This window comes from Deltaproteobacteria bacterium, from assembly GCA_016875225.1.
In the GTDB taxonomy this organism is placed as follows: domain Bacteria; phylum Myxococcota_A; class UBA9160; order SZUA-336; family SZUA-336; genus VGRW01.
In genome coordinates this window covers 57,672-98,517 of record VGRW01000005.1, presented here as the reverse complement: position 1 = coordinate 98,517, position 40,846 = coordinate 57,672, and the positions used below count along the sequence as shown (strand labels likewise).

The window sequence follows — 40,846 nt, the reverse complement described above, 5'->3', positions numbered from 1 at the left end:
CGCCGCGGTCGAGATCATCGCCGGAATCCGCACGCACGGCATCGATCTGCGCAAGGTTCCGGCCTGCATCTACAGCCAGCCGCAGGTCGCGAGCATCGGACTCTCCGAGGCGGACGCGCGCGCGGCGGGTCACGACGTGAAAGTGGGCAAGGCGCCGTTCGCCGCCTCGGGAAAGGCCGTGGGCATCGGCCACACGGAGGGCTTCGTGAAGCTGGTCTCGGACGCGAAGTACGGCGAGATCCTCGGCTGCCAGATCATCGGGCACGGCGCCACGGAGCTGATCAACGAGGTGGCGCTCGCGATGACGCTCGAATCGACGGTGCGCGAGGTCGGCGAGACCTCCCACGCGCATCCGACGCTCTCGGAGATGTTGATGGAGGCGGCGCTCGCCGCCGAGGATCGCGCGCTCAATTTCTGAGCCGCGATCGGGAGACCCCGCGCGAATGTCCATGACCGTCTCGATGCCGCAGATGGGCGAGAGCGTGGTGGAGGGAACCGTCGAGCGCTGGCTCGTCGCGGAAGGGGAGCGCGTCGCCAAGGACCAGGTGCTCTGCGAGATCACGACCGAGAAGGTCGATGCAGAGGTGGTCGCGCCCGAGTCTGGGGTGGTCGTGAAGCTGCTCGTCCCGCAGGGCACGACCGTCGCGGTCGGGACCGAGCTCGTGGTGCTCGATGCGCAGGGCGCAGCCACGCGAACCGAGGCTCCGCCGGCTGCGGCCGCGCCGAGAGCTGTCGAGACGACGCCGGAGCCGACGCGGGTCTCGCCGGTCGCGAGGCGCATGGCCGAGGAGCGCGGCATCGACGTCGGAAGCATCGCGGGAAGCGGCGTCGCCGGTCGCGTGACGAAGGCCGACGTGGCCGCACACGCTCCCGCCGCGGCAGCGCCCGAAGCGGCCGCGAGATCCGCGGCGGGAACGCTCGGCGATTTCCTCGCGAAGCTGCGCGTCCCCACGCACCGCGTCGCGCCCGAAGACAAGGTGATCCCGTTCACCGCGATACGGCGGCGGATCGCGGAGCACATGGTCGTCTCCAAAGTCGTCTCGCCCCACGTCGGCGCGGTGGCGGAGGTCGATCTCGCCAAGCTCGCGAAGCTCCGCGAGCGGGCCAAGAAGGAGTTCGAGCGCGCGCACGGCTTCGGTCTGACCTATCTACCGTTTGCCGTCGCTGCGACAGTCCGCGCGCTTCGCGACTTCCCGCGCATGAACTCGGCCGTGGTCGGAGACGCGATCGTCGAGCGCGCGGGAATCCACATCGGGATCGCGGTCGAGACCGAGCGCGGCCTGCTCGTGCCCGTGATCAAGGACGCCGATCGGCTCTCGCTGATCGGCCTGGCCGAGGCGATCAACGTCCTGGCGAAGCGCGCCCGCGATCGGGAGATCAGCGCGGACGAGCTCGCGGGCGGCACGTTCACGCTCACCAATCCGGGACGCGAGGGGAACCTGTACGGATTCGCGGTGATCAACCAACCGCAGGTCGGGATCCTTCGCATGGGCGAGGTGAAGAAGCGTGCGATCGTCGTCGAAGCCGGCGGCGAGGACACGATCGCCATACACCCGATGATGTACATGGCTCTCTCGTACGACCACAGAATCATCGACGGCGCGACCGGGAACGGCTTCCTGTTCCGCGTCGGGAAGTACCTGCAGGCCGCCGAGTTCGAGCTCTAGGAGTCGAGCATGACGATCGCCGCCGCCGACCAGATCACGATGTACCGGAACATGGTGCTGATCCGCCGCTTCGAGGAGGGCGTCGCCGAGGCCTACGCCGACGGCTTCATCGGCGGCTTCACGCATCTGTACATCGGCCAGGAGGCGGTCGCGACCGGTGCGATCACCGCGCTGAATCACGACGACTACGCGATCGGCACCTACCGCGTGCACGCGCACGCGCTGGTGCGCGGCTCCACGGCTCGCTCGCTGATGGCCGAGCTCTACGGCCGCGCGACGGGCGTGTGCAAGGGCAAGGGCGGGTCGATGCACTTCTTCGACGCGCAGCACTACTTTCTGGGCGGCTACGGAATCGTCGGCGGGAACCTTCCGATCGGCGTCGGCGTCGCGCTCTCGATGCAGATGCAGAGCCGCGACGCGGTGGTGATGAACTTCTTCGGCGACGGTGCCTCGAACCAGGGCGTCTTCCACGAGGCCTTGAACATGGCGAAGCTCTGGAACCTGCCGGTGATCTTCGTCTGCGAGAACAACTTCTACGGGATCGGCACGGACGTGCGCACGTCGTCGTCCTTCAACGAGATCCACAAGAAGGCGCAGGGCTACGGCATCCCCGGCCACGTCGTGAACGGAATGGACGTGCTCGCGGTGCGGGAGAAGTGCGAGGAGCTGGTGCGCTTCGCGCGCCAGGGCGGAGGCCCGGTCCTGCTCGAAGCGCGCTGCTACCGCTACCAGGGCCACTCCATGACGGACGCGGGCAAGTACCGGAGCGTCGCCGAGGCGGAGCTCTGGAAGAAGCGGGATCCGATTCCGCGGCTGGCGAAGTCGATGCTCGAGGCCGGCATCGTCGATGCCGCTCGGCTCGAGGCCGTCCAGGCCGAGGCGAACGAGGTCGTGACCGACGCGATGCGCTTCGCGGAAGCGAGCCCCTGGCCCGCGCCCGAAGCCCTCTACCAGGATGTGTACGCGGAGGACGCCAGTGCCTGAGATCCGCTACTACGAAGCCGTTTCGCAAGCGCTCGCCGAGGAGATGACGCGCGACCCGCGGGTCTTCGTGCTCGGCGAGGACGTCGGGCTGGTCGGCGGCACGTTCCGAGCCACCGAGGGACTGATGGCGGAGTTCGGCGCGCGACGCGTGCGCGACACGCCGATCGCCGAGGCGGGAATCATCGGAGTCGCGATGGGTGCGGCGATGACCGGCCTGCGTCCGGTCGCCGAGCTGATGACGCTGAACTTCGGGATCGTCGCGATGGACCAGATCATCAACCACGTCTCGAAGGCGCGGTACATGTTCGGCGGGCAGGCGCAGCTGCCGCTGGTGATCCGGGCCGCGGCCGGCGGCGGCACGCAGAAGGGCGCGCAGCACTCGCACTCGATCGAGTCGTGGTTCGTGAACGCGCCCGGCATTCGCGTCGTCATGCCCTCGACGCCGTACGACCTGAAGGGCCTGCTGAAGACCGCCATTCGCAGCGAAGACCCGGTGCTCTTCATCGAGCACGAGATGCTCTACAACTCCAAGGGGGAGGTCCCCGACGGGGAGGTCCTGCTCCCGTTCGGCGTCGCCGACGTGAAGCGCGCCGGTCGCGACGTCACGATCGTCGCCTGGTCCAAGATGGTGCACGAGGCGCTTCGCGCGGCGGAGCTGCTCGCACACGAGGGTATCGAGGCCGAGGTGATCGACCTGCGCACCCTGGACCCGCTCGATCGCGACACGATTCTGCGTTCGGTGCTGCGCACGCGCCGCGCGGTGGTGGCGGAGGAGGGCTGGCGAACCGTCGGCGTCGGCGCCGAGATCGCGTCGCAGATCCACGAGGCGCTCTTCTACGAGCTCGAGGCGCCGGTTCAGCGCGTGGCCGCCGCCGATGTTCCGACGCCGTACGCGGCGAATCTCGAGAAGCTCGCGCTTCCGGACGCGCAGCGAATCGTCGAGGCCGTGCTGAAGATCACGCTCTAGCCGAAAGACCGGGAGAACTCCGATGCCCAAACAGATCCGCATGCCCAAGCTTTCCGACACGATGGAGGAGGGGCGGCTGATCGCCTGGCGCAAGCGGGTCGGCGACTCGGTGAAGCGCGGCGAAGTGATCGCCGAAATCGAGACCGACAAGGCCGACATGGAGTTCGAGGCCTACACCGAGGGCGTGGTGGCGCAGATCGTGGTCGAGGCCGGCGCAACGGTTCCGGTCGGCACGCTGATCGCGGTGCTGCGTCTGCCCGGCGAGAGCGAGGGCGATGTCGCGGCCGCGACGGTGGAACAGCCGCAGGCGGCACCCGCTGCACCGGTGGCGGCGCCCAAGGGAGCTGCGGCGAAGCCCGTGGCTGCGGGCGTGGCCGTCTCCGCGCCGGCCTCCGTTTCGGGAGAGCGATTGCAGCCGACCCTTCTCGCCGACGACGATCGCATCCGCGCCACCCCGAGAGCGCGGCGCATGGCCGAGGAGAAGTCGATCGACCTCTCGGAGCTCGAAGGAACGGGACCGGGCGGCGCGATCCTCGTCGCGGACTTGGAGGCGTATCTCGCCGAGCTCGTCGCGCAGGAGCCCGAAGCCGACGGCACGCGCGCCACTCCGCTGGCGCTGCGCATGGCGAGCGACGTCGGGACGGATCTCGAAGCGGTGAAGGGAAGCGGGCCCGGGGGACGGATCACGAAATCCGATCTGCTCGCGCACTGGGAGCGGGAGAAGTCACTCGGCAAGGCGCGTGAGTCGGAGCTGTTCCGCGGCGCGCTGCAGCTCTCGCAGAAGCGCAAGGCGCTGATCCGGAACATGGTGCGAAGCAAGGCCGAAGCTCCGCATTTCTACGTCGAGGTCGACGTCTCGACCGATGCGCTGCGCGAGGTCCGCGACCAGGCGAACCGCGAGGCGGGCGACAAGCGGGCGCGGCTCACCTACACGCACCTGATGATCAAGGCCTGCGCGCTCGCGCTGGAGCGCTTCCCGATGGTGAACGCGACGTTCCGCGCCGAGGAGAACGACATCGCGCTCTACGAGGCGATCAACATCGGCCTGGCCGTCGACGTCCAGGACGAGCTGGTCGCGCCGACGGTCAAGGACTGCCAGGGCAAGTCGGTCTGGCAGCTCGCCGAGGAGGCGAACTCGCTGATCCAGCGCGCGCGAATGCGCAAGCTGCAGCCCGCGGATTACGCGGACGGAACCTTCACGATCTCGAACCTCGGCATGTTCGGCGTCGACCGCTTCTACGCGATCATCACCCCGCCACAGAGCTCGATCCTCGCCGTGTCCGCGATTGCCGAGCGGCCGATCGTCCGCGACGGGAGGATCGAGATCGGATCCCTCACGACTCTCGGCCTGTCCGTCGACCACCGCGTCCTCGACGGCGTGCGCGCGGCGCAGTTCCTGGCCGAGATCAAGCGATTGCTCGAGACGCCGCGCGAGCTGGTTCAGGATGGACACGGTTTCGGCAGCTGACGCGCTCGCCGTCCGGCACCTGGGGCGCGTGCCGTACGCGGACGCGCTGGCGCTGCAGGAGGATCTGCGCGCGCGGCTCGCGCTCGGCGAGGCTGCGGAGACGATCCTGCTGCTCGAGCACCCGGACGTGATCACCTACGGCCGCGGCGCGAAGGACGGAAACACGCGCGCGAGCGACGCGGATCTGCGACGGCTCGGCTACGAAGTCTTCCGGGTCAATCGCGGCGGCGACGTGACCTGGCACGGCCCCGGGCAGCTGGTCGGCTATCCTCTTCTCGATCTCGCGCGCCACGGCTCCGACGTGCACGCGTACCTGCGCGCTTTGGAGGGCGCGTTGATCGAGGTGCTCGCGGACTTCGGAATCGACGCGTGCCGCCGCGAGGGCTACGCCGGCGTCTGGCTGGATCCGCGCCGCAAGATCGCGTCGATCGGCGTGGGCTTGCGGCGCTGGCTCACGCTGCACGGCTTCGCACTGAACGTGAACTGCGATCTGGCCCGGTTCGACGTGATCGTGCCGTGCGGGCTTGGCGACGTGCGGATGGTGAGCATGGCGAGCGTGCTCGGGCACGAGGTCGACTTCGCGGCCGTGGCTTCCCGTGTCGAGGTCGCCCTGCGCAAGGTGTTCCATTGAGCCAGCCGGAGCCGCGCGCCGATCGGCCCGCCTGGCTGCGCGCGCGCTACCGCCAGACGCCCGAGCTCGACGGGCTGCTCGCGCTGGTGCGCGACGAGCGGCTGAACACCGTCTGCCGTTCCGCCGCCTGCCCGAACATCGGGGAGTGCTGGTCCCGGGGAACCGCCACGTTCATGATCGGCGGCAACCGCTGCACGCGGGCGTGTGGGTTCTGCGACGTCGCGACCGGTCGCCCGGACGCGCTCGATGCGGACGAGCCGGATCGGGTCGCGAAGGCCGTCGCCCGGCTCGGACTGCGCTTTGCCGTGGTGACCTCGGTCGCGCGCGACGATCTCGACGATGGCGGCGCCAGCCACTTCGCGCGCACGATCGAGGCGATCCGCGCGCGGGCGCCGAGCTGCCGGATCGAGGTCCTGATTCCCGACCTGAAGGGGTCGATCGAAGCACTGGGCGTGGTGCTCGCCGCCTCGCCCGACGTGCTGAACCACAACCTCGAGACGGTCGAACGCCTGCAGCATTCGGTCCGGAAGGCCGGGCGCTACGACCGGTCGCTCGCGCTGCTCGCGAACGCCGCTCGTCTGCGCACCGACATCCCGACCAAGACCGGGCTGATGCTCGGGCTCGGCGAGCGCGAGGCCGAGATCCGCCAGGCGCTCGTCGACATCCGCGCGCAGGGCTGCCGGCTGCTCACGATCGGCCAGTACCTGGCGCCGAGCGCGGAGCACCTGCCGGTCGCGCGCTGGGTCACGCCCGACGAGTTCGACGCCTGGGCGCGCGAGGCGCGCGGGCTCGGCTTCGCCGAAGTCTTCTCGGGGCCGCTGGTCCGCAGCTCCTATCGGGCCGAGCAGCTCGCCGCCGCGGCGCTCGGTTGAATCCGAGACTCCCTATTCTATAATCGCGCCGCGCTTGGGGATTTCGGGCGCGGGGGTCGAAGTGCCGGGACGGGTGGTGAAGGTGCGGCGCAATGAGCGCCTGGGCTGGGCGGAGCGCCTCTACCTGCCCACGATCTTCGTCGGGCTCGGCATCACGGCTCGCGTATTCTTCCGCAGCCTGTGGGGCTACCTCAGCGGCAAGCCCACGACGTTCGTGGTGCAGTACCCGGAGGAGCGGCTCGACTACGCCGACGCCTTCCGCGGGCACCCGGTGCTCGTCCAGCTCGAGAGCGGGAAACCGAAATGTGTCGCGTGCGGGCTGTGCGAGTTCGCCTGCCCGACGGACTGCATCACGATCCTGCCCAGCGAGACGGCGGAACGCATCGAGCGCATTCCCGGCGTCTTCGACATCGACATGTCGCGCTGCATGTTCTGCGGGCTCTGCGAGGAGGCCTGCCCCGAGGAGGCGATCGTGATGAGTCGCGACGTGGAGCTCGCCGCCACCGAGCGCGGGCCGCTTCTGTTCCATCTGAAGGACCTGTTGCGGACGGAGGAGCAGGTTCAGCGCCGGCTCGACCTGATCCGCCGCGACTACGCACGGCCGTCATGAGCTCGGCGGACGATCTGCTCGAGCACGTGAAGCGGCTGCTCGGGAGCGACGTGCTGGATTCCCACTCGCAATGTGGCGACGCCACGGTGATCGTGCCGTTGGGGGCTGCGCGCGAGTGTTTGCGGCGGCTGAAGCTCGATGCCGAGCTGGCGTTCAACGTGCTGATCGATCTGACGGCGGTCGATCATCTCGGTCGAGAGCCGCGCTTCGATCTCGTCTACCACCTGGCCTCGATCGACGCGGTGCCGCGCGAGGATCGAACCGCGGCCGTCCACCGTCGGCTGCGGGTCAAGACGGCCGTGCCGGAGTCGCCCTGCGCGGCAGACTCGGTCTGCGAGGTCTGGTCGGCGGCGAACTGGTTCGAGCGCGAGGTCTTCGACCTGTACGGCATCGAGTTTCGCGGCCATCCCGATCTGCGTCGGATCCTGCTCTACGACGAGTTCAAGGGCCATCCGCTGCGCAAGGACTACCCGAAGGAGCGGCGCCAGCCGCTGCTCGGACCCCGGAACTAGGAGACCGAGTTGGCCGCGCCCGCCGCAATCCCGTCCCGACGCCAGAAAGGCGATCTGCACACCGAGACGCAGCTGATCTCGATGGGGCCGTCGCACCCGGCGACCCACGGAACGGTGAAGATCATGCTCGAGATCGACGGCGAGCAGATCGTCGAGATGGACGTGCAGATCGGCTATCTGCACCGCGGATTCGAGAAGGAGTGCGAGAGCGGAACCTGGTACCAGGCGATTCCCTACACCGATCGGTTGAACTACAACTCCGCGATTCTCGCGAATCTGGCGTTCTGCATGTCGGTCGAGAAGCTGCTCGGCTGCGAGATCCCGCGCCGCGGGCAGTGGGTACGCACGCTCGCGAGTGAGCTCTCGCGTATGGGCGATCACCTGACCAGGCTCGGAGCCGCATGTCTGGAGCTCGGCGCGATGACTCCGTTCCTGTACGGAATCGAAGCGCGCGAGCTGGTCTGGGATCTGCAGGAGATGCTCTGCGGAGCGCGAGTCACCTCGAACTACGTGCGCATCGGCGGTGTGCAGCGAGAGATCACCCCGGGGTTCCTGGAGCGCCTGTCGAGCTCGTTCGTCCGCATCGAAGAGCTGCTCCGCGATTTCGACCGGGTCGTGACCTCCAATCGCATCTTCGTCGACCGCTTCCGCGACACCGGCATGCTCCCGCTTGCGAAGCTGATCGACTACGGAGTCACCGGGCCGCTGCTGCGCGCGGCGGGCGTTCCGCTGGATCTGCGCAAGGCCGAGCCGTATCTGGTCTACGAGGAGATCGACTTCGACGTCCCGGTCGGCTCGACCGGCGACAACTACGACCGCTTCCTCGTCTGCCAGGAGGAGCTGGTCCAGAGCATGCGCATCGTCCGCCAATGCGTGCCGGTGATCGAGAAGACCGCCGGCGAGCCGCTGAACGTGGCCGACCCGCGCATCCGCTGGCCGGCGAAGGAGCGTGTCTTCGGCCGCATGGAGGAGCTGATTCAGCAATTCAAAGGCGTGACCGAGGGCATCCGCGTTCCCGCGGGCGAGGCCTATGCGGCCATCGAGTCACCCAACGGAGAGCTGGGCTTCTACATCGTCTCCGACGGCACGGGAAAGCCATACAAGGTGCGATGCCGGCCGCCGAGCTTCGCGAACGTCGCGCCGATGCGGCACATGCTCGTCGGCGGAATGCTCGCGGACATCGTCCCGACCTTCGACATGATCAACATGATCGGGGGGGAGTGTGACCGCTAGCGAGCTCACTCATTCGAACGCGCGCGATCGCTTCGGCCTGCCGGACGAGGTCGTCGGCAGCGTGAACGAGCCTCGCACGTTCGAGGAGAACGGGGTGCGCTGGAACGAGAAGTGGGTCTATCTGCTCGAGCACGGCGCGAGCCGCCTCGTGTACTGGCACCGCTACGACTGCCGGGGCGTCTTCGCGGCGGCCGCGGACGGGAGCGTGGAACGGGAGTCGCTCTGAGCGGACGGCCGGAGCTAGTGCCCTTCGGGCTGGAGCTGCGCCGCGACGGGAGCTTCTGGCACGAGGGGGTGCGCGTGACCCACCCGCGGCTCCGCGAGGCGTTCCGCGCGGGCGTGCGCTGGGCGGACGCAGAGCGCGTCTTCGTCGTCCAGCTCGGCCGCTTCCGCGGCTGGCTCGACGTCGAGGACACCGCCTTCTTCGTGGACGCCTACGACGAGCCGACCGGCGAGGTTGCGATCTCGAATCGATCCCGCGAGCCGCTGGCGGCAGAATCGCTCCGCGTCGACCCCGACGGCGTGCTGCGATGCAGGCTCGCAACAGGCTTCGCCGCCCGCTTCACTCGCGCCGCCCAGGCGGAGCTTCTGGCCGCCGTCGAGATGGCCGCGGACGGAGTTCTGGTCCGAGCCGGACAGCGGCATGCGCGCGCTCCCGGCCTCGACTCGTCGTCTTGAAGGCGTCCGGTCGAACCCTTATAAGCTAGGCTGCTCGTCCGATGGCGCCGTGGCCAAGTGGTAAGGCAGAGGCCTGCAAAGCCTTCATCCCCGGTTCGAATCCGGGCGGCGCCTTCTCTCGCACCGACGGGCCGGCCGCGTCTCGCGCGGCAGTCCAGCCCGCGCCCTCGTGAGCCCCGGTTCGCGCTACGCTGTCGCTGCCCGGATGGTGGAACAGGTAGACACGAGGGACTCGAGGATGGGTCTCCCGCGCGGCAACGCGCGGGTAAGAAACTGGGTGAACTCAGGGAAACCTACACGCGCGACTGCGCGCGCACGGCAATCCTGAGCCAAGCCGCGGAGGGCAGAGGTTTCGCGGAAGGTGCAGCCCCTAGCGGGGTGAGCCCCAACGATAATCCCCGCCGAAGAGCGCCCAGCACCCGTTCTGGCGACGAACGTCGCCCGATCCAACGGGTGAAGAGATAGTCCGCCCCGGAGGGAAACCTCCGGACACGCGTAAAATCCTTTGAGGCGTGAGCCTCGTGCGGGTTCGAGCCCCGCTCCGGGCATCCAATGCGGATCGCGATCGAACGGACCGCTATCGGAAGCGCATCGAGCTGCGGACGGTCTCGACCGGAGTGGCTTCGAGCAGCGAGCGCAGCGTGTCCCGATCCAGGATCGTCGTGCGCTGATAGCGCCAATCGGGTCGTTCGAGCTCGAGGCGGAACAGCTCGGGGCCGTTCATGATCTGCCTCACGCTCGCGCGCCCGCCCTCGTCGAGGTCGCGCTGGATCGACCGGATGATCGCGCTGACCCGCTTCGCGCGCAGTCGTTCAGGGTCGACCTCGAAGGTCCGCATCCCGCGGATCCAACGAAACACTCCTGCTGGCTTGGAGCTGCGCATCTGCATTCATGCTATCGGTGGCCCCCGACGGAGGCAACCGGAGAGTTCGGGTCTTCCTCGAGCGCGAGCATCTGCCCGAGCGCGCGGTCGTAGCGGGCGAGCGATCGAGGCGCACCGCCGAGAATCTCGATGCCGACGAGCGCAAAGGCGCGAGAGCCGTACTCGCCGGGCTCGAACTCGACGCGCGTCCAGCGGGTCCGTCCGATCACGTCTACCGACGATTCTCCCGGCAGGCGAAGTTGCAGAAGCACGCGCGTGCCGATCGCGGGAGGTCGTTCGCAGCGCACGCACATTCCCCGGCGCGACAGATTCCGCGTTCTCTCGTCGGCGCTCGTCGCGAAGAAGACCTGGCCGGTGGCTCCGTCTCGCGACGCGTCGATCGGGGTGAGCTCGAGCCTGAGGTCGGCATGGATGCGAGTGTCGGTTCGACGCTGCGGCTCGTTCGCGCGGGCGGCGCCGACACGAGCGCCCGCGAGGGGAATCCTGCGCCAGCCGGGCGCCGAAGCGGGAGACTCCGGCGCGAGCGGGGTGCCCCCGATCTCGTCTCGAAGCGGCTTCGGCTCTTTCATGGCTCCCTCCGCGTCCTCGTCTGGCTCTTCGGAGCGCGTTCTCGCGCGCTTTAGGCGCGACGCGCTGGCGGAGCGGCGTTCGCCGGCGGTCATGAGCTACGCGGAAGAGTGTCGCTTCTCGGGGCTCGCGCGTTCCTCGAATCCCCAGCTGCGCGCGAACGCTCGTCCCTTGTCGCGGGTCTCGCGCAGCTCCTGCTCGACGTCGGAGTCCGCGACGATTCCGCCGCCGAGGTGCAGGTGAAGCTCGCCGCCGCTGGCTACTGCCGTGCGGATCGCGATCGAAAGGTCCACGTCGCCGACGGAGTCGAAGACGCCGAGCGCGCCCGTGTAGACGCCGCGCGGGACCGGCTCGAGCTCGGCGATGATCTGCATCGCGCGAAGCTTCGGCGCACCGGTGATCGACCCCCCGGGGAAGGTCGCTTCGAGCAGGGCGGGCCAGTCGGCGGGATCGCGCAGCCGTCCCTCGACGCGCGAAACCAGGTGGTGTACGTCGCTGTACGAGCGCGGCTCGCAGAGCCGGGTGACACGGACGCTGCCGGTCTTGCAGACCCGTCCGAGATCGTTTCGCTCGAGGTCGACGATCATCACGTGCTCCGCGCGATCCTTCGCCGAGCGCTCGAGCTCCGCGAGCAGGGCGGAGTCCGCGGCAGGCGTTTCTCCGCGGGGCCGCGTGCCCTTGATCGGGCAGGTCTCCACCCGCTCGCCCGACACCCGCAGGAAGCGCTCGGGTGACGCCGAGATCAGCGTCTGCTCGGGCGTCTCCAGATAGGCGCTGAACGGGGCGCCGGCTCGCTCCGCGAGTCGGCCGAAGAGCCGGCGGGCTTCGCTCTGTTCCGGCGCCGAGGTCTCGAGCCTCCGCGACAGATTGACCTGGTAGACGTCGCCCGCGCGGATGTAGTCCTTCACGCGCTCGATCGAGCGCCCGAACTCGAGGTCACTGCTGCGCGAGACGGGCGAGGGGAGCGCTGCACAGGCAGCTCGCGGGCCCGGTGCGGCCGCGGCGATCCGGTCGGCGAGCCGATCGACGGCTCGGCGCGAGCTGCCGACGATCTCGGCCGCGCCGCTGCGCCAGTCGTACCGGTAGACCGCGAGGAAGCCAGCGAGTTGGACCGGCGCACGCGGCGGTTCGCAGCTCGGGGTCACGCGGCCGCCGCTGAGCTCGAGGCCGAGCTCGTACCCGAGGCTTCCGATCAGGATCGCTCCGAGCGAGGTCACGCAGCGCGCGTCCGCGAGCCACCGTCTGGCCTCCTGAAGCGCCGCAAGGCCGCCGGCGAAGACGGCTTCCGGATCGAGCGCGAGCAGTCCGACTCCGGGACCGTCGCTCCCAGGGTCCGAGCCCCAACCAGACGGGCCGAGCGCGTCCAGCAGATGGGGAGCTCCGCCTCGGGGCAGCCACTCGAGCAGCTGCGACGGCGGCCGGCCGCCGGGAACCTCGAATCTGAAGACGGGCGCCGCCACGGCCGGACCTCGATTACGCGCTCTCGCTGCGGCGCGGAGTACAGTCTGCGCCATGCGGGAATCAGGATCGAAGCTAGCCGTGATCGAGGGCGCGCGGCCAGTGATCGAGGCGCTTCGCGCGCGTCGGCGACGGATCCACGAGGTCAGCCTCCCCGAAGGGGACGGCAGCCCCGCACGACGGGAGCTCGAGGCGCTACTCGCAGGCGCGGGAATCCGGGTCCGCGCGTCGGGGCCGAGCCAGGGTGTTCGCGCGCTCGCCGACCCCTATCCGGAAGAGGACTTCGAGGTGCTGCTCGCGACCGGTTCGCCTCGCCTGCTCGTTGCGCTCGACCGCGTGACCGATGTCGGCAATCTCGGGAGCATCGCGCGGACCGCAGAGGCGGCGGGTGCGAGCGGGCTGATCCTGGAACATCGCCATGCCCCGCCGATCGCCGCCGGCGCGCTGCGCGCGAGCGCGGGCGCACTGGAGCACCTGCGGGTCGGCCGCACCCCGAATCTGGCTCGTGCGCTTCGGCTTGCCGCCGCCGAGGGGGTCGCGGTGCTGGTCGCCGAGGCCGGCGGGCCTCCGATCGAGCGCCTCGCGGCGGAGGTGCTGCTCGGGGATCTGATCTGGGTGTTCGGCAGCGAGGACCGGGGTGTCCGGCCCGGGGTTCGGCACCAGGCGCATGCATCGGTCGGGATCCCCCTGTCAGGTGAGACCGCCTCTCTGGGTGTCGCGGCGGCGGCGGCCTACCTGCTGCTTCGCACGGCAGAGATCCGACGGGACGGCGAAACCGAGGCGAAGCTCGGGTCCGGCTTTCGGGCGCACGATGCCTCGCAGATGCCCGGTGGCACGAACGAAATCTCGTGATACAGTCGCGGCTTGCGCTGGCGTAGCTCAATTGGTAGAGCAGCTGACTTGTAATCAGCAGGTTGGAGGTTCGAGTCCCCTCGCCAGCTCCGAGCGCCTAGCGCCGGAGTTTCTGGGGATGCGAGCCGAGCCGACGAGCCCTTCAGTCGAGAACACGAGTAACACGAGATAGAGACGGCTTCCCGGCAACGCGAGTGAACAGGAGTGCTCGGGGGGGCGGGGTTCGTTTTGCGCGCGATCGCGCTGAATCGAACGGCCCGGATTCACTGGGAGAGGTACCAAAGCGGTCAAATGGGACGGGCTGTAAACCCGTTGGCATTAGCCTTCGGAGGTTCGAATCCTCCCCTCTCCACCATGCAGAACGGTTCGACGGCTTCGCGCGGAGGCGTACACACAAAGGTTTCAGGCGGGAATAGCTCAGTTGGCTAGAGCACAAGCCTTCCAAGCTTGGGGTCGCGGGTTCGAGTCCCGTTTCCCGCTCCAGGCTCACGAAGGGCGGGGACTTTCGAGTGCCCATGTAGCTCAGATGGTTAGAGCGCGTCCTTGGTAAGGACGAGGTAGGCGGTTCGACTCCGCCCATGGGCTCCACGACGAACGGCACGAACGGCAAGACTCACAACGCGCTGACAGAGGAAAGACGAGCAAGACATGTCCAAGGAGAAGTTCGAGCGAACCAAGCCTCACGTGAACGTGGGGACGATCGGTCACGTGGATCACGGGAAGACGACGTTGACGGCGGCGATCACGGCGCGTCAGGCGACGAAGGGGATGGCTCAGAAGCTGGCGTTCGACCAGATCGACAAGGCGCCGGAGGAGCGGGAGCGCGGGATCACGATCGCGACGGCTCACGTGGAGTACGAGTCGAAGGCGCGTCACTACGCGCACGTGGACTGTCCGGGGCATGCGGACTACGTGAAGAACATGATCACGGGCGCGGCGCAGATGGACGGGGCGATTCTGGTGGTGTCGGCGGCGGACGGTCCGATGCCGCAGACGCGCGAGCACGTGCTCCTGGCCAAGCAGGTGAACGTGCCGCACATGGTGGTGTTCCTGAACAAGGTGGACATGGTGGACGACCCGGAGCTTCTGGAGCTGGTGGAGCTCGAGGTTCGGGAGCTGTTGTCGAAGAACGATTTCCGTGGGGACGACGTTCCGATCGTGCGTGGGAGCGCGTTGAAGGCGGGTCAGAGCTCGTCGGACGACGCGGCGAACCAGTGCATCGACGAGTTGATGGAGGCGTTGGACACGTGGATTCCGGAGCCGAAGCGGGCGTTGGACAAGCCGTTCCTGATGCCGATCGAGGACGTGTTTTCGATTTCGGGTCGCGGGACGGTGGTGACGGGTCGCGTGGAGCAGGGGAAGGTCCACACGGGTGACGAGGTCGAGATCGTGGGTGTGAAGCCGACGACGAAGACGGTGGTCACGGGCGTGGAGATGTTCCGGAAGCTGTTGGACGAGGGTCAGGCGGGGGACAACATCGGTTGTCTCTTGCGGGGAACGAAGAAGGAGGAGGTGGAGCGGGGTCAGGTGCTGGCGAAGCCCGGCTCGATCACGCCTCACACGAAGTTCAAGGCGGAGGTGTACGTGCTGACGAAGGAGGAGGGTGGTCGACACACTCCGTTCTTCAAGGGGTACCGGCCGCAGTTCTATTTTCGGACGACGGACGTGACGGGGATCGTGGAGTTGCCGGAGGGCACGGAGATGGTGATGCCCGGAGACAACATCGCGATCAAGGTGGATCTGATCACCCCGATCGCGATGGTTCAGGGTCTTCGCTTCGCGATTCGCGAGGGCGGCCGCACGGTCGGCGCCGGCGTCGTCGCCGAAGTGATCGAGTAACTGGCCATGGCAGAGCTCGCCACCCCGAAGATCCGCATCCGCATGAAGGCGTTCGATCACAAGCTGCTCGACATGAGCGCCTCCGAGATTCTCGATACCTGCGTTCGCACCGGATCGCGAACCGCGGGGCCGATTCCTCTGCCGACCTCGATCGTCAAGTTCACGGTCCTGCGCGGTCCGCACGTGGACAAGAAGTCGCGGGAGCAGTTCGAGATCCGGACGCATCGACGACTGATCGACATCCTCGACCCGACGCCCCAGACGGTGGACGCGCTCATGAAGCTCGAGCTCTCCGCCGGTGTGGACGTGGAGATCAAGCTCTAGGACGATGGCCATGGAACTCGACCCGAAGATCTTCGAAGCGCCGATCCGAGGCGACCTGTTGCACACCGTGTCGGTGGCGCAGCTGGCCGCTCGACGCAGTGGAACCGCAGCGGTCAAGAGCCGCGCGCAAGTATCCGGCGGCGGCATCAAGCCCTGGAAGCAGAAGGGCACCGGTCGCGCCCGCCAGGGAACGATCCGCGCACCGCAGTGGGCGGGAGGCGGAGTCGTGCACGGACCGCGTCCGCGCGACTACGAGGTTTCCGTGCCCAAGAAGGTGCGCAAGGCGGCGCTCCGCTCCGCCCTCTCGCTGCGCAAGAGCGAGGGTCGCGTCCTCGTCGTCGACGACATCGTGCTCGGCGAGCCGAAGACGCGGCTCCTCGTCGGGAAGCTCCGCGAGCTCGGCGCCGAGGATGCGCTGATCGTCACGCGGGAGCGCGACCGCAACCTCGAGCTCGCCGGTCGCAACCTGCCCTTCGTGCGGGTGCTCGCGGTGATGGGTTTGAACGTGCGCGACGTGCTGCTGCGCAAGCACCTCGTGATACTGCGGTCCGCGCTGCCGGCCGTCGTGGAGAGGCTGTCATGAAGGATCTTCGACAGGTGATCCAGCGCCCCGTCGTCACGGAGAAGAGCACGATCGAGCGCGAGCGGGAGAACATCGTCACGTTCGCAGTCCACCCGGAGGCGAACAAGCACGAGATCCGCCGCGCGGTCGAAGAGCTCTTCAACGTGAAGGTGCTCGAGGTCCGGACGAATCGTGTGCGCGGGAAGTCCCGGCGCGTGGGCAGGTTCACAGGCGATCGCCCGTCGTGGAAGAAGGCGCGCGTGCGCCTGCGCTCCGGCGACTCGATCGAGTTCTTCGAGGGGGTCTGAGTCGTGGCCACGCGAAACTACAAGCCCACATCACCAGGCCGGCGCGGCATGTCCGTCGCCGACTTCTCCGAGCTCAGCAAGAAGAAGCCGGAGCGCGCCCTCACCAAGGGGAAGACGAGCAGCGGCGGCCGCAACGCGCGCGGCAAGATCACCAGCTACCACCGCGGCGGCGGTCACAAGCGACTCTACCGCGAGATCGACTTCAAGCGCGACAAGTGGGACATCCCGGCAAAGGTCGCCGCGATCGAGTACGACCCGAACCGAAGCGCGCGAATCGCGCTGCTCCACTACGCGGACGGCGAGAAGCGCTACATCGTGTCGCCGCAGGGCATGAGAGTCGGCGATCGGGTCATGACCGGCGAGCGCGCGGAGATCAAGCCCGGCAACACCCTGCCGCTGCGGCTGATCCCGACCGGATCGCTGATCCACAACATCGAGCTCAAGCCGGGAAGGGGTGGTCAGCTGGCGCGCTCGGCGGGAATGGGTGCGCAGCTGATGGCGTGCGATGCGAAGTATGCGCAGCTGAAGCTTCCGTCGGGCGAGACGCGAATGGTGCTCGCGGGCTGCCTCGCGACGATCGGACAGGTCGGAAACGCCGAACACGAGAACGTGTCGGTCGGCAAAGCGGGGCGCTCGCGCTGGCTCGGCATCCGGCCGAACGTTCGCGGCGTGGCGATGAACCCGGTCGATCATCCGCACGGCGGAGGCGAGGGGCGCACGTCGGGCGGCCGGCACCCGGTGAGCCCCTGGGGCATGCCGACCAAGGGTTACAAGACACGCAACAACCGCCGGACGGATCGCTTCATCATCCGCGGCCGAGGACAGAAGTAATGGCACGCTCCGTAAAGAAGGGACCGTACATACAGGCCAGCCTTCAGCGGAAGGTCGAGTCGATGGTGAGCTCGGGGTCGCGTCAGATCATTCGCACCTGGTCGCGGCGCTCGATGATCACTCCGGAGATGATCTTCCTGACGCTGCACGTCCACAACGGCCGCCTGTTCATGCCGGTGTTCATCACCGAGAACATGGTCGGACACCGCCTCGGCGAGTTCGCGCCCACACGCAAGCCGGTCGTCCACTCGGGCGATCGCAAGGTGAAGAGCGCGGCGCCGCCGGCTCCGGCGAAGAAGTGAGGCGAGGGAAATGGAAGTTCGAGCGAGAGCCAAAGGGGTGCGATTCCGGCCGCGGAAGGGGCGTCTGGTGGCGGACTTGATCCGCTCCAAGTCGGCGAGCCGGGCTCTCGAGATCCTGCGCGGCTGCGAGAAATCTGCGGCGGTGCCGTTCGAGAAGCTGCTGCGCTCCGCGCTCGCGAATGCCGTCGAGCACAACTCGCGGCACCAGGCGGGCATCGACCTGGACAATCTCTACGTGAAGCGGGTGACGGTCGACGAAGGACCGCGCTCGTGGCGGATTCGACCTCGGGCGCAGGGGCGCGCGACCTGGATCAACAAGGGCGTGAGTCATGTGACTCTCGTGCTGGACGAGCGGTAGGAGAGGACTTTGGGACAGAAAGTACATCCATACGGCTTCCGGCTCGGCGTCATCAACGGCTGGCAGTCGAACTGGTATGCCGAGCGCGGCTACGTGGGCGCGTTGCACGAGGACCTGCGCATCCGGGACTTCATCAAGAAGCGCGCATTCCATGCCGGCATCAGCAAGATCGTGATCGAGCGGCGCGCGGAGAAGATGTCGGTCAACATCCACACCGCCCGCCCGGGGATCCTGATCGGGAAGCGCGGCGCCGACGTCGACGCGCTCCGACACGAGATCGCGGAGATGACCAAGAACGAGGTCTTCATCAACATCCGCGAGGTCCGCAAGGCCGAGGTCGACGCCCAGCTGATCGCCGAGAACATCGCGCTGCAGCTCGAGCGCCGCGTGGCATTCCGGCGCGCGATGAAGAAGGCGATGCAGGCCGCGCTGAAGTTCGGCGCCCAGGGCATCAAGTTGAAGGTCTCGGGTCGGCTCGGCGGCGCGGAGATGTCGCGGGTGGTGCAGTACATGGAAGGACGCGTTCCGCTGCACACCCTGCGCGCACAGGTCGAGTTCGGATTCTGGGAGGCGCACTGCACCTACGGCTTGATCGGCGTGAAGTGCTGGGTATTCCAGGGCCTGGTGCCAGACGCGAAACTCGACGACCACCGACTCGGTCGGCTCGAAGAGGCGCAGGCGCGCTGAGCTGATACGGAGTTCCAATGCTGCAACCCAAGAGAACCAAGTTCCGCAAGGTCCAGAAGGGCCGACTGCGCGGCAAAGCGTATCGCGGCGGTGAGCTCGCCTTCGGCGACTTCGGCTTGCAGACGCTCGATCACGGACTGATCACGGCGCGCCAGATCGAGGCCGCACGCATCGCGATGACCCGCCATGCGAAGCGCGGCGGCAAGATCTGGATCCGCATCTTTCCGGACAAGCCCATGACCAAGCGTCCGCCCGAGACCCGCATGGGAAAGGGAAAGGGCAGTCCCGAGTTCTGGGCCTGTCCAGTGAAGCCGGGGCGCGTGCTCTACGAGATGGAAGGCGTCGACCGAACCACGGCGCGCGAAGCGCTGCGACTCGCGAGTCACAAGCTCGGCGTGCGCACGCGCATCCTGGAGAGGAGCGAGGCATGAAGGCCGCCGACATTCGCAAGCTGAGCGACACGGAGCTGTCGGATCGCGTCGCCGAGGCGCGCGACCAGCTCTTCAGGCTTCGCATCAAGCATGCGACCCAGCAGCTCGAGAAAACGGCCGATCTGCGCCGCGCCAGGCGCGACCTGGCCCGCGCGCTCACGCTCGAAGCGGAGCGGAAGGAAAAGGGGAAGGCATGAGCGCTCGTGGCCTTCGGAAGATCCGAGAGGGCGTCGTGGTCTCCGACAAGATGGACAAGTCCGTCATCGTCGAGGTGAGCCGCACGGTCCTCCATCCTCTGTATCAGAAGTACGTGCGCAAGCGGACTCGCTTCATGGCGCACGACGAGACGAACGCGTGCAAGGTCGGTGACCGGGTGCGGATCATCGAGTCGCGCCCGCTCTCGCGCCGCAAGCGCTGGCGCATTCAGGAGAAGCTGGCGTGATCCAGATGCAGTCCGTCCTCGAAGTCGCAGACAACTCGGGCGCGCGCCGGGTCTTCTGCGTGAAGGTGCTCGGTGGCTCGCAGCGCCGCTACGCCTCGATCGGCGACATCATCGTGGTGTCGGTGAAAGAGGCCCTGCCCGGCGCCCGCGTGAAGAAGAAGCAGCTGCACAAGGCGGTCATCGTCCGGACCCGGAAGGAGATCGGGCGCTCCGACGGCTCGTACATCCGCTTCGACGACAACTCCGTGGTCCTGGTGGACAACAACCGCGAGCCGATCGGTACGCGCATCTTCGGGCCTGTCGCCCGCGAGCTCCGCGCCAGGCGTTTCATGAAAATCATCTCGCTCGCACCCGAGGTGCTCTGATGTCGGCCAGGATCCGCAAAGGCGATACGGTCGAGGTCACGACCGGCCGGGACCGCGGCAAGCGTGGTCGGGTGCTGCGCGTCCATCCCGATCGCGATCGCGTGACGATCGAGCGCGTGAACGTGGTCAAGAAGCACCAGAAGCCGAACGCGGCGACGCGACAGGGCGGGATCATCGAGAAGGAAGCACCGATTCACGTCTCGAACGTGGCGTTGGTCCACAAGGGCGAGAAGACCCGCGTGGCCTTCCGTGTGGTCGATGGACGCAAGCTCCGCTGGAGCAAGAAGCACGACGAGGCGATCGATGGCTAGGGCGAAGAAGAAGACGGCCGAGACCGAAGGTCCGGTCGAACCGACGATCGAGGGCTACGTGCCGCGTCTGCAGGAGATCTACAAGTCCGCAGTCGCGCCCGAGCTGCAGAAGCGCTTCCAGTACAAGAGCGCCATGCAGGTGCCGCGGCTGGTGAAAGTGACGCTGAACGTCGGGCTCGGCGAAGCGACGCAGAATCCCAAGCTGCTCGATGCGGCGGCGGAGGAGATCGCGCGGATGACCGGCCAGAAGCCGATCATCCAGAAGGCCAAGAAGGCGATCGCGAACTTCCGGCTGCGCGAGAACCAGCGCATCGGCGTGACCGTGACGCTGCGCCGGGCGCGAATGTGGGAGTTCCTGGATCGGCTCGTGAATGTCGCTCTGCCCCGCGTTCGCGACTTCCGGGGCATCTCGCCGCGCGCCTTCGACGGGCGCGGCAACTACACGCTGGGCCTGCGCGAGCAGATCATCTTTCCGGAAGTGGACTACGACAAGGTCGAGAAGATCAGGGGATTGAACGTGACGATCGTGACGACGGCGGAGACCGACGAGGAGGGCCTGGCCCTGCTCACCGGGCTCGGCATGCCGTTCCGGACGTGAGGGGTCATGGCGAAGACATCCAAGCTGCAGCAACAGCAGAGGCTCCGGACGGCGCGGGTCGGCGGCAAGCTCGAGTTCCGAACCCGCTACTACAACCGCTGCGGGCGCTGCGGCCGCGCACGCGGCTACTACCGCAAGTTCGACCTGTGCCGGATCTGCCTGCGCAAGCTGGCGCTCGAGGGGAAGATCCCGGGCATCACGAAGTCGAGCTGGTGAGGGAATCGACGTGATCCACGATCCGATCGCAGACATGCTCACGCGGATTCGAAACGGCGGACGTGCGCGGCTGCTGCGCGTGAAGATGCCGAAGTCCAAGCTCAAGGTGGAAGTCGCGCGCGCGCTCCGCCAACGAGGCTACATCGCCGGCTACTCGGACGATCCCGAAGCAGCGAAGCCGACCCTGTGCGTCGAGATCCGCTATGGGGACGACGATCGCCCGGTGATCGAGGGCATCCAGCGCATCTCGAGCCCCGGACGGCGCGTCTACGTGCGGGCCAACCGGATCCCGCAGATTCGAAGCGGCCTGGGCATGGCGATCCTGTCGACGCCGCGGGGAATCATGACCGACACCGAAGCGCGTGACGCCGGCGTCGGCGGCGAGCTTCTCGCCAAGGTCTGGTGAGCGATGTCCAGGATCGGAAAACTGCCCGTCAAGCTGGCTCAGAACGTCGAGATCAAGGTCGCCGACGGGAACGTCGCCGTGAAGGGCCCCAAGGGCACGCTCGTGGAGGCGCTCGCGCCTCACTGCCGGATCGAGGTCGAGGGCGGCGAGCTGCGCGTGCTCCGCGATGCCGACACCAAGCGCGCGAAGGCGATGCACGGACTGATGCGCGCACTGCTCGCGAACATGGTCACGGGCGTGACCTCCGGCTTCTCTCGGGCGCTCGAGATCAACGGAATCGGCTATCGCGCGGAGGTCGCCGGAAAGAAGCTGACGCTCACGATCGGCTACTCGCATCCGGTCGCCATGGCGATCCCGGCCGACCTCGAGGTCGTCGCCGAGAGTCAGACACGCCTGGTCGTTCGCGGATCGAACAAGCAGAAGGTCGGCCAGTTCGCGGCCGAGATCCGCAAGGTTCGCGAGCCCGAGCCGTACAAGGGCAAGGGCATTCGCTACGCCGGCGAGGTCGTGCGCCGGAAGGTCGGCAAGACCGGAACTTCGGGAGGCTAACGGGTCATGAAGGTTTCTCGCCGGAAGGCTCTCCTCGAGCGGCGCAAGCTTCGCGTTCGCAAGCAGCTGCGGACGAGCGAGCGGCCGCAGCTCACGGTCTATCGCAGCTCGAAGCACATCTACGCGCAGATCACGGATCCGATCACGGGAAAGACGCTCACGGGCGTCTCGACGCGTTCGCCCGGCGTGCGCGAGGGCCTGGAGTCGACGAAGGACGTCGATGCGGCCAAGAAGGTCGGTACGGCGATCGCGAAGCTCGCGCAGGAGCGCGAGATCCGCGAAGTGAGCTTCAACCGAAACGGGTTCGTCTACACCGGACGAGTGAAGGCACTCGCAGACGCCGCGCGCGAAGCCGGGCTGTCTTTCTAGCAGGAGCGAGGATCGAATGGCGCGACAGAGTCTGCGACGCGAACGGTTGAATCCGAACGATTACGAACTCGAGGAGCGGGTGGTCGACATCAACCGCGTCGCGAAGGTCGTGAAGGGCGGGCGCCGCTTCGGCTTCACCGCGCTCGTGGTGCTCGGCAACGGGCAGGGCGTGGTCGGGTCGGGGCTCGGCAAGGCCAACGAGGTTCCGGAGGCGATTCGCAAGGGCATCGAGCAGGCGCGCAAGAACCTGATCAGTGTTCCGCTTCTCGAGGGGACGATTCCTCACGAGGTGAAGGGCGAGTTCGGCGCGGGCATGGTGGTGCTGCGGCCCGCGCGGCGCGGCACCGGCGTGATCGCGGGCGGCGCGGTCCGCGCGCTCTGCGAGGCCGCGGGCGTGCAGAACGTGCTCACCAAGAGCCTGGGGACGAACCGACACCACAACGTCATTCGGGCGACGCTCGACGCCTTCCGCCAGCTGCGCGTACGCGAGGAACGCATCGCCGAGCTCGCCGGCGCGGCGTCGAGCTAGGGGGCCGCACGATGGGCACGAAGAAGGCGAAGTCGACGGCGCGGATCCGCGTGCACCAGGTGCGCAGCGCGATAGGCTACGCGCCCGATCAGCATCAGACGCTGCGGGGGCTCGGGCTCGGCAAGCCGAACGCCGTCCGCGAGCTCGAAGACACGCCGGCGATCCGCGGGATGATCAAGAAGGTGCGCCACATCGTTCGCGTGGAGGGGGAGTGATGCTCGATCGGCTCAAGCCCAACCGTGGATCCCGCCGCCCGCGCAAGCGCGTCGGACGCGGCGTCGGAAGTGGCAGCGCGAAGACCTCGGGCCGCGGCACGAAGGGCGCGGGCTCGCGCGCGGGCCGGAAGCACAAGCCGCACCGTGAAGGCGGTCAGATTCCGCTGGTGATGCGCATGCCCAAGCGAGGCTTCACGAACATCTTCGAGCGCCAGCTTCAGGTCGTGAACGTGAAGGCGCTCGGACGCTTTGCATCCGGAGCGGACGTCGATGTCGCGGCGCTCGCGGAAGCCGGGCTCGTGCGCAGCGCCACCGAGCCAGTCAAGGTCCTCGGCAGCGGAGATCTCGGCGTCGCGCTCAATCTGCGAGTCGCGGCGGTCTCCGATTCGGCGCGCAAGAAGATCGAGGCGGCGGGCGGCAGCGTGGAGATCCTCGCGTCGTGACGACGAGCGCCGTCGGAAACATCGCGCGAATTCCCGAGCTGAACCGGCGCATCCTGTTCACGTTCGGGATGCTGGCGGTCTACCGCATCGGCTGCGCGGTCCCGACTCCGGGAATCGACCCGGTCGAGATTCGCAGGTACTTCGAGCAGTCCTCGGACGGAGGGATGTTCGGCCTGCTGAACCTGTTCACTGGCGGAGCTTTCGAGCAGCTCTCGATCTTCTCGCTCGGCATCATGCCCTACGTCTCGGCCTCGATCATTCTGCAGCTGCTCACCGTCGTGATCCCGAAGCTCGAGGAGCTGAAGAAGGAAGGGGAGGAGGGCCGGCGGGTGATCACCCGCTGGACGCGCTACGGCACGGTCATCCTGGCCGTCGTCCAGGGCATGCTGATGGCGACCGCGCTCGAGGGCGGAGCGCTGGGCGCGAACACCGTTCTCGAGCCGGGCTGGGCCTTCCGCTTCAGCACGATCCTGACCCTCACCGCCGGCACCTCGTTCATCATGTGGCTGGGCGAGCAGATCAACGAACGCGGGATCGGAAACGGAATCTCGCTGGTGATCTTCGCCGGCATCGTCACGAGCATCCCGTCCGCGCTCGCGCGGGTCTGGGACATGGTTCGCACCGATCAGCTGGCGCCGATCTCGGTGATCCTGCTCTTCGCGTTCATGGTGGCCGTGGTCGGCGTGATCGTCTACTTCGAACGCGCGCAGCGGCGCATTCCGATCCAATACGCGCGTCGAGTCGTCGGTCGGCGCCAGCTCGCCGGCGGCATGACCTACTTCCCGCTGCGCCTCAACACATCCGGCGTGATCCCGCCGATCTTCGCGTCCTCGCTGCTCGTGCTGCCGATCCAGATCGCGCAGTGGACAGGGATGGAAGCGATCGGCGACTTCGTGAACGACTACTTCGGCTGGAGCACCTGGGGACACAACCTCACCTACGTCGCGCTGATCATCTTCTTCGCCTACTTCTACACCGGGGTGATGTTGAACCCCGACGACGTGGCCGAGAACGTCAAGAAGAATGGCGGCTACATTCCGGGCATCCGCCCCGGCAAGCGAACCGCCGAGTACATCCAAAGGGTGATGAACCGGGTCACGGCGGTCGGCGCGCTCTACCTGGCCGCGATTTGCGTGCTTCCCAACCTGCTGCAGTCCCAGTTCGCGGTGCCGTTCATCTTCGGCGGCACGGCGCTCCTGATCGTGGTCGGCGTGGCGATGGACACCGTCGGACAGGTCGAGGCGCACCTCGTCGCGCACAACTACGACTCCTTCGTCCAGGGCGCGCGCTTGCGCGGGCGGGGCGGACGATGAGCCGGGAGCGGAATCTGATCCTGACCGGCCCACCCGGCTCCGGGAAGGGCACTCAGGCCAAGCGCCTGGTCGAGAAGTTCGGGATCCCGCAGATCTCGACCGGCGACATCCTGCGCGAAGCGGTGGCGAGCGGCTCGGCGATCGGCCAGCGCGCCAAGGCGATCATGGCCAGCGGCGAGCTGGTCCCCGACGAGGTGGTGATCGAGATCGTGCGGGACCGGCTCGATCGCGCCGACTGCAAGACGGGATTCGTGCTCGATGGCTTCCCGCGCACGCGGCCGCAGGCCGTGGCACTGGACCGGATCCTGCGCGAGCGCGGCCGCGAGCCGGTTCGCGTGCTCGCGCTCCGCGTCGCGGAAGACGAGCTGCGCAGCCGCCTGCTCGGGCGCGGCGAGGGTCGCGCGGACGACACCGAAGAGGCGGTGAAGAAGCGCCTCGAGGTGTACCGGCGCGACACCGAGGCGGTGCTCGACCACTACGCGGACGCGGTCCACCTGATCGACGGAGTCGGCGCGCTCGATGCCGTCACGGCGCGGCTTCTCGCCGCGCTCGGAGCGCGGCCGTGATCCAGCTGAAATCCAAACGCGAGCTCGAGAAGATGCGCGAGGCAGGTCGGCACGTCGGCGAGATCCTGCAACGGCTCGGCGAGATCGCGAAGCCCGGCGTGACGACGGCCGAGCTCGATCGCGCGGCGCACGCGGAGATCAGGGCGCGCAAGCTCGAGTCGTCGTTCTTGGGCTACGCGCCCGGCGACAACCCCCCGTTTCCCGCGGTGATCTGTGCCTCGGTGAACGAGGAGATCGTGCACGGGATTCCCGGCGGACGACGGCTCGTCGAGGGAGACCTGCTCAAGATCGACTTCGGCGCCGTCTGCGAGGGCTTCCACGCCGATGCGGCGATCACCGTTCCGATCGGCGAGGTCGACCTCGAGTCCCGCCGGCTGGTCTCGACCACGCTCTCGAGCCTGTACGCGGGCGTCGAGCAGATGGAGCCCGGAAAGCGCCTGGGCGACGTCGGCGCGGCCGTTCAGGAGACCGTCGAGCGCGAGGGTTTCTCGGTGGTGCGGGACTTCGTCGGTCACGGCATCGGCCGGGCCATGCACGAGCCGCCGCAATTGCCGAACTTCGGGCGCCCCGGTCGAGGACAGCGGCTCCGCGAGGGGATGGTGCTCGCGATCGAGCCGATGGTGAATGCAGGTTCGTACGAGGTCTGTCTGCGCGACGACGGCTGGACGGCCGCCACGGCCGACGGCAGGCGCTCGTGCCATTTCGAGCACACGGTGGCGATCACCGAGCACGGACCGGAAATTCTCACCCGTGTACCGGGCAGCCACCAGGGAGGCAGGCCGTGAAGGTCCGCGCGAGCGTCAAGAAGATGTGTGTCAAGTGCAAGCTCATCCGCCGCAAAGGCGTGCTGCGGGTGATCTGCGAGAACCCCAAACACAAGCAGAGGCAGGGCTAGAGCATGGCTAGAATCGCCGGAGTCGATCTGCCGCGGGAGAAGGCGGTCCGGGTCGCTCTGACCTACATCTACGGGATCGGGAACACCTCGGCCCTGCGGATCTGCGACGAGGCGGGGGTTTCCCCGACCACGAAGACCTTCGATCTCGACGAGAGCGAGGTCGTCCGACTTCGCGACGTGATCCAGGGTCAGTACAAGGTCGAGGGTGATCTGCGCCGCGAGGTGCAGCAGAACATCAAGATGCTGATGGACATCGGCTGCTATCGCGGCCTTCGCCATCGCAAGGGGCTTCCGGTGCGCGGTCAGCGCACCCACACCAACGCGCGTACCCGGAAGGGTCCGCGCAAGACCGTCGCTGGCAAGAAGCAGGCGACGAAGAAGTGAGCGCTCGATGGGCGTAGCCAAGGCAAAGAAGGTCAAGAAGAAGGTCCGGAAGAACATCCAGACCGGCGTCGCGCACATCCTGTCGACGTTCAACAACACCGTCATCACGATCACCGACGTGGCCGGCAACACGATCGCGGCCTCGTCGGCGGGGCAGGTCGGCTTCAAGGGCTCGCGCAAGTCGACGCCCTACGCCGCGCAGATCTGCGCGGAGGACGTGGCGAAGAAGGCGATGGAGCACGGCGTGCGCCAGATCGGCGTGGTCGTGAAGGGCCCGGGTGCGGGTCGCGAGCCGGCCGCGCGCGGGCTCCAGGCCGCCGGCTTCAAGGTCACCTACATCCGCGACGTCACGCCCATCCCCCACAACGGCTGCCGCCCGCCGAAGCGGCGCCGCGCCTAAGGAGTCCTCTTGGCTCGCTACAACGATTCGGTCTGCAGACTCTGTCGCCGGGAGGGCATGAAGCTCTTCTTGAAGGGCGACCGCTGCTTCACGGACAAGTGCTCGATCGAGCGGCGCAACTATCCGCCCGGCCAGCACGGCCAGGGGCGGCCGAAGTTCTCGGACTACGGGCTGCAGCTGCGCGAGAAGCAGAAGGTGCGCAGGATCTACGGCCTGCTCGAGCGGCAGTTCCGCAAGACCGTCGCCGAGGCGTCGCGAATGAAGGGCGTCAAAGGCGAGAACCTGATGGCGCTCCTGGAACGGCGGCTCGACAACGTGATCTTCCGGCTCGGCTTCGTGACTGCGCGGACCGAGGCACGGCAGCTGGTCCGGCACGGTCACTTCGCCGTCAACGGCAAGCGCGTCGACATACCGTCGTACCGCGTGCGCAAGGGCGACAAGGTCGAGCTCACCGAGCGCGGCCAGAAGGCCGCCCGGATCGAGGGCGCGCTCGCCGCGCTGGAGAGTCGGAGCGTGCCGAGCTGGCTCTCGGTCGACAAGGCCCAGAAGCAGGGTACGATCCTCGGCGATCCGGTCCGCGACGAGATCACGCTTCCGATCCAGGAGCAGCTCATCATCGAGCTCTACTCCCGCTAGTCGACGCGGGCGCGATCGGACGCGCCCGCACCTGCATTCCCACCCATCTCGGAACATCACCGGAGGAGACGCATGAACGTCGAACTCATGGTCAGAAACTGGCAGACGCTGATTCGACCGCGGCGAATCGACGTCGAGGACAATCTCTCGTCGACCTACGGAAGGTTCGAGTGCGCTCCACTCGAGCGTGGCTTCGGCCTGACGCTGGGTAACTCGCTGCGCCGTGTGCTCCTGTCGTCGCTGCAGGGCGCGGCGATCACCTCGATCCGGATCGAGGGAGTGCAGCACGAGTTCAGCACGATTCCGGGCGTCCTCGAGGACGTGACCGACGTGATCCTGAATCTGAAGGAGGTTCGGCTGCGCGCGAACGCGCTCGGACCGAAGCAGATCCAGATCAAGAAGTCGGGCGCGGGACCGGTGACGGCGGGCGACTTCACGTCGCCGGACCAGACGGTCGAGATCCTCGAGCCCGGCCACCACGTCGCGACCCTCTCCCAGGACGCGGAGTTCTCCCTCACCGCGACCGTCGAGGTCGGCAAGGGCTTCGTGCTCGCGGAGAAGAACGCCAAGGAGGAGCAGCCGATCGGGACCATTCCGATCGACTCGATCTTCTCGCCGGTGCGCAAGGTGAACTACACCGTCACCAACGCGCGAATCGGACGCGAGACCGACTACGACCGGCTGGTGCTCGAGATCTGGACCGACGGCTCGGTGAGCCCGGGCGATGCGCTCGCGTTCTCGGCCAAGATCCTCAAGGACCAGCTCTCGATCTTCATCAACTTCGAGGAGCAGGCCGAGTACCCTGTGCCCGGCCCCGCGCCGATCCTGGCGCCCAACGAGATCCTCTATCGTCCGGTGGACGAGCTAGAGCTCTCGGTGCGCTCCGCGAACTGCCTGCAGAACGCCAACATCAAGTACATCGGCGAGCTGGTCCAGCGCAGCGAGTCGGAGATGCTGAAGACCAAGAACTTCGGCCGCAAGTCGTTGAACGAGATCAAGGAGGTCCTCGCCGGGCTCGGACTCGAGTTCGGAATGAGGCTCGACAGCTTCCCCGCGCGCAAGGAGCTCGACCGGATGCGCGAGGATGCCCACGCCTGAGAGGACGCCATGCGTCATAGCAATGCCAACCGAAAACTGTCCCGCAGCCCTTCGCACCGCCGTGCGATGCTGCGCAACCTCGTCACGTCGCTGCTCGAGCACGAAGAGGTGCGCACGACCACGGCCAAGGCGAAGGAGGTGCGCCGGCTGGCCGAGCGGATGATCACGCTCGGCAAGCGGGGAACGCTCGCCTCGCGCCGCAGGGCGCTCGAGACGATCCGCAGCAAGGCCGTCGCGAAGAAGCTCTTCGATCAGCTGGCTCCGCGCTACGGCGCTCGGCCGGGCGGCTACACGCGGATCTTCAAGCTGGGTACACGCCACGGTGACAACGCCGAGATGTCGCTGATCCAGCTCGTGGACATGCAGAAGTCGGCCGGATCGGGAGCCGACGCGGGCCATTGAGTCCGAATCGCAGCCGCGTCGGCGTCCTGCTCGCGGCCGTGGCGGTGTTCGCGGCGGGCATCGCCGTCCTCGCCTGGCTCAGGGAGCCGTCCCGCCCCTCGCTGCGACCCGGCTCGGCCGCGCCGCCCTTCTCGCTGCCCTTCGCGGACGGCGGGAGCACGAGCCTCGAGGCGTTTCGCGGTCGGGTCGTGTTCGTGAACTTCTGGGCGACTTGGTGCGCGCCGTGTCGGGAAGAGGCCCCCTCGCTGGAACGGCTGTACCGGGCCGCGCGCGCGGAGGGCTTCGAGGTGCTCGGCATCTCGGTGGACTCCGAGCAGGACGAGGCCGCGGTCGAACGATTCGTCCGCGAGCTCGGCCTCACGTTCCCGATCCCGCGCGACCCCCACAAACGTGTGTACTCCGCGTACCAGGTCTCGGGCGTACCCGAGACGTTCCTGGTGGACCGCCAGGGGCGAGTGCTCGAACGCTTCGTGGGCCCTCAGAATTGGGACGACCCGCGCTATCTTCGCGCGATCCGGCATGCGCTCGCGTCGGGCGAGCGTCCGAGCTCGGAAGGGGGGTAGCGGTGGCCGACGAGCCGCAGGGAGTCGAACAGCGCACGTCGCTGCGGGCGCTCTTCTGGATCGGACCTCTGGCCGCGCTTCTCGGCGCCGCGGGCGCGCTCTTCCACGACGCGAACAGCGGCCTCCGCGCCGTCATGCAGCTGCAGACGGAGCTCGACGAGGCGGATCTGCGACTGGACCGGCTGCACGAGGAGCGCGCCGACCTGCAGCTCCGCGCCGAGCGGCTGCGCTCCGATCCGGTCGAGATCGAGACCGTTGCGCGCGAGTCGCTGGGCATGGTCCGCCCGGGCGAGATCGTGGTCCGATTGCCGCGCCCCCCCGCTCCGGCGGAGCGAACGCGAGATTGACCGCCGCCGGGCTACGAGCTACCCGAACCAGCCATGCGTGACGAGGTCCAGAAGCTCCTCGAGGCGGCGGCGGAGCGCGTCCTGCGCGAGCATGCGCCCGACGCGCTGGCGCTCGTCGAGACGCTGTCGGTCGTGCCCGGCAAGACGATCGAGCACGGGGACTTCGCGTCGAACGCTGCGCTCGCCCTGGCCAAGCCGATGCGTCGCCCGCCGCGCGCGGTGGCGGAGCTGCTGCAGGCCGCGCTTCTCGACGAGAGCGGCGTGCTCGAGCGCACCGAGATCGCGGGGCCGGGCTTCCTGAACTTCTTCCTCGCGCGCAACCGCTGGCACGCGGTCGTCTCGCGAATCCTGCGCGAGGGGGATTGCTTCGGGCGCAGCGACGCGGGGCAGGGCAAGGCGGTGATGGTCGAGTTCGTCTCGGCCAATCCGACCGGGCCGCTCACGATCGGACACGGCCGCAACGCGGTGCTTGGTGACTGCATCGCGCGCCTGCTCGAAGCGACCGGTCACAAGGTCACGCGCGAGTACTATTTCAACGATGCGGGCCGCCAGATGCGCGTGCTCGCGCAGTCGCTTCGCGCGCGTTACCTGCAGCTTCTCGGCGACGCCGCGGAGCTGCCGGAGGAGGGCTATCAGGGCGAGTACCTGGTCGAGATCGCGCGCGCCCTGGTCGACGAGGTCGGCGAGGGATTCCGCGCGGCCGACGAAGGCCGCTTCCGGGAGCGCGCGGTCGGGGCGATCTTCGCCGAGATCGAGCGGACGCTCGCGAGCCTGGGGGTCCGCTTCGACTCCTACTTCAACGAGCACACGCTCTTCGAGCGCGGCCTGGTGGAGACGACGATCGCGGACCTGCGCGCGCGCGGTCTGGTCTTCGAGCAGGAGGGCGCGGTCTGGCTGCGCTCGACGGGCTTCGGGCTCGAGCGCGATCGCGTGCTCGTGAAGTCCACCGGCGAAGCGACGTATCTGCTCCCCGACGTCGCCTATCACCGCGAGACGCTGCAGCGCGGCTTCGAGACCGTGATCGACGTTCTCGGCCCGGATCACATCGCGCAGTTCCCGTACGTGAAGTCCGCGCTCGAGGCGCTCGGCTGTGACGCCGGCCGGGTCGAGCTCGTCATGTACCAGTGGGTGAACCTGCGCCAGGCCGGCGAGCTCGTGAAGATGTCCACGCGGGCGGCCAGGTTCGTCAGCGTCGACGAGGTGCTGGCGAAGGTCGGCCGCGACGTGTTCCGCTATTTCATGGTCGAGCGCCGTGCGGACACGCACCTGGACTTCGACCTGGATCTCGCCGCGGAGCGATCCGACCGCAATCCCGTCTACAAGGTCCAGTACGCGCACGCGCGCCTGTCGAGCATCCTGCGCAAGGCGGCCGACGAAGGGCTCGTGCTCGCGGCCGATCCCGGCGGCCTTCCGCTTCACCTCTTGGTGTCGCCCGAGGAGATCGAGCTCGCCAAGCTGCTCGGCCGCTGGCCCGACACGGTCCGGCACGCCGCGGACGAGCGCGAGCCCCAGGAGATCGCGCGCTACCTGCTCGAGCTCGCGAACGGCTTCAACACCTACGTCTCGGACGGGAAGCGGCACCGGGTGGTGTCACAGGACCGCGAGCTGTCGAGCGCTCGGCTCGCCCTGGTTTCGGCGGTGCGAATTGCGCTCGCCAGCGGCCTCGGGCTGCTCGGCATCGAGGCGCCGGAGAGGATGTAGCGGATGCCCAGACACGACGACGAGGAGCGCGGGACTCGCGGCCGGCCGACCGGCGCTCTGCTGCTGCGCTTCGCCTACGGTGCCGGGCTGATCGCATTGGGCGCCTGCCTCGGAATCGTGATCGGCTCGCTCACCGAGACGCCGCGACTTCTGCTCGAGCGGCTGCGCGGGCCGGTCGAGACGGTCGAGCTCGGCACGCCCGCCCCCGCGAAGGCGGCGGGATCCGCGGCGAGCGCTCCGCTGGAGCGCTTCGGAGAGCTGCAAGAGGGCAAACGGCCGAAGCCCTCGGGCGAGCCTGCCGAAGCGAAGCCGGAGCCAGAGCTCGAGCCGCCGCCCGAGCGGGTTCCCCCCGCCGAGCTCGAGCCTGCGCCGCCAGTCGCCGCAGCTCCTGTCGCCGAGCCGCCACCCGTGCCTGCCGGCGATCCTGCCGAGCCACCGGCTGCTCCGCGGCCGCAGAGCGCCGTCGTGCAGGTCGCCTCGTTCGTCGAGCGCAAGCCGGCCGAGGAGCTGGTCGCAAAGCTCGGGGGCAGCGGCTTCGACGCGTACGTGAGCCAGCCTGCGGCCCAGAACGGCCGCTTCCGCGTGCGCGTCCGGCCCGGCACGGGAGAGAGCTCGGAGGATCTCGCCAAGCGTTTGCGTGGCGTCGGCTTCGATACCTGGGCGACATCGGAGTGAGTCGGATGGCCGAGAGCTCGCCAGCCGACGCGACGCCGGCTTCGCGTTGGCTCGTGACGGGGGCGGGCGGCCAGCTGGGCCGCGCAGTCCTGGCGCTCGCGGGCGCGAACCGGATCTGCGCGCTGGGCGCACGCCACGACGAGCTCGACATCGCGGATGCTGCGTCGGTGAAGGCTGCGCTAGTGCGGCTTCGTCCCGACGTGGTCCTGAACTGCGCTGCGTTCACCGCCGTCGATCGCTGCGAGAGCGAGCCGGAGACCGCGCGGCGGGCCAACGCCGTCGGGCCCGAGGTGCTCGCTGCCGCCTGCGCGGGCGGGCCGCTGCTCGTGCACGTCTCGACGGACTACGTGTTCGGCGGCCGCGCACACAAGCCGATTCCCGAGAACGCCCGGACCGCACCTGCCGGCGTGTACGGGCGCAGCAAGCTCGAGGGCGAACGAGCGGTCGCCCGCGCCGGCGGCGAGTTTCTGGTCGTCCGTACCCAGTGGGTCTTCGGGCCGGGGCCGAACTTCGTTCGGACGATCCTGCGCGCCGCGGCGCAGGGCGGACCGCTTCGCGTGGTCGAGGATCAGCTCGGCCGGCCGACGTGGACGACGGCGCTGGCACGCGCGATCTTCCGAGCGGTCGAGGTCGGCGCCCGCGGGCGACTCCATCTCGCCTGCGAGGGAGTGGCATCGTGGTTCGATTTCGCGCGCGCGGTCGTCGACGAGGGTGCTCGACGCGGATTGAATCCGCGCGTCGAGGTGCTCGCGATCCCGAGCCGCGAGATGCCGCGGCCGGCCGCGCGGCCGGCGTACGGCGTGCTCGGGCTCGAGCGGGCGCGGGGGCTGGGTCTTTCGCTGCCACACTGGCGCGAGGCGCTCGGGGGATACCTCGACGCGGAACGGGAGGGACGGGATGCGTAGGGCGCTGATCCTGGGAGGCTCCGGCTTCATCGGCTCGCACCTGTGCCGGCGTTTCCTCGCCGACGGCTGGGAAGTCGTGTGCATGGACAATCTGCTCACCGGCCGGCTCCGGAACATCGAGGACCTGTTCGGCCAGGATCGCTTCCGCTTCGTGAAGCACGACGTGACGAACTTCATCCACGTTCCCGGGCCGCTCGACGCGGTGCTGCACTTCGCATCGCCCGCGAGCCCGATCGACTTCGAGCGACTTCCGATCCAGATCCTGAAGGTCGGCGCGCTCGGCACGCACAACGCGCTCGGCGTCGCCAAGGAGAAGGGCGCGCGCTTCCTGCTGGCCTCGACCTCGGAGTGCTACGGCGATCCGGAGGTGAACCCGCAGCCGGAAACGTACTGGGGAAACGTGAACCCGGTCGGCATCCGCGGCGTCTACGACGAGGCCAAGCGCTTCGCCGAGGCGATGACGATGGCCTACCACCGCTATCACGGCGTCGACGTCCGCATCGTGCGCATCTTCAACACCTACGGACCCGGAATGCGGCCCGACGACGGCCGCATGATTCCCGCGTTCTTCAGCCAGGCGCTGCGCGGCGAGGATCTCACGGTCTTCGGCGACGGCCAGCAGACGCGAAGCATCAACTACGTCTCGGACCTGGTCGAGGGCATCGTGCGCCTGCTCGCCTGCGACTACGTCGGTCCGGTCAACATCGGAAATCCCCAGGAGATGACCGTGCTCGAGGTCGCGGAGCGGATCGCCAAGATCGCGGGCGTGAGCGCGAGCGTGGTGCACCGCGACCTGCCGCCCGACGATCCGAAGGTGCGCCGGCCCGACATCAGCCTGGCGCGGCGCGTGCTCGGCTGGGAGCCCGCGGTCACGCCCGACGAGGGCCTGCGCCGGACGCTGCCCTATTTCGAGGCCGAGCTCGGACGTTCCAAAGCGTGAGCATCGCCGCCGCCAGGATCCGCAACTTCGCGATCATCGCGCACATCGACCACGGCAAGTCGACGCTCGCGGATCGCCTGCTCGAGCTGACCGAGACGGTCGCCTTGCGCGACCGCACCGATCAGATGACGGACAGCATGGATCTGGAGCGCGAGCGCGGGATCACGATCAAGGCGCAGACCGTGCGCATGAGCTACCGGGCGGCCGACGGCCAGGACTACGTGCTGAACCTGATCGACACCCCCGGCCACGTCGACTTCCACTACGAGGTCTCCCGGTCGCTGGCGGCGTGCGAGGGGGCGCTTCTGGTCGTCGACGCCGCGCAGGGCGTCGAGGCGCAGACGGTGGCGAATGCCGAGCTCGCGATCGCCGCCGGAATCGAGCTGATTCCGGTGATCAACAAGATCGACCTGCCCAACGCCGACCTCGAGCGCGCCGTCCGCGAGATCGAGGACATCGTCGGGATTCCGGCGGACGAGGCGCTCGCGGTGTCGGCGAAGACCGGGCAGGGCGTGCCCGCGATCCTCGAGGCGATCGTCGCGAAGATCCCGCCGCCGAAGGGCGATCCCGATGCGCCGCTCCGCGGCTTGATCTTCGACAGCTGGTACGACCCGTTCCTGGGCGCGACGATGCTGGTGCGCATCGTCGACGGCGAGCTCGCGAAGCGCTCGCGGGTGCGGCTGCTCTCGTCCGGACGCGATCACGACGTGACGCTTCTCGGTGTTCCACAGCTCCGCGTGAAGCCGATCGAGTCGGTCGGCGTGGGCGAGGTCGGGGTGGTCGCGGCGAGCATTCGCGACCCGAAAGCGGTGCGGATCGGCGACACGCTCACCGACGCCGCGCGGCCCGCGACCGTTCCGCTCGAGGGTTTCAAGCCGATGCAGCCGATGGTCTGGAGCGGCCTGTATCCGGCGGACACGGGCAGCTACGAGGCGCTGCGTGCGGCGCTCGAGAAGCTGCAGCTGAACGACTCGTCGATGAGCGCCGAGCCCGAGACCAGCGGCGCGCTCGGCTTCGGCTTCCGCTGCGGCTACCTGGGCCTGCTGCACATGGAGATCGCGCAGGAGCGCCTGGAGCGCGAGTTCGGGCTCGACCTGATCATCACCGCCCCGACCGTGGTGTACCGCGTGAAGCGGACGGACGGTAGCGAGTTCGAGCTGCACCGACCGAGCGATCTGCCGGATCCCAACGAGATCGAGGAGATCCTCGAGCCGCGCATCCTGGCGCAGATCCACATGCCGACGCCGTACCTCGGTGCGGTGCTCCAGCTCTGCGAGGAGCGGCGCGGGATCCAGCGAGATCTGATCGTGCACAGCGACCGGCGCGCGGTGCTTCGCTACGACCTGCCGCTGGCCGAGGTCGCGGTCGACTTCTACGACCGGCTCAAATCCGTGAGCCGCGGCTACGCGTCGATGAACTACGACCTGATCGGCTTCGCGCCCGAGGACCTGGTCAAGGTGGACGTGCTGGTGAACTCCGAGGCGGTCGATGCGCTCTCGATCATCGTCCACCGGGACTCGGCCTACCGGCGCGGTCTCGCGCTGATCGCGCGCATGAAAGAGCACATCCCGCGCCAGATGTACGAGGTCGCGCTGCAGGCCGCGATTGGCACGAAGGTGGTGGCGCGCGTGAACGTGAAGGCGCTGCGCAAGAACGTCACCGCGAAGTGTTACGGCGGAGACATCACGCGCAAGAAGAAGCTGCTCGAGAAGCAGAAGGAAGGCAAGAAGCGCATGAAGCAGATCGGACGCGTGGAAATCCCCCAGGCGGCGTTCCTCGCCGTGCTCTCGAGCGACGAGTAGGCGGGGCAGCGTGGCGAAATCCGAATCGACCGAAGCCGGCGCGCCCGCGAAGCCGCGCTTCGAGACGCTGCGCGCGATTCTCTGGGCTGCGCTGATCGCGCTGGCGATTCGCTCCTTCGTGGTCGAGCCGTTCAAGATCCCGTCCGGATCGATGATCCCCACGCTTCTGGTCGGCGATTACGTGCTGGTGAACAAGTTCTCCTACGGCGTGCGCCTGCCGATCACCGGCACGCTGCTCTTCGGCGAGCGTCCGCCCTCGCGCGGGGACGTGGTCGTGTTCCGCTGGCCCGACGATCCGAGCCAGGACTACATCAAGCGCGTGATCGGATTGCCCGGCGACCGGATCCAGATCATCGACCGCAGGCTCTGGCTGAACGGCCAGCTCGTCGATCGCATCGACGAGGGCGCGTACGCGATGCCGTCGGACGGATCTTCGAGTCCGGGCTCGGCCGCACGCTACCGGGAGCGGAATCCCGAGGGCCTGGAGTACACGGTCCTGCAGGCCCCGGGGCAGATCGCCGGACCCGCCGACCGGCGCGGGCCATGGCTCGTCCCGGAAGGCCACTACTTCATGATGGGCGACAACCGCGACAACTCCCGCGACAGCCGGCTCTGGGATCACCCGTTCGTCTCGCCGGAGCAGATCAAGGGCCGCGCGTTTCTGATCCATTGGTCCTGGGTCGTCGCCTCGGCGGAGCAGGCGCCGCGCAGCTTCATCGGCGATCTGTTCTTCACGCTCTGGCGAGTGGTGACGTTCCAAGTCGAGGAGATCCGCTGGGGCCGCATCGGGAGCAAGGTCGGCGGCCCGGCAGATTGACGCTCCGGAGCGCGTCGGATAGGCTTCGCGCCGACTCCTTTTAAACCCATCCCGAGAGGTGGGCAAAGGCGGAAATGAGCAACCCGGAGACTCCGGCAGGATCCCAGACCGCGGCCGAGCGCGGACCCGAGCGAGAGCTCGCCAAGGGCCGTGTCGTCCTCGACGCCGCGGGAATCCAGCGCGCCACGACCCGGATCGCGCACGAGATCCTCGAGAGCCAGCCGGACGTCTCGGAGCTCGTCGTCGTCGCGATCGTTAGAGGCGGCGAGCCGGTCGCCAAGCTCGTGACCGCGCGCCTCGAGCAGCTCTCGACGCGGACGATTCCGCTCGGCGCGCTCGACATCACGCTCTACCGCGACGACGTCGTCGCGCGCGGAGTGCGCCCCATGCCCCGGCCGACGCGAATGCCGTTCTCCGTCGACGGGAAGCGCGTCGTGCTGGTCGACGACGTGATGTTCACCGGCCGCACCATCCGCGCGGCCATGGACGCGGTGCTCGACTTCGGACGGCCGGCCTCGATCCAAGTGGCGACGCTGGTCGATCGCGGCCACCGCGAGCTGCCGATCAAGGTCGACTTCGTGGGCAAGAACATCCCGACCGCGCGCGCGGAGCAGGTCGTGCTGCGCAAGCGGGCGGACGGCGAGCTCGAGGTCGTGGTCGTATGAGGCACTTGCTCGGCATCGAGGAGATGAGCCGCGACGAGATCGAGCGCGTGCTCGAGACGTCGGAGGCGATGCTCGAGATCTCGCAGCGCGAGATCAAGCGGGTTCCGACGCTGCGCGGACGGACCGTGATCAACGTCTTCCTCGAGTCGTCGACGCGCACGCGCGTGAGCTTCGAGATCGCGGCCAAGCGGCTCTCGGCCGACGCGATCAACGTGACCCGCTCCGGGTCGAGTCTCTCGAAGGCGGAGACCCTCGCGGACATGGCGAGGAATCTCGCCGCGATGAGCGCCGACGTGCTCGTCGTGCGCGACTCGGTGGCGGGCGTGCCGCACATGCTGGCCGAGCGCGTTCGGGTGCCGGTCGTGAATGCGGGCGACGGCTGCCACGAGCATCCGACCCAGGCGCTGCTCGACGCCTTCACGCTGCGCCAGTCGCTCGGCTCGCTCGAAGGACGGGTCGTGGCGATCGTGGGGGACATCTCGCACAGCCGCGTGGCGCGCTCCGACATCCACTGCTTCACCAAGCTGGGCGCCGAGGTTCGCGTCGCCGCGCCGCCGACGATGATGCCCGCGGGAATCGAGGGGATGGGCGTGAAGCCCTGCTACTCGATGGCCGAAGCGCTGCCCGGAGCCGACGTGATCGTGATGCTGCGGATCCAGCAGGAGCGCCTGGCCGGCGCGCTGTTCCCCTCGGTTCGCGAGTACGCGGGCACCTTCGGGCTGAATGCGCGCACGCTCGCGCTCGCCAAGCCCGAGGCGATCGTGCTGCATCCCGGCCCGATCAACCGCGGCGTCGAGATCGCGAGCGACATCGCCGACGCAGAGCCGTCGCGGATCCTCGACCAGGTGACCAACGGAGTGGCGGTGCGCATGGCGGTGCTCTACCTGCTGACCGGAGGCGGACGATGAGCAGATTGCGCATCACGGGCGCGCGCCTGCTCGACCCGGCGAGCGGACGGGACGAGCTCGGCTCGCTCGATGTCGAGGACGGTCGGATCGTGGCTCTGGGCCGCGAGCCGGCGGGCGTGCCCGACGAGGTGTTCGAGGCCAACGGGCTCTGGCTCGCGCCCGGCTTCGTCGATCTGCACACGCACCTGCGCGAGCCGGGACAGGAGTACAAGGAGGACATCGAGACCGGAACCAGGTCCGCGGCCGCCGGTGGCTACACCCTGGTGTGTTGCATGGCGAACACCGATCCGGTGAACGACAGCCCCGCCGTGACCGAGTACATCCAGCGCCGCGCGCGCGAATCCGGAAACGTGCGCGTGCGCGTGATCGCGGCCGCGACGCAGGGACTTCGCGGCGAGATCATGTCGGAGATGGCGGGGCTCGCGGCCGCGGGCGCCGTGGCGTTTTCGGACGACGGCTCGGTGATCATGGACGCCGCCGTGATGCGCCGCGTGCTCGAGTACGCGCGCGGCATCGGTCGGCCGGTGATCGCGCACTGCGAAGATCTGAACCTGCGCGGCGCGGGCGTCGTCCACGAGGGCTCGCACGCGACCTGCTGCGGGCTTCCCGGCTCGCCCGGCGAGGCCGAGACGGTGATGGTCGCACGCGATCTCGAGCTGGCCCGGCTCACCGGCGCCCACCTGCACGTCGCGCACGTCTCGGCCGCGCGCTCGGTCGAGCTGATCCGCGAGGCGAAGACCGCCGGCGTGCGCGTGACGGCCGAGGTCACGCCCCACCACCTGTTCCTCACCGACGAGGAGATCCGGGGCTACGACACCAACAAGAAGATGGCGCCACCGCTGCGCACCGCGCGCGATCGGGAGGCGCTGCGGCAGGGGCTCGCCGACGGGACGCTCGACTGCATCGCCACCGACCACGCGCCGCACGCGCACTACGAGAAGGACGTCGAGTTCGTCGCGGCACCGTTCGGTGTCGTCGGGCTCGAGACGTCGCTGTCGATCGGGCTCGAGCTGGTTCGCGAGGACGTTCTGTCGCCACTGGCGCTGATCGATCGCATGTCCACGCGACCCGCGCGCGTCTTCGGGGTCGGCGGCGGCACGCTCGAGCCCGGGGCCCCGGCAGATCTGGTGCTGGTCGACCCCGAGCGCAGCTACAAGGTCGAGGTCTCGGGGCTGGAATCGCGCTCGAAGAACTCCGCGTTCCTGGGACGGGAGCTCAGCGGCCGGGCCCTGCGCACCTGGGTCGGGGGAAGGATCGCGTTCGCGCTGGATGAAGAGGGCAGTCGATGAGCGAGGGGAAATCCGAGGCGGTGCTCGTGCTCTCGGACGGGACCGTGTACCGCGGCACCGGATTCGGCGCGCGGATGGAAGGCGCGGGCGAGGTGGTCTTCCACACCGGAATGAGCGGATACCAGGAGATCCTCACCGATCCGTCCTACGCCGGGCAGATCGTCGCCATGACCTATCCCGAGATCGGCAACACCGGCTGCAACCCGCTGGACGACGAATCGAGCGGCGTGTTCCTGCGCGGCTTCGTGGTGCGCGATCACGTGGACTTCCCGTCGAACTGGCGCAGCCGCGAATCGCTCCAGGAGTTCCTGGTCCGGCATCGCGTCCCGGGCATCTCGGGCATCGACACGCGCGCGCTGGTGCGCCGGCTGCGCACGGCCGGCGCGATGAACGGCATCGTCGCGCATGCGCCGTTCGACCTGGAAGCGCTGCGCTCCCGCGCGGGAGCCCTTCCATCGATGGCGGGGCTGAATCTCGTCGACGGGGTCACCTGCAAGAAGCCGTACGAGTGGCGCGAAGGCACCGAGTGGACGCTGCACGCGGCCGCGACCGGCCCGCGCCGCCGCGTCGTCGCGTACGACTACGGGATCAAGCGGAACATCCTGCGCGAGCTGGTGAACGCGGGCTTCGACGTGACCGTCGTGCCGGCCGATACGCCCGCCCGCGAAGCGCTCGCGCTAGCGCCGGACGGCGTCTTCCTCTCCAACGGCCCGGGCGATCCGGCCGCGGTGAGCTACGCGATTCCGATCGTGCGCGAGCTGATCGCCGCGCGAGTCCCGATCTTCGGGATCTGCCTCGGCCACCAGATCCTCGGCCTGGCGCTGGGCGGCACGACGCGCAAGCTCCGCTTCGGCCACCACGGCGCCAACCAGCCCGCGCGCGACGAGCAGAGCCGGCGCGTGATGATCGCCTCGGAGAACCACGGCTTCGCGGTCGATGCCGCGGCGCTCGCGAAGGCGCAAGACGTCGAAGTCACGCACGTGAACCTGAACGACGACACGATCGAGGGGCTGCGGCATCGCCGCTTGCCGCTCTTCTCCGTGCAGTACCACCCCGAGGCCTCGCCGGGTCCA

General features: G+C 68.3%; 58 protein-coding genes and 5 tRNA genes (1 of these 63 running past the window's edge). 60 read left to right on the top strand and 3 right to left on the bottom strand.

Annotation, left to right across the window (positions count from 1 at the left end):
• The 13 genes from FJ108_02870 to FJ108_02810 all read left to right on the top strand — a co-directional run.
• Positions 1–418 (top strand): dihydrolipoyl dehydrogenase (locus FJ108_02870; GenBank protein MBM4334840.1); only part of this gene is annotated, 418 nt, incomplete at its 5' end.
• 31 nt (positions 419–449) lie between these two features.
• Entirely contained in the window at positions 450–1,667 is a 1,218-nt protein-coding gene (locus FJ108_02865; protein ID MBM4334839.1) for a 2-oxo acid dehydrogenase subunit E2, read from the top strand.
• 9 nt (positions 1,668–1,676) lie between these two features.
• Entirely contained in the window at positions 1,677–2,651 is a 975-nt protein-coding gene (pdhA, locus tag FJ108_02860; protein ID MBM4334838.1) for a pyruvate dehydrogenase (acetyl-transferring) E1 component subunit alpha, read from the top strand.
• Positions 2,644–3,618: an alpha-ketoacid dehydrogenase subunit beta gene (locus FJ108_02855; GenBank protein ID MBM4334837.1), complete on the top strand. Its 975-nt coding sequence runs from the start codon at positions 2,644–2,646 to the stop codon at positions 3,616–3,618. Before pdhA ends, FJ108_02855 begins: the two co-directional genes overlap by 8 nt.
• Positions 3,619–3,640: 22 nt before the next feature.
• Positions 3,641–5,086, top strand: a complete 1,446-nt coding sequence (locus FJ108_02850; protein MBM4334836.1) for a 2-oxo acid dehydrogenase subunit E2 — start codon at positions 3,641–3,643, stop codon at positions 5,084–5,086.
• On the top strand, positions 5,064–5,717 hold the full coding sequence (lipB, locus tag FJ108_02845) for a lipoyl(octanoyl) transferase LipB (GenBank protein MBM4334835.1): 654 nt from the start codon (positions 5,064–5,066) through the stop codon (positions 5,715–5,717). Before FJ108_02850 ends, lipB begins: the two co-directional genes overlap by 23 nt.
• Positions 5,603–6,589 (top strand): lipoyl synthase, encoded by a 987-nt coding sequence (lipA, locus tag FJ108_02840; protein ID MBM4334834.1) that lies wholly within the window; start codon positions 5,603–5,605, stop codon positions 6,587–6,589. Before lipB ends, lipA begins: the two co-directional genes overlap by 115 nt.
• Complete coding sequence (locus tag FJ108_02835) at positions 6,552–7,199, top strand: NADH-quinone oxidoreductase subunit I (protein MBM4334833.1); 648 nt, start codon at positions 6,552–6,554, stop codon at positions 7,197–7,199. The genes lipA and FJ108_02835 overlap by 38 nt, the downstream gene beginning before the upstream one ends.
• Entirely contained in the window at positions 7,196–7,711 is a 516-nt protein-coding gene (locus FJ108_02830) for an NADH-quinone oxidoreductase subunit C (GenBank protein ID MBM4334832.1), read from the top strand. The genes FJ108_02835 and FJ108_02830 overlap by 4 nt, the downstream gene beginning before the upstream one ends.
• A gap of 81 nt (positions 7,712–7,792) precedes the next feature.
• The gene (locus FJ108_02825; GenBank protein ID MBM4334831.1) at positions 7,793–8,944 is read left to right on the top strand and encodes an NADH-quinone oxidoreductase subunit D; all 1,152 of its coding nucleotides are present in this window, start codon (positions 7,793–7,795) and stop codon (positions 8,942–8,944) included.
• Positions 8,934–9,170, top strand: a complete 237-nt coding sequence (locus tag FJ108_02820) for a hypothetical protein (GenBank protein ID MBM4334830.1) — start codon at positions 8,934–8,936, stop codon at positions 9,168–9,170. The genes FJ108_02825 and FJ108_02820 overlap by 11 nt, the downstream gene beginning before the upstream one ends.
• A 17-nt stretch (positions 9,171–9,187) precedes the next feature.
• A complete protein-coding gene (locus FJ108_02815; GenBank protein ID MBM4334829.1) occupies positions 9,188–9,622 on the top strand; it encodes a hypothetical protein in 435 nt (144 codons plus the stop codon).
• Between the two features lie 43 nt (positions 9,623–9,665).
• Positions 9,666–9,736, top strand: a tRNA-Cys gene (locus tag FJ108_02810).
• 463 nt (positions 9,737–10,199) lie between these two features.
• Here FJ108_02810 and FJ108_02805 read toward each other — a convergent pair.
• Genes FJ108_02805 through pabB form a run of 3 tightly spaced genes read right to left on the bottom strand, consistent with a single transcriptional unit; the run spans position 10,200 to position 12,586 of the window.
• A complete protein-coding gene (locus FJ108_02805) occupies positions 10,200–10,460 on the bottom strand; it encodes a hypothetical protein (protein MBM4334828.1) in 261 nt (86 codons plus the stop codon).
• 56 nt (positions 10,461–10,516) lie between these two features.
• On the bottom strand, positions 10,517–11,167 hold the full coding sequence (locus tag FJ108_02800; GenBank protein MBM4334827.1) for a hypothetical protein: 651 nt from the start codon (positions 11,165–11,167) through the stop codon (positions 10,517–10,519).
• Between the two features lie 3 nt (positions 11,168–11,170).
• Entirely contained in the window at positions 11,171–12,586 is a 1,416-nt protein-coding gene (pabB, locus tag FJ108_02795) for an aminodeoxychorismate synthase component I (GenBank protein ID MBM4334826.1), read from the bottom strand.
• On the opposite strand from pabB, the gene FJ108_02790 reads away from it, so the two are divergent.
• The 47 genes from FJ108_02790 to carA all read left to right on the top strand — a co-directional run.
• Positions 12,585–13,382, top strand: a complete 798-nt coding sequence (locus FJ108_02790) for an RNA methyltransferase (protein ID MBM4334825.1) — start codon at positions 12,585–12,587, stop codon at positions 13,380–13,382. The genes pabB and FJ108_02790 overlap by 2 nt on opposite strands.
• Positions 13,383–13,398: 16 nt before the next feature.
• Positions 13,399–13,474, top strand: a tRNA-Thr gene (locus FJ108_02785).
• 177 nt (positions 13,475–13,651) lie between these two features.
• Positions 13,652–13,737, top strand: a tRNA-Tyr gene (locus tag FJ108_02780).
• A 51-nt stretch (positions 13,738–13,788) separates the two neighbouring features.
• Positions 13,789–13,865, top strand: a tRNA-Gly gene (locus FJ108_02775).
• 28 nt (positions 13,866–13,893) lie between these two features.
• Positions 13,894–13,970, top strand: a tRNA-Thr gene (locus FJ108_02770).
• Positions 13,971–14,030: 60 nt separating this feature from the next.
• Entirely contained in the window at positions 14,031–15,221 is a 1,191-nt protein-coding gene (tuf, locus tag FJ108_02765) for an elongation factor Tu (GenBank protein MBM4334824.1), read from the top strand.
• Positions 15,222–15,227: 6 nt separating this feature from the next.
• A complete protein-coding gene (gene rpsJ / locus FJ108_02760; protein MBM4334823.1) occupies positions 15,228–15,545 on the top strand; it encodes a 30S ribosomal protein S10 in 318 nt (105 codons plus the stop codon).
• 4 nt (positions 15,546–15,549) lie between these two features.
• The gene (gene rplD, locus FJ108_02755) at positions 15,550–16,128 is read left to right on the top strand and encodes a 50S ribosomal protein L4 (GenBank protein ID MBM4334822.1); all 579 of its coding nucleotides are present in this window, start codon (positions 15,550–15,552) and stop codon (positions 16,126–16,128) included.
• Positions 16,125–16,415: a 50S ribosomal protein L23 gene (locus FJ108_02750; protein ID MBM4334821.1), complete on the top strand. Its 291-nt coding sequence runs from the start codon at positions 16,125–16,127 to the stop codon at positions 16,413–16,415. The genes rplD and FJ108_02750 overlap by 4 nt, the downstream gene beginning before the upstream one ends.
• A gap of 3 nt (positions 16,416–16,418) precedes the next feature.
• Positions 16,419–17,246 (top strand): 50S ribosomal protein L2, encoded by an 828-nt coding sequence (gene rplB, locus FJ108_02745; protein MBM4334820.1) that lies wholly within the window; start codon positions 16,419–16,421, stop codon positions 17,244–17,246.
• Positions 17,246–17,548: a 30S ribosomal protein S19 gene (rpsS, locus tag FJ108_02740; protein ID MBM4334819.1), complete on the top strand. Its 303-nt coding sequence runs from the start codon at positions 17,246–17,248 to the stop codon at positions 17,546–17,548. Before rplB ends, rpsS begins: the two co-directional genes overlap by 1 nt.
• A gap of 10 nt (positions 17,549–17,558) precedes the next feature.
• Positions 17,559–17,906 carry a 50S ribosomal protein L22 gene (locus FJ108_02735; GenBank protein ID MBM4334818.1) on the top strand — a complete coding sequence of 116 codons (348 nt, stop codon included), beginning with the start codon at positions 17,559–17,561 and terminating at the stop codon, positions 17,904–17,906.
• A gap of 9 nt (positions 17,907–17,915) precedes the next feature.
• A complete protein-coding gene (gene rpsC / locus FJ108_02730; GenBank protein MBM4334817.1) occupies positions 17,916–18,593 on the top strand; it encodes a 30S ribosomal protein S3 in 678 nt (225 codons plus the stop codon).
• Between the two features lie 17 nt (positions 18,594–18,610).
• On the top strand, positions 18,611–19,024 hold the full coding sequence (gene rplP / locus FJ108_02725) for a 50S ribosomal protein L16 (GenBank protein MBM4334816.1): 414 nt from the start codon (positions 18,611–18,613) through the stop codon (positions 19,022–19,024).
• A complete protein-coding gene (locus FJ108_02720) occupies positions 19,021–19,221 on the top strand; it encodes a 50S ribosomal protein L29 (protein MBM4334815.1) in 201 nt (66 codons plus the stop codon). The genes rplP and FJ108_02720 overlap by 4 nt, the downstream gene beginning before the upstream one ends.
• Complete coding sequence (gene rpsQ, locus FJ108_02715; GenBank protein MBM4334814.1) at positions 19,218–19,466, top strand: 30S ribosomal protein S17; 249 nt, start codon at positions 19,218–19,220, stop codon at positions 19,464–19,466. Before FJ108_02720 ends, rpsQ begins: the two co-directional genes overlap by 4 nt.
• On the top strand, positions 19,463–19,831 hold the full coding sequence (gene rplN / locus FJ108_02710; GenBank protein ID MBM4334813.1) for a 50S ribosomal protein L14: 369 nt from the start codon (positions 19,463–19,465) through the stop codon (positions 19,829–19,831). Before rpsQ ends, rplN begins: the two co-directional genes overlap by 4 nt.
• Positions 19,831–20,142 (top strand): 50S ribosomal protein L24, encoded by a 312-nt coding sequence (locus FJ108_02705; protein MBM4334812.1) that lies wholly within the window; start codon positions 19,831–19,833, stop codon positions 20,140–20,142. Before rplN ends, FJ108_02705 begins: the two co-directional genes overlap by 1 nt.
• Positions 20,143–20,200: 58 nt before the next feature.
• Positions 20,201–20,740 carry a 50S ribosomal protein L5 gene (rplE, locus tag FJ108_02700; protein MBM4334811.1) on the top strand — a complete coding sequence of 180 codons (540 nt, stop codon included), beginning with the start codon at positions 20,201–20,203 and terminating at the stop codon, positions 20,738–20,740.
• 6 nt (positions 20,741–20,746) lie between these two features.
• Positions 20,747–20,956, top strand: coding sequence for a type Z 30S ribosomal protein S14 (locus tag FJ108_02695; GenBank protein ID MBM4334810.1), 210 nt, complete (start codon positions 20,747–20,749; stop codon positions 20,954–20,956).
• 34 nt (positions 20,957–20,990) lie between these two features.
• Entirely contained in the window at positions 20,991–21,362 is a 372-nt protein-coding gene (gene rpsH, locus FJ108_02690) for a 30S ribosomal protein S8 (protein ID MBM4334809.1), read from the top strand.
• A gap of 3 nt (positions 21,363–21,365) precedes the next feature.
• Positions 21,366–21,911 carry a 50S ribosomal protein L6 gene (locus FJ108_02685; protein MBM4334808.1) on the top strand — a complete coding sequence of 182 codons (546 nt, stop codon included), beginning with the start codon at positions 21,366–21,368 and terminating at the stop codon, positions 21,909–21,911.
• A 6-nt stretch (positions 21,912–21,917) separates the two neighbouring features.
• Complete coding sequence (locus FJ108_02680; GenBank protein MBM4334807.1) at positions 21,918–22,280, top strand: 50S ribosomal protein L18; 363 nt, start codon at positions 21,918–21,920, stop codon at positions 22,278–22,280.
• Between the two features lie 16 nt (positions 22,281–22,296).
• Positions 22,297–22,809 carry a 30S ribosomal protein S5 gene (locus FJ108_02675; protein ID MBM4334806.1) on the top strand — a complete coding sequence of 171 codons (513 nt, stop codon included), beginning with the start codon at positions 22,297–22,299 and terminating at the stop codon, positions 22,807–22,809.
• Positions 22,810–22,820: 11 nt separating this feature from the next.
• Positions 22,821–23,024 (top strand): 50S ribosomal protein L30, encoded by a 204-nt coding sequence (rpmD, locus tag FJ108_02670; GenBank protein MBM4334805.1) that lies wholly within the window; start codon positions 22,821–22,823, stop codon positions 23,022–23,024.
• Positions 23,021–23,467: a 50S ribosomal protein L15 gene (locus FJ108_02665; GenBank protein ID MBM4334804.1), complete on the top strand. Its 447-nt coding sequence runs from the start codon at positions 23,021–23,023 to the stop codon at positions 23,465–23,467. Before rpmD ends, FJ108_02665 begins: the two co-directional genes overlap by 4 nt.
• On the top strand, positions 23,464–24,780 hold the full coding sequence (gene secY / locus FJ108_02660) for a preprotein translocase subunit SecY (protein ID MBM4334803.1): 1,317 nt from the start codon (positions 23,464–23,466) through the stop codon (positions 24,778–24,780). Before FJ108_02665 ends, secY begins: the two co-directional genes overlap by 4 nt.
• The gene (locus tag FJ108_02655; protein ID MBM4334802.1) at positions 24,777–25,346 is read left to right on the top strand and encodes an adenylate kinase; all 570 of its coding nucleotides are present in this window, start codon (positions 24,777–24,779) and stop codon (positions 25,344–25,346) included. Before secY ends, FJ108_02655 begins: the two co-directional genes overlap by 4 nt.
• Entirely contained in the window at positions 25,343–26,131 is a 789-nt protein-coding gene (map, locus tag FJ108_02650; protein MBM4334801.1) for a type I methionyl aminopeptidase, read from the top strand. Before FJ108_02655 ends, map begins: the two co-directional genes overlap by 4 nt.
• Positions 26,128–26,241: a 50S ribosomal protein L36 gene (gene rpmJ, locus FJ108_02645; GenBank protein MBM4334800.1), complete on the top strand. Its 114-nt coding sequence runs from the start codon at positions 26,128–26,130 to the stop codon at positions 26,239–26,241. The genes map and rpmJ overlap by 4 nt, the downstream gene beginning before the upstream one ends.
• 3 nt (positions 26,242–26,244) lie before the next feature.
• Positions 26,245–26,625: a 30S ribosomal protein S13 gene (rpsM, locus tag FJ108_02640; protein MBM4334799.1), complete on the top strand. Its 381-nt coding sequence runs from the start codon at positions 26,245–26,247 to the stop codon at positions 26,623–26,625.
• A 7-nt stretch (positions 26,626–26,632) separates the two neighbouring features.
• Positions 26,633–27,025 carry a 30S ribosomal protein S11 gene (gene rpsK, locus FJ108_02635; GenBank protein MBM4334798.1) on the top strand — a complete coding sequence of 131 codons (393 nt, stop codon included), beginning with the start codon at positions 26,633–26,635 and terminating at the stop codon, positions 27,023–27,025.
• Between the two features lie 9 nt (positions 27,026–27,034).
• Positions 27,035–27,661: a 30S ribosomal protein S4 gene (gene rpsD, locus FJ108_02630; GenBank protein ID MBM4334797.1), complete on the top strand. Its 627-nt coding sequence runs from the start codon at positions 27,035–27,037 to the stop codon at positions 27,659–27,661.
• 87 nt (positions 27,662–27,748) lie between these two features.
• Positions 27,749–28,759: a DNA-directed RNA polymerase subunit alpha gene (locus FJ108_02625; GenBank protein ID MBM4334796.1), complete on the top strand. Its 1,011-nt coding sequence runs from the start codon at positions 27,749–27,751 to the stop codon at positions 28,757–28,759.
• 9 nt (positions 28,760–28,768) lie between these two features.
• The gene (locus tag FJ108_02620; protein ID MBM4334795.1) at positions 28,769–29,161 is read left to right on the top strand and encodes a 50S ribosomal protein L17; all 393 of its coding nucleotides are present in this window, start codon (positions 28,769–28,771) and stop codon (positions 29,159–29,161) included.
• Positions 29,137–29,724, top strand: coding sequence for a TlpA family protein disulfide reductase (locus tag FJ108_02615; protein ID MBM4334794.1), 588 nt, complete (start codon positions 29,137–29,139; stop codon positions 29,722–29,724). The genes FJ108_02620 and FJ108_02615 overlap by 25 nt, the downstream gene beginning before the upstream one ends.
• Before the next feature lie 2 nt (positions 29,725–29,726).
• Positions 29,727–30,071 (top strand): septum formation initiator family protein, encoded by a 345-nt coding sequence (locus tag FJ108_02610; protein MBM4334793.1) that lies wholly within the window; start codon positions 29,727–29,729, stop codon positions 30,069–30,071.
• A 33-nt stretch (positions 30,072–30,104) separates the two neighbouring features.
• The gene (locus FJ108_02605) at positions 30,105–31,772 is read left to right on the top strand and encodes an arginine--tRNA ligase (protein ID MBM4334792.1); all 1,668 of its coding nucleotides are present in this window, start codon (positions 30,105–30,107) and stop codon (positions 31,770–31,772) included.
• 3 nt (positions 31,773–31,775) lie between these two features.
• A complete protein-coding gene (locus tag FJ108_02600) occupies positions 31,776–32,447 on the top strand; it encodes an SPOR domain-containing protein (GenBank protein MBM4334791.1) in 672 nt (223 codons plus the stop codon).
• Positions 32,448–32,452: 5 nt separating this feature from the next.
• The gene (gene rfbD / locus FJ108_02595; protein ID MBM4334790.1) at positions 32,453–33,352 is read left to right on the top strand and encodes a dTDP-4-dehydrorhamnose reductase; all 900 of its coding nucleotides are present in this window, start codon (positions 32,453–32,455) and stop codon (positions 33,350–33,352) included.
• A complete protein-coding gene (locus FJ108_02590; GenBank protein MBM4334789.1) occupies positions 33,345–34,292 on the top strand; it encodes an SDR family oxidoreductase in 948 nt (315 codons plus the stop codon). The genes rfbD and FJ108_02590 overlap by 8 nt, the downstream gene beginning before the upstream one ends.
• 2 nt (positions 34,293–34,294) lie before the next feature.
• Positions 34,295–36,094 (top strand): elongation factor 4, encoded by a 1,800-nt coding sequence (gene lepA / locus FJ108_02585; GenBank protein MBM4334788.1) that lies wholly within the window; start codon positions 34,295–34,297, stop codon positions 36,092–36,094.
• A 10-nt stretch (positions 36,095–36,104) separates the two neighbouring features.
• The gene (lepB, locus tag FJ108_02580; protein MBM4334787.1) at positions 36,105–36,911 is read left to right on the top strand and encodes a signal peptidase I; all 807 of its coding nucleotides are present in this window, start codon (positions 36,105–36,107) and stop codon (positions 36,909–36,911) included.
• 74 nt (positions 36,912–36,985) lie between these two features.
• Positions 36,986–37,576: a bifunctional pyr operon transcriptional regulator/uracil phosphoribosyltransferase PyrR gene (gene pyrR / locus FJ108_02575; protein ID MBM4334786.1), complete on the top strand. Its 591-nt coding sequence runs from the start codon at positions 36,986–36,988 to the stop codon at positions 37,574–37,576.
• On the top strand, positions 37,573–38,484 hold the full coding sequence (locus FJ108_02570; protein ID MBM4334785.1) for an aspartate carbamoyltransferase catalytic subunit: 912 nt from the start codon (positions 37,573–37,575) through the stop codon (positions 38,482–38,484). The genes pyrR and FJ108_02570 overlap by 4 nt, the downstream gene beginning before the upstream one ends.
• Positions 38,481–39,773, top strand: coding sequence for a dihydroorotase (locus tag FJ108_02565; GenBank protein ID MBM4334784.1), 1,293 nt, complete (start codon positions 38,481–38,483; stop codon positions 39,771–39,773). Before FJ108_02570 ends, FJ108_02565 begins: the two co-directional genes overlap by 4 nt.
• Positions 39,770–40,846: the 5' portion of a glutamine-hydrolyzing carbamoyl-phosphate synthase small subunit gene (carA, locus tag FJ108_02560; GenBank protein MBM4334783.1), read on the top strand. 60 nt of this gene lie beyond the right edge of the window; 1,077 of the gene's 1,137 nt are visible here — the first part of the coding sequence; its start codon is at positions 39,770–39,772; the stop codon falls past the right edge of the window. Before FJ108_02565 ends, carA begins: the two co-directional genes overlap by 4 nt.

What these genes read in the sequence shown, in the direction of transcription:
- FJ108_02865 (MBM4334839.1), top strand. Translation starts at nt 450, where the DNA reads ATGACCGTCTCGATGCCGCAGATGGGCGAGAGCGTGGTGGAGGGAACC.
- pdhA (MBM4334838.1), top strand. Translation starts at nt 1,677, where the DNA reads ATGACGATCGCCGCCGCCGACCAGATCACGATGTACCGGAACATGGTG.
- FJ108_02850 (MBM4334836.1), top strand. Translation starts at nt 3,641, where the DNA reads ATGCCCAAACAGATCCGCATGCCCAAGCTTTCCGACACGATGGAGGAG.
- lipB (MBM4334835.1), top strand. Translation starts at nt 5,064, where the DNA reads ATGGACACGGTTTCGGCAGCTGACGCGCTCGCCGTCCGGCACCTGGGG.
- FJ108_02830 (MBM4334832.1), top strand. Translation starts at nt 7,196, where the DNA reads ATGAGCTCGGCGGACGATCTGCTCGAGCACGTGAAGCGGCTGCTCGGG.
- FJ108_02825 (MBM4334831.1), top strand. Translation starts at nt 7,793, where the DNA reads ATGGGGCCGTCGCACCCGGCGACCCACGGAACGGTGAAGATCATGCTC.
- FJ108_02805 (MBM4334828.1), bottom strand. Translation starts at nt 10,460, where the DNA reads ATGCGGACCTTCGAGGTCGACCCTGAACGACTGCGCGCGAAGCGGGTC.
- FJ108_02800 (MBM4334827.1), bottom strand. Translation starts at nt 11,167, where the DNA reads ATGACCGCCGGCGAACGCCGCTCCGCCAGCGCGTCGCGCCTAAAGCGC.
- FJ108_02790 (MBM4334825.1), top strand. Translation starts at nt 12,585, where the DNA reads ATGCGGGAATCAGGATCGAAGCTAGCCGTGATCGAGGGCGCGCGGCCA.
- pabB (MBM4334826.1), bottom strand. Translation starts at nt 12,586, where the DNA reads ATGGCGCAGACTGTACTCCGCGCCGCAGCGAGAGCGCGTAATCGAGGT.
- tuf (MBM4334824.1), top strand. Translation starts at nt 14,031, where the DNA reads ATGTCCAAGGAGAAGTTCGAGCGAACCAAGCCTCACGTGAACGTGGGG.
- rpsJ (MBM4334823.1), top strand. Translation starts at nt 15,228, where the DNA reads ATGGCAGAGCTCGCCACCCCGAAGATCCGCATCCGCATGAAGGCGTTC.
- rplD (MBM4334822.1), top strand. Translation starts at nt 15,550, where the DNA reads ATGGCCATGGAACTCGACCCGAAGATCTTCGAAGCGCCGATCCGAGGC.
- FJ108_02750 (MBM4334821.1), top strand. Translation starts at nt 16,125, where the DNA reads ATGAAGGATCTTCGACAGGTGATCCAGCGCCCCGTCGTCACGGAGAAG.
- rpsS (MBM4334819.1), top strand. Translation starts at nt 17,246, where the DNA reads ATGGCACGCTCCGTAAAGAAGGGACCGTACATACAGGCCAGCCTTCAG.
- FJ108_02735 (MBM4334818.1), top strand. Translation starts at nt 17,559, where the DNA reads ATGGAAGTTCGAGCGAGAGCCAAAGGGGTGCGATTCCGGCCGCGGAAG.
- rplP (MBM4334816.1), top strand. Translation starts at nt 18,611, where the DNA reads ATGCTGCAACCCAAGAGAACCAAGTTCCGCAAGGTCCAGAAGGGCCGA.
- FJ108_02720 (MBM4334815.1), top strand. Translation starts at nt 19,021, where the DNA reads ATGAAGGCCGCCGACATTCGCAAGCTGAGCGACACGGAGCTGTCGGAT.
- rpsQ (MBM4334814.1), top strand. Translation starts at nt 19,218, where the DNA reads ATGAGCGCTCGTGGCCTTCGGAAGATCCGAGAGGGCGTCGTGGTCTCC.
- FJ108_02705 (MBM4334812.1), top strand. Translation starts at nt 19,831, where the DNA reads ATGTCGGCCAGGATCCGCAAAGGCGATACGGTCGAGGTCACGACCGGC.
- FJ108_02695 (MBM4334810.1), top strand. Translation starts at nt 20,747, where the DNA reads ATGGCGAAGACATCCAAGCTGCAGCAACAGCAGAGGCTCCGGACGGCG.
- rpsH (MBM4334809.1), top strand. Translation starts at nt 20,991, where the DNA reads ATGCTCACGCGGATTCGAAACGGCGGACGTGCGCGGCTGCTGCGCGTG.
- FJ108_02685 (MBM4334808.1), top strand. Translation starts at nt 21,366, where the DNA reads ATGTCCAGGATCGGAAAACTGCCCGTCAAGCTGGCTCAGAACGTCGAG.
- FJ108_02680 (MBM4334807.1), top strand. Translation starts at nt 21,918, where the DNA reads ATGAAGGTTTCTCGCCGGAAGGCTCTCCTCGAGCGGCGCAAGCTTCGC.
- FJ108_02675 (MBM4334806.1), top strand. Translation starts at nt 22,297, where the DNA reads ATGGCGCGACAGAGTCTGCGACGCGAACGGTTGAATCCGAACGATTAC.
- rpmD (MBM4334805.1), top strand. Translation starts at nt 22,821, where the DNA reads ATGGGCACGAAGAAGGCGAAGTCGACGGCGCGGATCCGCGTGCACCAG.
- FJ108_02655 (MBM4334802.1), top strand. Translation starts at nt 24,777, where the DNA reads ATGAGCCGGGAGCGGAATCTGATCCTGACCGGCCCACCCGGCTCCGGG.
- rpsM (MBM4334799.1), top strand. Translation starts at nt 26,245, where the DNA reads ATGGCTAGAATCGCCGGAGTCGATCTGCCGCGGGAGAAGGCGGTCCGG.
- rpsK (MBM4334798.1), top strand. Translation starts at nt 26,633, where the DNA reads ATGGGCGTAGCCAAGGCAAAGAAGGTCAAGAAGAAGGTCCGGAAGAAC.
- FJ108_02625 (MBM4334796.1), top strand. Translation starts at nt 27,749, where the DNA reads ATGGTCAGAAACTGGCAGACGCTGATTCGACCGCGGCGAATCGACGTC.
- FJ108_02620 (MBM4334795.1), top strand. Translation starts at nt 28,769, where the DNA reads ATGCGTCATAGCAATGCCAACCGAAAACTGTCCCGCAGCCCTTCGCAC.
- FJ108_02605 (MBM4334792.1), top strand. Translation starts at nt 30,105, where the DNA reads ATGCGTGACGAGGTCCAGAAGCTCCTCGAGGCGGCGGCGGAGCGCGTC.
- FJ108_02600 (MBM4334791.1), top strand. Translation starts at nt 31,776, where the DNA reads ATGCCCAGACACGACGACGAGGAGCGCGGGACTCGCGGCCGGCCGACC.
- rfbD (MBM4334790.1), top strand. Translation starts at nt 32,453, where the DNA reads ATGGCCGAGAGCTCGCCAGCCGACGCGACGCCGGCTTCGCGTTGGCTC.
- FJ108_02590 (MBM4334789.1), top strand. Translation starts at nt 33,345, where the DNA reads ATGCGTAGGGCGCTGATCCTGGGAGGCTCCGGCTTCATCGGCTCGCAC.
- pyrR (MBM4334786.1), top strand. Translation starts at nt 36,986, where the DNA reads ATGAGCAACCCGGAGACTCCGGCAGGATCCCAGACCGCGGCCGAGCGC.
- FJ108_02570 (MBM4334785.1), top strand. Translation starts at nt 37,573, where the DNA reads ATGAGGCACTTGCTCGGCATCGAGGAGATGAGCCGCGACGAGATCGAG.
- FJ108_02565 (MBM4334784.1), top strand. Translation starts at nt 38,481, where the DNA reads ATGAGCAGATTGCGCATCACGGGCGCGCGCCTGCTCGACCCGGCGAGC.